General features: G+C 47.0%; 45 protein-coding genes and 6 pseudogenes. 19 read left to right on the top strand and 32 right to left on the bottom strand.

Going from position 1 to position 41,654, the window contains the following annotated elements; translation table 11 throughout:
• Positions 1-76 precede the first annotated feature (76 nt).
• From H6G17_RS27205 to H6G17_RS27125, 17 genes and pseudogenes are all read right to left on the bottom strand, one after another.
• On the bottom strand, positions 77-781 hold the full coding sequence (locus H6G17_RS27205) for a hypothetical protein (RefSeq protein ID WP_192161684.1): 705 nt from the start codon (positions 779-781) through the stop codon (positions 77-79).
• A complete protein-coding gene (locus H6G17_RS27200; RefSeq protein WP_192161683.1) occupies positions 754-1,047 on the bottom strand; it encodes a hypothetical protein in 294 nt (97 codons plus the stop codon). The genes H6G17_RS27205 and H6G17_RS27200 overlap by 28 nt, the downstream gene beginning before the upstream one ends.
• 36 nt (positions 1,048-1,083) lie before the next feature.
• Positions 1,084-2,829, bottom strand: coding sequence for a type IV secretion system DNA-binding domain-containing protein (locus H6G17_RS27195; protein ID WP_192161682.1), 1,746 nt, complete (start codon positions 2,827-2,829; stop codon positions 1,084-1,086).
• Positions 2,830-2,886: 57 nt separating this feature from the next.
• Positions 2,887-4,209, bottom strand: a complete 1,323-nt coding sequence (locus H6G17_RS27190; protein WP_192161681.1) for a hypothetical protein — start codon at positions 4,207-4,209, stop codon at positions 2,887-2,889.
• Positions 4,210-4,212: 3 nt separating this feature from the next.
• On the bottom strand, positions 4,213-5,160 hold the full coding sequence (locus tag H6G17_RS27185; protein ID WP_199317039.1) for a hypothetical protein: 948 nt from the start codon (positions 5,158-5,160) through the stop codon (positions 4,213-4,215).
• Positions 5,157-6,734: a TrbI/VirB10 family protein gene (locus H6G17_RS27180; protein ID WP_192161690.1), complete on the bottom strand. Its 1,578-nt coding sequence runs from the start codon at positions 6,732-6,734 to the stop codon at positions 5,157-5,159. Before H6G17_RS27180 ends, H6G17_RS27185 begins: the two co-directional genes overlap by 4 nt.
• 37 nt (positions 6,735-6,771) lie before the next feature.
• Complete coding sequence (locus tag H6G17_RS27175) at positions 6,772-7,572, bottom strand: hypothetical protein (RefSeq protein ID WP_192161680.1); 801 nt, start codon at positions 7,570-7,572, stop codon at positions 6,772-6,774.
• A gap of 46 nt (positions 7,573-7,618) precedes the next feature.
• Positions 7,619-8,788, bottom strand: a complete 1,170-nt coding sequence (locus H6G17_RS27170; RefSeq protein ID WP_192161679.1) for a hypothetical protein — start codon at positions 8,786-8,788, stop codon at positions 7,619-7,621.
• 85 nt (positions 8,789-8,873) lie between these two features.
• The gene (locus H6G17_RS27165; protein WP_192161678.1) at positions 8,874-9,638 is read right to left on the bottom strand and encodes a hypothetical protein; all 765 of its coding nucleotides are present in this window, start codon (positions 9,636-9,638) and stop codon (positions 8,874-8,876) included.
• Positions 9,639-9,840: 202 nt separating this feature from the next.
• Entirely contained in the window at positions 9,841-12,720 is a 2,880-nt protein-coding gene (locus H6G17_RS27160; protein WP_192161677.1) for a hypothetical protein, read from the bottom strand.
• A 51-nt stretch (positions 12,721-12,771) separates the two neighbouring features.
• Positions 12,772-13,113 carry a hypothetical protein gene (locus tag H6G17_RS27155; protein WP_192161676.1) on the bottom strand — a complete coding sequence of 114 codons (342 nt, stop codon included), beginning with the start codon at positions 13,111-13,113 and terminating at the stop codon, positions 12,772-12,774.
• A 115-nt stretch (positions 13,114-13,228) separates the two neighbouring features.
• A complete protein-coding gene (locus H6G17_RS27150) occupies positions 13,229-13,390 on the bottom strand; it encodes a hypothetical protein (RefSeq protein ID WP_192161675.1) in 162 nt (53 codons plus the stop codon).
• A 30-nt stretch (positions 13,391-13,420) separates the two neighbouring features.
• Entirely contained in the window at positions 13,421-14,047 is a 627-nt protein-coding gene (locus H6G17_RS27145; RefSeq protein WP_192161674.1) for a hypothetical protein, read from the bottom strand.
• A gap of 292 nt (positions 14,048-14,339) precedes the next feature.
• Positions 14,340-15,728 (bottom strand): alpha-amylase family glycosyl hydrolase, encoded by a 1,389-nt coding sequence (locus H6G17_RS27140; protein ID WP_192161673.1) that lies wholly within the window; start codon positions 15,726-15,728, stop codon positions 14,340-14,342.
• A gap of 165 nt (positions 15,729-15,893) precedes the next feature.
• Complete coding sequence (locus H6G17_RS27135; protein ID WP_192161672.1) at positions 15,894-16,166, bottom strand: hypothetical protein; 273 nt, start codon at positions 16,164-16,166, stop codon at positions 15,894-15,896.
• A gap of 117 nt (positions 16,167-16,283) precedes the next feature.
• A pseudogene (locus H6G17_RS27130) lies at positions 16,284-16,439 on the bottom strand (S24 family peptidase); the annotation flags it as partial.
• Between the two features lie 288 nt (positions 16,440-16,727).
• Entirely contained in the window at positions 16,728-17,585 is an 858-nt protein-coding gene (locus H6G17_RS27125; protein WP_192161671.1) for an SDR family NAD(P)-dependent oxidoreductase, read from the bottom strand.
• Between the two features lie 130 nt (positions 17,586-17,715).
• Between H6G17_RS27125 and H6G17_RS27120 the strand changes: the two genes are divergently transcribed.
• Positions 17,716-18,627 (top strand): LysR substrate-binding domain-containing protein, encoded by a 912-nt coding sequence (locus tag H6G17_RS27120; RefSeq protein ID WP_192161689.1) that lies wholly within the window; start codon positions 17,716-17,718, stop codon positions 18,625-18,627.
• A 68-nt stretch (positions 18,628-18,695) separates the two neighbouring features.
• Here the strand turns inward: H6G17_RS27120 and H6G17_RS27115 are convergent, their stop codons facing one another.
• Both H6G17_RS27115 and H6G17_RS27110 read right to left on the bottom strand, forming a co-directional pair.
• Positions 18,696-20,072 (bottom strand): esterase-like activity of phytase family protein, encoded by a 1,377-nt coding sequence (locus H6G17_RS27115; protein WP_347276476.1) that lies wholly within the window; start codon positions 20,070-20,072, stop codon positions 18,696-18,698.
• A 361-nt stretch (positions 20,073-20,433) separates the two neighbouring features.
• Positions 20,434-22,197 carry a Rieske (2Fe-2S) protein gene (locus H6G17_RS27110; RefSeq protein WP_192161669.1) on the bottom strand — a complete coding sequence of 588 codons (1,764 nt, stop codon included), beginning with the start codon at positions 22,195-22,197 and terminating at the stop codon, positions 20,434-20,436.
• 592 nt (positions 22,198-22,789) lie between these two features.
• Between H6G17_RS27110 and H6G17_RS27105 the strand changes: the two genes are divergently transcribed.
• Complete coding sequence (locus H6G17_RS27105; RefSeq protein WP_192161668.1) at positions 22,790-23,842, top strand: oxidoreductase; 1,053 nt, start codon at positions 22,790-22,792, stop codon at positions 23,840-23,842.
• A 56-nt stretch (positions 23,843-23,898) separates the two neighbouring features.
• Here the strand turns inward: H6G17_RS27105 and H6G17_RS27100 are convergent, their stop codons facing one another.
• Positions 23,899-24,294: a hypothetical protein gene (locus H6G17_RS27100; protein ID WP_192161667.1), complete on the bottom strand. Its 396-nt coding sequence runs from the start codon at positions 24,292-24,294 to the stop codon at positions 23,899-23,901.
• Positions 24,295-24,489: 195 nt separating this feature from the next.
• On the opposite strand from H6G17_RS27100, the gene H6G17_RS27095 reads away from it, so the two are divergent.
• The 3 genes and pseudogenes from H6G17_RS27095 (at position 24,490) to H6G17_RS27085 (ending at position 26,588) form a co-directional block, all read left to right on the top strand.
• Positions 24,490-25,338, top strand: a complete 849-nt coding sequence (locus tag H6G17_RS27095) for an aldo/keto reductase (RefSeq protein ID WP_192161666.1) — start codon at positions 24,490-24,492, stop codon at positions 25,336-25,338.
• A 217-nt stretch (positions 25,339-25,555) separates the two neighbouring features.
• Complete coding sequence (locus H6G17_RS27090) at positions 25,556-26,098, top strand: DUF2808 domain-containing protein (RefSeq protein ID WP_192161665.1); 543 nt, start codon at positions 25,556-25,558, stop codon at positions 26,096-26,098.
• A 72-nt stretch (positions 26,099-26,170) separates the two neighbouring features.
• A pseudogene (locus H6G17_RS27085) lies at positions 26,171-26,588 on the top strand (secondary thiamine-phosphate synthase enzyme YjbQ).
• Between the two features lie 81 nt (positions 26,589-26,669).
• On the opposite strand, the gene H6G17_RS27080 reads toward H6G17_RS27085, so the two are convergent.
• Both H6G17_RS27080 and H6G17_RS27075 read right to left on the bottom strand, forming a co-directional pair.
• Positions 26,670-27,005, bottom strand: a complete 336-nt coding sequence (locus H6G17_RS27080; RefSeq protein WP_192161664.1) for a XisI protein — start codon at positions 27,003-27,005, stop codon at positions 26,670-26,672.
• Positions 26,993-27,409 carry a XisH family protein gene (locus H6G17_RS27075; protein ID WP_192161663.1) on the bottom strand — a complete coding sequence of 139 codons (417 nt, stop codon included), beginning with the start codon at positions 27,407-27,409 and terminating at the stop codon, positions 26,993-26,995. The genes H6G17_RS27080 and H6G17_RS27075 overlap by 13 nt, the downstream gene beginning before the upstream one ends.
• 83 nt (positions 27,410-27,492) lie before the next feature.
• Between H6G17_RS27075 and H6G17_RS34870 the strand changes: the two genes are divergently transcribed.
• Positions 27,493-27,666 (top strand): DUF4351 domain-containing protein, encoded by a 174-nt coding sequence (locus H6G17_RS34870; RefSeq protein WP_192161688.1) that lies wholly within the window; start codon positions 27,493-27,495, stop codon positions 27,664-27,666.
• Positions 27,667-27,779: 113 nt separating this feature from the next.
• Positions 27,780-28,274 carry an SRPBCC family protein gene (locus H6G17_RS27065; RefSeq protein WP_192161662.1) on the top strand — a complete coding sequence of 165 codons (495 nt, stop codon included), beginning with the start codon at positions 27,780-27,782 and terminating at the stop codon, positions 28,272-28,274.
• Between the two features lie 134 nt (positions 28,275-28,408).
• Here the strand turns inward: H6G17_RS27065 and H6G17_RS27060 are convergent, their stop codons facing one another.
• The 8 genes from H6G17_RS27060 to H6G17_RS34300 form a co-directional block, all read right to left on the bottom strand.
• Positions 28,409-28,891: a nuclear transport factor 2 family protein gene (locus H6G17_RS27060; RefSeq protein ID WP_242038614.1), complete on the bottom strand. Its 483-nt coding sequence runs from the start codon at positions 28,889-28,891 to the stop codon at positions 28,409-28,411.
• A gap of 52 nt (positions 28,892-28,943) precedes the next feature.
• On the bottom strand, positions 28,944-29,828 hold the full coding sequence (locus H6G17_RS27055) for a helix-turn-helix domain-containing protein (RefSeq protein WP_192161661.1): 885 nt from the start codon (positions 29,826-29,828) through the stop codon (positions 28,944-28,946).
• Between the two features lie 136 nt (positions 29,829-29,964).
• A complete protein-coding gene (locus tag H6G17_RS27050; RefSeq protein WP_192161660.1) occupies positions 29,965-30,342 on the bottom strand; it encodes a nuclear transport factor 2 family protein in 378 nt (125 codons plus the stop codon).
• Positions 30,342-30,953, bottom strand: coding sequence for an ATP-dependent Clp endopeptidase proteolytic subunit ClpP (clpP, locus tag H6G17_RS27045; protein ID WP_192161686.1), 612 nt, complete (start codon positions 30,951-30,953; stop codon positions 30,342-30,344). The genes H6G17_RS27050 and clpP overlap by 1 nt, the downstream gene beginning before the upstream one ends.
• Positions 30,954-31,051: 98 nt before the next feature.
• Positions 31,052-31,480, bottom strand: coding sequence for an SRPBCC domain-containing protein (locus H6G17_RS27040; RefSeq protein ID WP_192161659.1), 429 nt, complete (start codon positions 31,478-31,480; stop codon positions 31,052-31,054).
• Positions 31,473-31,811 (bottom strand): helix-turn-helix domain-containing protein, encoded by a 339-nt coding sequence (locus tag H6G17_RS27035; RefSeq protein ID WP_192161658.1) that lies wholly within the window; start codon positions 31,809-31,811, stop codon positions 31,473-31,475. Before H6G17_RS27035 ends, H6G17_RS27040 begins: the two co-directional genes overlap by 8 nt.
• Positions 31,812-31,871: 60 nt before the next feature.
• Complete coding sequence (locus H6G17_RS27030; protein WP_192161657.1) at positions 31,872-32,129, bottom strand: hypothetical protein; 258 nt, start codon at positions 32,127-32,129, stop codon at positions 31,872-31,874.
• Between the two features lie 115 nt (positions 32,130-32,244).
• Positions 32,245-32,376, bottom strand: a complete 132-nt coding sequence (locus H6G17_RS34300; protein WP_277876093.1) for a hypothetical protein — start codon at positions 32,374-32,376, stop codon at positions 32,245-32,247.
• 200 nt (positions 32,377-32,576) lie between these two features.
• Between H6G17_RS34300 and H6G17_RS27020 the strand changes: the two genes are divergently transcribed.
• The 4 genes and pseudogenes from H6G17_RS27020 to H6G17_RS27005 all read left to right on the top strand — a co-directional run bounded on the left by H6G17_RS27020 (position 32,577) and on the right by H6G17_RS27005 (position 35,104).
• Entirely contained in the window at positions 32,577-32,786 is a 210-nt protein-coding gene (locus H6G17_RS27020; protein ID WP_192161655.1) for a hypothetical protein, read from the top strand.
• Between the two features lie 77 nt (positions 32,787-32,863).
• A complete protein-coding gene (locus H6G17_RS27015; protein ID WP_192161654.1) occupies positions 32,864-33,757 on the top strand; it encodes a prohibitin family protein in 894 nt (297 codons plus the stop codon).
• A 164-nt stretch (positions 33,758-33,921) separates the two neighbouring features.
• Positions 33,922-34,336: pseudogene (gene arfB / locus H6G17_RS27010) on the top strand (alternative ribosome rescue aminoacyl-tRNA hydrolase ArfB).
• Between the two features lie 135 nt (positions 34,337-34,471).
• Positions 34,472-35,104: a glutathione S-transferase gene (locus tag H6G17_RS27005; protein ID WP_192161653.1), complete on the top strand. Its 633-nt coding sequence runs from the start codon at positions 34,472-34,474 to the stop codon at positions 35,102-35,104.
• Between the two features lie 47 nt (positions 35,105-35,151).
• On the opposite strand, the gene H6G17_RS27000 is transcribed toward H6G17_RS27005, so the two are convergent.
• Positions 35,152-35,949, bottom strand: a complete 798-nt coding sequence (locus tag H6G17_RS27000) for a PD-(D/E)XK nuclease family protein (RefSeq protein WP_192161652.1) — start codon at positions 35,947-35,949, stop codon at positions 35,152-35,154.
• A gap of 304 nt (positions 35,950-36,253) precedes the next feature.
• Between H6G17_RS27000 and H6G17_RS26995 the strand changes: the two genes are divergently transcribed.
• On the top strand, positions 36,254-36,682 hold the full coding sequence (locus H6G17_RS26995; RefSeq protein ID WP_192161651.1) for a GFA family protein: 429 nt from the start codon (positions 36,254-36,256) through the stop codon (positions 36,680-36,682).
• Between the two features lie 120 nt (positions 36,683-36,802).
• On the opposite strand, the pseudogene H6G17_RS26990 reads toward H6G17_RS26995, so the two are convergent.
• Positions 36,803-38,060 (bottom strand): annotated as a pseudogene (locus H6G17_RS26990) (RNA polymerase sigma factor).
• Positions 38,061-38,240: 180 nt separating this feature from the next.
• On the opposite strand from H6G17_RS26990, the gene H6G17_RS26985 reads away from it, so the two are divergent.
• From H6G17_RS26985 to H6G17_RS33640, 7 genes and pseudogenes are all read left to right on the top strand, one after another.
• Positions 38,241-38,594 (top strand): YciI family protein, encoded by a 354-nt coding sequence (locus tag H6G17_RS26985; protein ID WP_192161650.1) that lies wholly within the window; start codon positions 38,241-38,243, stop codon positions 38,592-38,594.
• Positions 38,595-38,692: 98 nt separating this feature from the next.
• Positions 38,693-39,064, top strand: a pseudogene (locus H6G17_RS34865) (YciI family protein); the annotation flags it as partial.
• Between the two features lie 21 nt (positions 39,065-39,085).
• A pseudogene (locus H6G17_RS34860) lies at positions 39,086-39,549 on the top strand (nuclear transport factor 2 family protein).
• A 125-nt stretch (positions 39,550-39,674) separates the two neighbouring features.
• Positions 39,675-40,085 (top strand): VOC family protein, encoded by a 411-nt coding sequence (locus H6G17_RS26975; protein ID WP_192161685.1) that lies wholly within the window; start codon positions 39,675-39,677, stop codon positions 40,083-40,085.
• 82 nt (positions 40,086-40,167) lie between these two features.
• On the top strand, positions 40,168-40,569 hold the full coding sequence (locus H6G17_RS26970) for a VOC family protein (protein ID WP_192161649.1): 402 nt from the start codon (positions 40,168-40,170) through the stop codon (positions 40,567-40,569).
• Between the two features lie 93 nt (positions 40,570-40,662).
• Positions 40,663-41,181 carry a DUF1579 domain-containing protein gene (locus H6G17_RS26965; RefSeq protein WP_192161648.1) on the top strand — a complete coding sequence of 173 codons (519 nt, stop codon included), beginning with the start codon at positions 40,663-40,665 and terminating at the stop codon, positions 41,179-41,181.
• 97 nt (positions 41,182-41,278) lie between these two features.
• Entirely contained in the window at positions 41,279-41,410 is a 132-nt protein-coding gene (locus H6G17_RS33640) for a hypothetical protein (RefSeq protein WP_242038613.1), read from the top strand.
• The last annotated feature ends 244 nt before the right edge of the window (positions 41,411-41,654 follow it).

Genomic DNA, 41,654 nt, shown 5'->3' with positions numbered 1-41,654 from the left:
TACACAACGTCAACCACACGTTGTACAAAACTTTTTTCGTGAGAAACATGTTGCTTACTCCGCTGCCTAAAACTGTTCACCATTCTATGCTCTGGTTAGTAACTGCTAACACTAAATTACTTTCTAGTTCTTGTTTGAGCGACAATAAATCCTGACTATCGAATTGTTCGGCAGATGGAGGATTGCTTTGGGATGGCGTACCTTCTGATCGATCTTCTAATGAAAGGGGTGAACCAGCAGCAACCAGTGGCTGCTGGACGTTGGAAGTGCAGTCAGTCAATGCAGCCAATTCTTCTGGTGTCAGAAGTTGGGTAGCTAGATTCGTCTTGCAGTTCCCCGTCTCGTCTTGGGTATAGAGGACAACTTCTTTACCAGATTCAGTCGTGCCAACAATTTGCAAACACGGCTGGCGATCGTCGGTTTGACTGACGCGATCGGTCACATCTGCTGCTAACCGCTGAGAAATAGTCTGTAGCTGAAACTCGGTTGGCGCTTCTGCCCGATATCGATCTGCCACAGAATCTAATTTCTCCCACTTCCAGGCATCGGGCAGATCCTGATCGCGGGAAAGAACGTAAACATCGCTACCAATATCCACGCGAACGCGATCGAGTTGTTCTGGTTGTTCTGCTTTATTTTCCCTAAGTTTATCAAAAATGAGTTTGACAATCTCTGTAATTGAATTTGTTATCTCTCTACCCATAGAGTAAAGCGTCTCTACAGATTTATCTGTCATTCTCGTGTAATAATTTCCTAATTCTGTGGCGCGTTCGTCGTACATGGCAGTGTAGGCAATCTATCTAGAAGGACGGTATTTTTGTATTGAACGAAGACAAGCTGGCGATCGAAGCGGATGACAATCAGCGATGGTTTAGCACCACCTGCTATGAGGGTGGCGCAATAGATGTTATCTGGGCGATCGCGGTTGTAGTAGTAGACGAGAATGGAATCGAAGTAGTGAGTTTCGATACTGGGAGGAAATTGGTGAGACCAACGGGATAGCTTCTGATACTTTTCGATTTCTCGCTCTAATGTCAGGTCATTCATTTGAAATACACTTGGCTGGGAATTGGTAAAGTTGTGTCAAAATAAACCTTGAAGATTTACTAGGGGTTGATTTTTGGTTGGTTGGGATTGCTGGGGAATAGGAAAGCGTTTGTTCACTTCAGCCATTCTGCTCTCCAAATCTTCTTGACTGGGGCATTTTTGAGTGCTTCTTTTTGCAAATCTCGTCCTCAACTTTTGCCAAGATTTTTGGTTTAGTTCTTCCCAATTCTCAATAGTTTTGGGAATTTTGATTTTTTTCAGGATCGGCACGGAACCTTCTTTTTTATTGCTGTAGGCTGGGTTAATTAACACGCATTTACCCTGCGGTAGTTTGAGGAATTGTGCGGGTTCAAACAATTTGCGCGTCTTTTCTTGATTGCTGATAGAAGTACTTGTCTTACCCCCACCACTGGTACGCGATTTTTGTTTGTATTTAATCTCTTCCTCGCCTAAATAGGCAGAGAATTGGCGCGCTGATTCTTCTTCACCAGGGTTGAAGACAAATTTAGTACCGCAGGCACCAAGGATAGTTTTGGCAATTTCTTTGCTATAGATTTTTTCCAGCTGACCCATATTCTGCCAGCCTAAAATACCGCAAAAACCTTCAGAACGCGACTCGTTGAGCCATCTATACAGGTCGGGTAGATAAATTGAGGGTAGCTCGTCTAGGGCGACAACCAATGGGTCTTCACGCCTTTTGGCAATACTGCGGGAGATTACCATGTGCAGAATACTTGTCATGAGAGGACCGACAGCATCTCGGCGTTCTCGGTCGAGTCCGAAGATAATCATCTGCTGGCGCTTTACTTCCAGGGGTAGGGTAGTCTTACCGACAAAACATCCGAGAGTGTTTTTAGCCATGAAGCGAGTGAACATCAACGATGCCGTACCTGCAATTCCAGCAACAGTTTTCTCCGAGTCAGCAGACGAGAATAATTGACCGAAGGCAATCTTAATCCACGGATTCAGATTAGCTGATTTCAATCGCTCTACCATTTTTTCGCTAGATAAAATAGCAGCAGCAGTCATGATATCTGCGTAGCTTTGGTTGGGATTATCTTTACTTTCAAATTCTTTAGCAAGCATGAGAATTGCTTGTGTTAACTGGTCGCCAGCCGGACCAAAAAAAGCATCTTCGTTAGTATTCCCCGCCAGCCTAAAGTTTTTATTGATCACCGTAGCTAACTGTCTTGCAGTTTCGGCATCGCTACTATCTCGGAGAAAGTCAATCGGGTTGCAGACTTCTGATTCGGGAAAACCTGGAGCAAAAATGTGTACGTCATACCCCTTTTTCCTGGCATAACTAGCTATTTTAGCAAGGGAAGGATATTTAAAATCATAGATAACAATGCCGAACTCTTGCTCGATCGCGGCATAAATCATCGGCAGAATAGCACTTGCCGTCTTACCGCTACCAGGTCCACCGATTGCTGCCGTTCCCCGTTGGATATCTGGTATATATAGATTATTGCGGTCTAGTTTGTTCGCTCCAATCCATGAAGCTGCACTGTCGCATCGCGGTTGTTTTATCTGTTTTACAGCTATTTTTTTGGCATTGGCTATTTCAGCATTGCTACCCCAATAGCTACTAGCTAGCTTTTTCTTATTTCCCTTATCTAGCATTTGCAATGCTACTAGTGTTAAAATTCCTCCAGCTAAAATTAATCCTTGAGTAGAAAGGAAAGGCGAGATTAGCTTATCGGTATATTCGTTGAGTGCGCGATCGGAATTACTGACAACCTTAACTTCATTAACAAAGCTTTTGTTAGCTGATTGAGTCATATTGTTGAAAAGATATCTTGAAAAAAATGCCTTACCTTTAATTGCTCAAAGCGTCTATCACCGAGGAACGCTGAGGGGACGACCCAGTAAAATTGCATCCATTTCTTTGTAGTTAAGGAACTGAACCGGACCAATACCATAGGGACTGCAACCAAGGTCGGGTATGCCGCGCTTGCAGATGCGGAAGAACATAGCAGTTGTAATGCTGCCGTTCGCTTCATTGACATTCCAAATAACTTGCTTAAAGCTCTTGCCGAAGGGGTGACGACCAGTAGGTTCTCTACGATCGAAGAGATTGCCCAAAACCCCAAAACCACCCCTAACTTTTTGGTTCTTGCCAGAGATCCACTGCGCTCCGGTCAGTTCGCCGCTACCTGCTAATTCAATGTGGGCGCACTTAGAATCGCAGGATACGTTAAACCCAGAGCGATCGCTACCCGAAATCGATCTGTGGCGATCGCTTTCTAGCGTCCCCAGTGGCAGGTCAACTTTACCAATAGCGGTAAAATCTGCGGCGGGAGTGCCAGGAAAACTGCCAAATGGCAGGAATGCTAAACCAGGCACTTTGCCGATGATGTTATTTTGCCAGTTAGCAAACTTTTGCAGCGCCGCATCTGTCAGCCCTGGAATATCCGTCAGTTTATAGTTGCTGAGATTGATATATTGATCCAGCTCTACATTTTGCAGGACTGGGTAGGTTTCGAGCAGGTTGGCGATCGTTTGATTGTCCAGGGCATAGGAGCGGGCGAGTTTAGCTACCAGATCGCGAACTGGCGGCACGTCTGCCACTTGCAACTTGTCTAAGCTAGGGATAGCTTCAGTTAAGTCTGCAATTGTCTGCCACTTGGTTAGCTCCAGGCGATCGAGCTTGAGCGTTTTCAGGTTCATGCCTGTCATGCTAGCAATATTGCGGACTGACAGCTTTTCAATGCCAAACTCAGATGCTTCAAAGTCGCCCAACTCCATCACGTCGGCAACGCTTTGTCCGGCTTGCCAAACCCGTCTAGCCTTCATGCCTCGACTTTTGATGTTAGGCAATTCAGTCCCGCCCGCTTCAGAAAACACCATGTTTTTGAACGTAATCTCGTTCCAATCGGGTACTGGGACTCCGCTATAGTAGCGAGTCGGAAAAGAAGAATTGCTTGGATTGGCGTTAGCAGCTACAACCGTTTCCTCTGGCGTAGCAGCCCCAGCTTTGAGGGCGTGCAGGGCGATCGCGGCGACAAACCCTAGAGTCAGTAAATATCGATATCTTTGACTATGCGATCTGGCGTAGCTAGTTGTAGGTTTTTTAGCGGCTGTATTTGTATCTGGATCTGCGATCGGGTCGGCAGTAGCGACGAGGCTCGAACAGTTGGGGTCGTTATACGCTTTTTCCATAGTTTATCTTCTGTAAGAATTAATGACAGTTGGTTTGTGAGTTGCTGAAGTTGCTTTAGCAGGCACAGATGGGGTAGGAGTTACAGCTGGCACTGTCGATAGAGCGGGCGGGATAGGAGAAACAGTACCGTTGGGCGGCAACATGGTAGGAAAGCGCTTGCCTCCCAGTTGCATCAGCCTTTCGACTAACTGCATCGATACTCCAGCATTTGCCGCAGCCGAGTTCGCGTCCGCACCGGATTGGAGTTCGCTTACAAGGTGAGTTAGTCTTTGCCACAACGCTCCCTGCGCGTCGATCCACTTATTGGACAGTGCCACCTGCATTCCCCTAGTTACCCATTGAGCATCGGCAGCAGCATAAGCATTCGGTCTGGGCTTGCTGGATTCCTCTAGCGTTGGTTCTAGGTCATTTTCGATCGAGATTTCGCTGTATTCGGGAGCGCCAGTACCAGGTACGAGTCGAAAGTGATAGCTTTTTTTCTGACCGTTGGATTCGGTAATCACAGTCAAGTGTTCGCCGTATGGTGCGTTTGGCAGTCCTGGAATCGTAACTCCATCGATCGCGCTGATATGAATCAGTCCAGCACCAGGATTTTCGCAGTCCCTGCCCAGTCCCGACAAACAGCCATCAACATCGATGATAAATCTGGACTTTTTGCTGCGATCTAGCCAAGCCCTTCTGATGACTTCCCCTGTCTCGAAGAAGGAGATGGATACCCCATGACCAGGCCATGCTTTAACTGTTTGTAGTCGTGCTTGCCTGCCCGTTACCAGACTGGCTTTGAGCGATCGCACCGTACTGGTGGGGGATGCTGCGGCTGGGGAAGGCGCTATATTCGCTAGGGCGATCGCGCCGAGGGTGATGAGGAGAAAAGAAGAAAAGATATTTGGTTTCACAAAAACCTCTAGTAATTGGCAGGGCGATACGGGTAATTTTGGATGAAGGCTCACAGCTTCAGCGAGCGATTGACTTCAACGACAATCTTGGTGTTTTGCGGGATATACCAAATGTCAGGACGCTGGGCAATTTCATCGGTAGCTTTTTGAGTGCGGTTGCCAATCGAATCGGCAAGTTGACCGAAAGCGCCCTGTAGAAACGCACCCGTCATCGAGCGACGCTGGCGCGTGCGGCGCGTGCGGCTGCCACCAAAGGGCAGGTCGTCTACCACTTCTTCATCGGGTTGATTCATGGTTTCGCCAATACTGGCTAGACCGGCAACTGCACCTAGCGTCAGATCGAACCCAGCAATCTCCTTGCCTTTGTTATGCATTTTTTTGGCAATTAGCGGACTGCTATTCTTACCCGATATGCTAATAGCACCGCTGGGAACGGGATACTCGGTTTCGTCTTTGAGAATGGCAGTCACTTCGGCATGAACTTGAGAGGCACTATCTACAGAAGTCATGGCGATCGTGACGAGCGTGCCAGTGGGGATGGCAATTTCACCCGTGTTTGCCATTAGCGGTTCGTCGAGGCGGGCGACAAACCTACGCTTACTACCGCTAGAGCGATCTTCGCGTTGTTGGGAGAGAAAAAGTGGAGTTACAAGGGTAGCACTAGCATGAGAACCGAGCGTTAGGTATTGCTGTTGCTTGCCTGATAAAATTTGTGCTTCTTCTGGGAGGTAGTCGTAACTAGCTAGCGTTGCGTTAGGTGTGGCAGCAAGGGTAAGGGAGCGATCGCCAGCGTTTGAAGCGATTGACGGCTGCCATCTCGGTTTCAGTTGTTCGATCGCGTCGGGGCTGGTATCATTCGTGTCGAAGTCGAAGTTGCCGTCACTTTCCCTGGGCTTGGGTTCTGGTACGTTATCTTCTGTTTGGGCTGGTGTAGCGCGGGCTGGATCTAAACAGGGCAGCGAACGATCGTCACCACCAGCACCAGAATTACTGCGCTCGGCAAGATTAGCACTGGCATATTTGTCACCATACTCGATCTTGCCAATAGAGCCAATCCTGCGTAACCGTTCTAATTCGGCAAATGGGTCTTTAGGTGCTGCTGGTGCGATTGCGATTCGAGGTGCGGGCATTGTTGCTGTCGAAACAACAGGTCGCGGGGCGGGCGGTACTGCTTGTCTGACGACAACAGTACGGGTTGGCGCTGGTGCTGCTGGTTTAGGTGGAGTCTCTACTTTGTCGGCTGGTGGTTTGCCCAAAGCCGCCAACTCTTCTTTTTGTTTAGCTAGTGCGAGCTTGGCATAGATATCGCCGTCGCTGTTTTTCGACTCTACGGTGTTATCTTGAGGTGTGGTTGCTGTTTTGGCGATAATTGGTTCGCCACTACCGTTCATCACGCTGTTGAGGCTGAAGTAAACGACGAGAAAACCAACACCAAAAACACCGCCAACCATACCCAGACGCGAAAAGGGTGACGTAATTGAAGAATGTTGAGTCCGTACTTGGGCAGGATCTTCTATCTCCCAGTCTTCATCTTCTAAGTCTTCATCAAAGTTATCTACAGAAGATGCAGAATTTGAGGAGTTACTGTCATCTTCTAGCGGTAAAAGTTCGTCTATTGCTTGTGTCATAACTGATTTTTTAATACTGTGGGGATCTCGGTGAAAATTATTTTGTGTTGGCTGTTTTTTCTGGCGGCTTGCCCAGCCCGAAGTCATAGATTTCGACAATTTCCAACCCCGATCTGCGGGCGCTGTAAATAGTCTTTGCTAAGTCGGTCGTGTCTGGCGGCGATTGGGGAGAATGGATCTTTTGCACGACAATAGTTTTGTTGAAAGCCATACCCTTACCAGCATTGTCGCGGCGAGAGAACGTGACCAGCGTGGCGATCGCGTCAACTTCCCACTTGTCCTCCCCAACCTTACGCGGTTCGGAGAAGTAGCGAGGCACCAACGCAACTTGAGCGTTGCCGTTAAATAAGCCAGGAGGTACGTACTCGGTTAGTTTTCTGAGAAAACTAGCGCGAAAGTCGTGTTTTTCAGATAGGGCAAAGGCTGCATCTCTGGCTTTAGTAGGAATTTTCACCAAGCCTTTGTTTTTGACTTCGACATTCACCCCTTCGTCTTTTTTCGTCACGACTTCACCGTTTTCAGTGGACTGGAGCAGACCGTCCCAATTAAATAGCTTCACCATGCTGTCGGAGACAAACTTTTTAATCGTGTTGTTGGTATATTGATTCGGACCGAGGGGCTGGGCGGGAATTGTCGTACCGTCTTGAAGCTGTACGATTGTCATGCCTTTGGTATAGCGGTTGAGATTCATAGCAGCGCCCAGGTTGGCGAGCTGTACTACCAACGAGATGCTGCTGATGGCAGTCAAGCTGACGACGACAACTCCAACTGAGTTAGGGATCGATTTACCGTAGCTGAGCAGTTGAGGAGCCTGTTTTTTTTCTTTCGTGGATGTCATACGAGCGATACTTACTTTCTTGTTTGAACTTGAATTTTTAATTTCCTTAAGAGCGCCTACCGAAGCGCGAAGCAGCGGCAGCCGTTGCTATCTTTGCTCCCGATGTCACTCCAGCCGTCCCTGTCGTCATCGCACCACTAGCAATCCATTCAACTCCTTTCGTCAGCGCGTTGAGGACAGCCATGCCGCCGCCAGCAGCCATTGCACTCGCTAGCAGTGGCGATACGATACTGATAAACAGAAGAAAAATCATCGGTTGGTTTGCTTGCGCGGTACTAATCAACTGAGCGCAAAGTCCGAGCATGATGTGGAAGCAAAACTTTGCCATGCCTATGGCGAAGAATCCTGCCAGCCAAGCAACTATCGGTTTTTGACCGTAGGGTGTCAGCGAAGCTCCTACTGCCATAGGTGCGAGTAAGGCGACAATTATCCAACAAATTTCAACGCCCCACTGGTAAGCGTTATTGATAGCAAGCAACCAAGTGGCGGACAAACCAGTCACGGCAGAGCCAACCGTCTCCATCGCAAAATTACCGACCGTGTTGGCGAGATTGCCGCCAGTAGCACCATCTACTGCACCTGCAAGTGGATTTGTCAGCGCGATCGCCGCACCAATAGCTCCCAGAGATCTGAAGAACCAATCATTCTCGTTAGCATTTTGTTCTTGTGGAAACAGTTGCGGCGCGTATGCCTCTAGTTCTTCTCGTGCTTGCACCAAGCAATCGTTAACTTGTTGAGGCGTACCTCCCCTTTCGTTACAGCGTTGAATCGCATTCCCGACCATTCGGCGCAGTTGAATGTCGCCCATCGCTCGGCTGAAAGCAACGTCCAAGTCTGCACCCCTTGCCGCATTTCCTAACATAATTTGGTCTATGTGATTCATGTAGTTACGCAGCGCCAGCGTACCGTTGGCAAGTAGGTAGCCGTTACCGAAAAGCAAACCGATGACGATGATGGGCCAGAGATAACTGGCAAGAGCTGGTTGGTAGTCGTCGTTCATCCAGTTCCTAGCGAACTGAACCATAAATAGGGCAAGCATGGCAAGCGCAAACGCGAAACCGACGATACATAAAGAGCGATATAAGCCGCCATTTATTGTCTCGTTCCACAACTCGTCGAAACTCTCGGCTACCAGTAACGCTCCTCCCTGCGCGGCTTCGAGTACGTCTTGACCGAAGTTAGGGTCTACTTGAAGTAATAAATAGCGAAAAACCATATAGTTGTATAGTTTGAATAGTTGAAAAAATTCTCGCTAGCTATCTCTGCACGCAGAGATAGCTGCAAGCATGGCATCGCGTCTGCTAGTTGCTTTGCGATGCAGAGTCGGAAGTCGTAGCGCGGAGGCGAGTCCAGCCTCCAATTGAGATTTGGGTTGCCAGTTCGCCATCCATCGCCAGACTTTGGCGACGGCGATCGCTAGCACCATTTTCGGCAATTTGTTCCAGCATTAAGTTGGTATTAGCTGCATCCTGGCGGGCTTGCAATTCATCGGTACGAGACTGTCCGAGCATCGAGACAATCTGAGCGTTTTGAGCGGCGATCGCTTTGAGGATGTTTTGCGAAGCATCCATATCTTGAGCGCTATCGCCTAAGTTCTTAGCTTCATCCACAGTTTTTTGAGTAGATTCAATTTCTTTGTTGGTTCGAGCTTGACCTTCTTGACCCAAAACGCTGGCAACAGATGCACGAACGGTTTGGCGTTCGAGTTGGCGACCAGCCTCAATCGCACCGACAACCGTGTTACTCTCCATAGGCGTTCCTTTGGTTTTCAGCTTTTCGCGCAGTTTTTCAGCGCCGCTCACTGGGTCGGGAACGTCCATCTCGCCAATTGATTCGTCAATCGCTTCCTTGGCATCTTGTTTCAATCCACCCCAGTCTGCTTCAATTTGCTGTACGAGTTCGTTCTTTAACTCGTCAAAGTAACCTTTGAATTCATCCAATATATCGTTGAAGAAATCATTAATATTCAGCGACAGAGCATAACTTGGTGTTGACTGTAGGAGGATACCAAATACTAGCACTCCTCCTAATAACTGTATTTTTCTTGGCTTGGATTTAGATTTCATGTAGCTTGAATGTGTAGGTAAAAAGGTAGTTTCGATCTACCGCTTGCTTATATAGCAGTTTTATTTGATTTGTGACCCATTCGTGAAGGCTGTCATTAGTCATTGGTCAAAACGCAATACGAGCGCGTCACAGTCAGATGAGTCACAATTTCACAGATGAGTCACAATTTCACAATAGATTTAGAACGGCTATGGTTAATTGCTAAACTTTCATTTTTTGACATTGAAAATCTGGAGATTCTTCTGGGATCTTCGCTTTTCTAAAAGAGACTATACTATTAGCGATTGCTAAAAGTTCTACAGCTTCATCTGTGAGTTGTTCGCCGCGAATCATCTTGACATAAGTTTCCGAAAAGCGCACGATACCGAGCATGGGGTCGTGACGATATTTGTTGAGGTATAGACCGCGCAATTCTTGTTCGTCTGGATTATTAGCAACAGTAGCAAGCAAGCAGTGTGGCGGATAGTAACGACAGAACGTGAGTTTGCCATTGTCGTCGAGCAACCATTGCGAATAAATGCTTTCCTTTTTAGGAAAGAATGCTTCCGTACAGTTGCGAGAAATAATTTCGTAAGGATACTTGAAACGCTCGACAAACGGATCTACAGCACTCGATTGAATCCGACCGATCAAGCGCGTCGTCAAGTTGGCAAAGATTTTAGCTGCGGACTTACTCTTATAGATACTTTCTGGCTCTTGCGCTGACAAGATGACGCGAATTCCGGCTTTGGCTCCGTTGGCGCATAACCGACCGATCAGTTCTGCAATGGCTTCAAACTCAAATAGAATTGGTGCTTCATCTAGAAAGAAAATCGAAACCTTGGACGAGAGAGCGCGGCGCAACGCAGCGGCGTAGGCACTGAGGGCGAGGATTGCCGCATCCTCTTCGCTAGAAAGCGATCGCAATGCAAATACAAGCAATCTAGCATCGGTTCTAAAGCTAGAGGGACGAGCGACCGACTGACCGACACGCGAATTGAGCCAGAATTTTAACCGCAATCTAATCTGGTCTAAAGCTTCTAAAACTTCTTTACTATTATTGGCAATCGTATCCAGCTTGAGATAACCAGGGGAGCAATAGTGATAAAAATCTTCTAGCGTTGGCGTGTCTTGCCATTCGGCAGTACCGACTCCCCGTTCTATCGCTAACTTATAGCGTAATTTGAGATCGTCATCATTGAAAAATGTTTCCAAAGCTAAAGTTAATATGCTTTCAATCTGAGAAATGCGAGTTGAGTTAGTCCCAGTTGGTTTAGTCCCAAGTACCATTGTCATGAGTACGGATTTCAAAAATTCTTTGAAATCTGTCATTCTTTCTTTAATCGTTTCCCAATCGTACCCTCTTAAATCCGGTAACTCAAATAAATTATTTGACTCTTTAGTAATATCGAAATACGCACCATCGTCACCCAAAAAGTTAGTGTAATCGGTGAGGGTGGAAGTGCCATCGGGCTTGGGATAGTCGAGGGCGACGACGGGAGTTCCTCGTGCTAAAGCTGGAGTGAGAATTCCCGAAACAGCCACGGATTTACCGGAGCGAGTCGTACCGAATACGGCAATATTTTTGTGTTGTTTGTATAGATCGATATGGACTGGCGTACCGCCTTCCTCAGCAATCAATTCAAAGCCTTCTTTATCGCCAGTAGCAGTTTGCATCAAAGGCATCAAGCCTGGTGCTTCGCAGGAGAAGTATGGCAAGCGACGGTTGAATGGTCTTGTCAGCAATTTCTCCCAAACAATCGGAGTGCATTGCAACCACGTCTTCCAAGCATATTCAACTTCTCGATTGACGACTGCCGGACGCAGAAAACAAGTTGATAAGTAGCGGCAGGCATTGTCAAGTTGTTTTCTGGTCTTTCTATGTACTAGAAAAACAACTGCAGTGTGGATGGGAACGTTTCCCTTGTATATGGTTTCTTGTGCTTTGATTCCCTCCTCGATATTCATATTAGATTTAACGTCAACTGAGTTGCTATCGGCAGACATTGCCGAGGCTGTCAGTGACTGTTTGGTAATGCGTTGTAAAGCAACTTTAGCTAAACTTTGATTGGCTTTGGTCAGTTGACAGATAACTTCGGTATCAATGACTCTATCTTTAGCCAGAACCGACCATAAATAACGCAGTTGCGAGTATTCATCAACCCATCCGCCAGGTTTTTCGCTGAAGTTGAGAACGCCAATGTATTCGTCTTGGAGCTTAACCCAAGCGCGGTCTAGGTAAGGTACGGAGTTTTCATTTTCTAGTAGATGATGGCGAATGTGAAAGTCGCTCGTCTGAATTTCGCTCAGTTTATCTTCATCGAGGTAAAGCGAGTTAGGAATCGGTGGTATTTGAGTGCGATTGAATTGCTGCCATAACACTTCCCAAATATTTTCGCCCGTGAAGGCGCGGAGGTTCAATCCCATCGTGTTGCTGAGGATTTGTTCCCACAGTTGAAAACCATTAGCAAAGCTATTGCGGAGGATATTTTCAACTCGTCCGGCGCGAAAGCCATGAATTTGTCCGGTAAATTGCTTCCAGCTAATTTGCAACCGCTCGATCGCTTTTTCAATTGCATCGTAGTTACGGCTTTCTTCTGATGCAGTCACAGTATAAGTACACCAGAGACGCAAAAACTTATTTTTCCGAGTACCTAGTTTAGTCAACTCGCGCGTCCGCAGGCGCTCGGAACGCATCAACAGTTGCAGCTGTTCTAAATCGCAACCTTGCTCAATTTTCAGTAATTCCTGCTGGCGGCGATCGTCGTCAGCGAACGAACCGACGTGAATTGTCAGCGTTTCGCCTTCAGGTAATTCTTTGAGACCACCTTCGATTCTTTCAAAAATCGGCAGAATTTGTTCTTCAGGCAGAGATGAATGAATTCCTTTAGCCTCAAAGCAAAATTTGATTTGAATGTCTTCATTTTTCTTGAGAACGAGAGCGCCTATGTTTTGGCGATCGGCTAGGGAGATATTCACAATCCCTGCTAAATGAACGATGTCTTCAAAAGGAGTGAGATTTTTGACAACTCCTATTTGTTCGGGATCTAAAGCTTGTCTGCCAACTTTGTCTTTTGATTTTGCTGTCTTCGTTGCAGTCATGACGGAGATCTTCTTGTTTTCAAAATGCTCTAACTTGGGTCGGTCGGAAGGTTATCGACGGCGACGTGAATGCCGTTTTTTCTTGATTTTTCTATTAGTTGGCAAACCAGTTAGCGAAGCGAACGATTTGTAACCTTTTGTGACTCGCGGCGTACCGATAAACTTGCCGAAAAAATCTTTATTGGCGCTGACCGTCCACCACGTCGCCCAACCCCAGGCGATCGCGATTCCAGTTGCCAGCCAAGATAGTTGTAGAAATCCCTTGACTGCCATATACATAATTAAGGCGATCGCGCTCCAGGGAAGGATTTGGTCGGCAGGGAACGGACCGAGGCGGGGTTGCTGTCCCAAAACGCGGTTGACGCTGCGAAATTCGCGTTCTTGCTTGCTCATTTATGAGTTGACTTTATATGTTTTAGTTTTTGGGCGGGAAAACTCTTTTTGGGAATGTTACTACTGACTCGAACGAGGGGAAGTGGAACCAGGAATGTCAAAACTTGGAATAAACTCACCGTTGTGCGCTCGGTTGACGTGATGTTGCGATCGATTGAGGAGAAGTGGAACCAGGAATATTTAAGATTGAGATAAACTGAACTGTCGTGCGCTCGATTGACGTGATGTTGCGATCGATGTCTGGGAGCAGATTTGCACCGCTCCTTGTCAATCCCATCAGGCTTGTGCTTGGGTTGTCCGATGCGGCTTAGGCAGCACCACCGCCAGCACCACCTACTATGAGTCCAGCTAAAATATCTCCAATCACAACAGTAACGGCAACAATGATTGGCGTTCTGGCAAGGATCTGCCAGTCCTCGTCATTTCGAGCAGCTTGAACGATACGTACTAAAGCAATACCCAAGTAAATTAAGAATAACCCGCGCAGAATCGCAAAAATGAATCCAACGACTTGTGCGTTAATCCCAGGAAAGTAAGCGGTGTTTCTGAAAAACGTCTCTGCGTTGTTCATGAACTGGGCGCTAGCGGGTGCCGAAGCAAAATCTATGATAAAGATCGTAGAGACAACTAAAAATATAATCGTATAAATGTTGATGCCGTATTTTCGCTGTAGTTTTTCAAAGTTGAGCAGTAGTGCATTGGCTTCTTTAGGTAGCATCAATACGAGCGAAGTTAAAAACATCAAACTGGACAGCACCAGATTGTGAATGGAGATATCTACAATCATCAATCCACTAGCCACAGCCATTAGTGCTGCAATTGAACTCTTTTCTCGCCATGTTCTTCTACTGCGCTGTGGTTTTAATAAATAATTGCTAGCTTGTGTATAGCTAGATTCGTTTCTTGTGTAGTCAAACTCGTAATGGTTTTTCATGCTGGAAATTGTCAGATAACTAGTTGTGGTGAAGTGAATTAGAAGAGCCAGACTTATCGAGCTTTCTGTTTGAGGCGCTTGATAACAATCATTTTGGCTTTTCCCAACGTCAACAACAGCTAATAAACTTCTGATTTTCCTTCCGAGTTCTGCGTTGAGAAAAACTACGAAAAGAGTTGATACTGTTGTAGATCTTCAATACGCATAAATGCCTAAAAATGCCCGAACAAGAGCGATCGAGAGCAGAGAACGATCGCGACTCTATCTCTTCTATAGCTGAATGAAGCAAAAGCTAGCTGGGAGTCTGACACTGCTGCCAAGGCTCGCGGATGAAGTAAAGAGCATCGCGTCCCCGAACTTCCATACCGCCTCGATTCTGCGTTCCCCAGCGAGTGACAAATTTCTTACCGTTGTGGCGACGTTGAACGGCAACCGTAAAGTTATTTCGCAGTTCTCGATAACATCCTTCGATATTCGTCAGGGTTAAATCCAGTACCGGAATATCGAATTCGCCTGCTGCTTTATTAACAATAAAAAATCCTTCATTTCCTCGTTCCATCAATAAGACAGTTGAGCTGTCAACGGTAGCTAAAACATTTTCTTTGACGTTGCCACCTGCTCTAAGGCGCTGGCGCATAATTTGACGGAACTTCACACCAGTTTTGATGTACGGCGCATCAGCATTATCCCAGTTGAGTATTAAGGGAGTACCGCTTTCTCTAGCTAACACGTAAGCTGTCGCTAGGTAGGAGTCAGAACGATCGCTGTAAGGGTTAATGGCGCTAGAATTAATCTCCCGAATTGTATCGTGATTTCTGCCAAAAGTGACGCTACGCGAGTCATCTACGGCGATAGGAATTCGTAGCGATCGCAGATCTCCACCAAAGGTAAATGCTGCTTTCATGGAATTGTAGAGGATAAAGTCTGTGACGGCAGCAATCCACTTGTAATCGTCTGCACGGGTATCGCTATCGGTAATTACCTCCAGATAATTCCATGTCTTTCCTTTGCTTTCGCGATTGATGTAGTCAATATACTCTTTAACAATATCTGCTGGCATGTGCTTGGCAGCGTCAAACCGAAATCCATCAATTCCCAGGTCGAGCAGTTTCTTTAAATGCGCTTTTTGAATTTTTTTCACATTGGCAGTATATTTTAGATCTGGAAGTCCGCCCAGCCAACAATGTAGTTCTGAATTTCTGTTGCCATCGTTATAGTTGATGTCACAGGGTTTCTTGCCAGGATTGCCTGGAGCGGAATGAAAATCATCTTTAGTTAAACCTGGAAATTTAGACAAGTCTTCAAAATCATCGCCACTACTTAAGTTAGCCATGTGGTTGAACACAACGTCAGCAATGACTTTAACTTGGCATTTATGAGCTTGAGCGATTAGCTGTCGTAAATCTAATTGGGAACCTTTACCTTTGATAATGCTGTAGTCTACGGGTTGATATCGCGCCCACCATTCTTGGCTAGAATTAGATTTCTGTGCTGGAGCAATTTGAATGTGAGAGTATCCTTGGTCAGCAAGTTGGCAGACAAACTTTTTGACATCGTTATAGTTTTGATTAAAAGCATGAAAAATCGCGACAGGCTGTTCTGCTACTTGCGCTAAACCAGGCAAGTGAAAAGCTACGACCAGAGAAATCGCCAAGACAAAGGCAAATTTCTTGAACCGCATAGATTTCCAGAAAGCTGAATGCATATGGATGAAAATAAATGTATTGACTAAATTAAATTATTTTTTTTATTAGTTAATTTTTAGATATTTCCTATTATTTCCCCCAAACTTCTATTGACGAAAAAACTCATATGCCAATTCTAGGCAGCACAGTTGGGGCAAATTTCAATTTCCACAAGTCAAAATCCCTTCCTTAGTGCCGTCAGCTTTTGCTTGCACTTCAACCTTGGGTTGCTGTCCTGGGTAGCAGCGGACTAACACTTTATCGCTACTGCGGGTCAAGTACAAAACGTAGACGGCTTGACCGTTTAACTTGGCTGACACGAGTTGTGGCGGGGCAGGTGCAGTAGCGATCGCGGGTACTAAGTGCGCCATCCCAAAAAATACAATTATTGTTCCGACGATCGATCGCGAGCAACGGATGATAGATTGCAACATCGGTGTAACATCTGGAGTAACAGTTTTGACTAGAGCCTTTTCATTGACTCTTTCGCTCTAAAAGACAGTAACTTATCCAGAAGTATACGATGCAAAATTAGCGATCGCTCGGATTTTTCACGAACAAACTTGGTGAAGACAAAGATTCTGAAACTCCATATACTCGGTAATTTCTAGGGGTTTGTAGCAGTTGTTGGCAGCCACCAAAAGGAGGCGATCGCCCTTTCGATGCAGTCGCTTTACCGTCAACTCCCCATCTACCACCGCAATGACGACGCTACCACCGCAATGACGACGCTACCATCGACTGGTTCATGCAATCAATTCTCCTACTCGATCGACTACTGTAGTATTGCTGGCTCGTTTCACAACCTAGATCGGTACTGCTAAGAGTAATGACAATAAAATAATGTAGATCGGCATATCGTACAAGCTTACTGTTACGGTGTTTGCCAAGCTACGTATCCTGATCGAGTCATGCGATCGCGCTCCTATCGTCGCTAACCTGCCAACAATCTCGATTGTTTCCCTACATACCATCTCGAAGGACAAACCTCCTCCTTAAAACGCAACATCCGCAGCAATCTCCTGCCAGCGAGTCGCCAAATCCTCCGCAGTAGAAACCTCAACAGCTGCAAGGTTTAACGGATAGTCCACATTGTCTCGTTCGATCCAGCGTGCGGCTGTGAATTGCCCGTTACTTGCCCTTAAGATAAATCCAGACTCTCGGCATTCAAAAGAAGCGAGATATAACACTCCAGGGGCTACTTGCTCTGGTCGTAAATCTTCTGGTTCATCCTGGACATTCCACATCCGCGTTTTGGCGACTGGCGAAATCGCATTCACGAGAATGCCATGCTCTTTGCCTTCAACCGCCAGCACATTCATCAAACCGATCTGCGCCATTTTTCCCATCGCGTAAGCTGCAAGACCGCCCAGAGCATATTGCTGATAAATCGCTCTATCCGAAGTCGTCAGCACGAGCCGTCCGTAGTTTTGCTGTTTCATAATCCCAAAGGCGGCTTGAGCCAGCCATGTTGGTGCCTCTAAATTAATGCTGATGGCGCGTTGTAGAAAATCAGGCGTTAGTTCTGGCACTGACTGATAGGCGACCCATCTGGCATTGTGGATTAAGATGTCGAGGCGACCAAACTTCGAGAGCGCAGTTTCCACTAAACTTTGGCAGCTATCTCTACGATCGAGGATGACGTTGCTCGGGAACGCAACTCCACCTGCTTGTTGAATTTTCCTTGCAGCATCAGCCGCCACGTTCGGATCGAATCCGGTTCCATCCTTGTTAACGCCTGCGTCATGCACAACGACACGCGCTCCTCTTTCCGCCAGCAGGCGGGCATAGGCTGCCCCCAAACCTCGCCCGCTTCCAGTAATAATCGCTACTCGATCGTCTAGTCGAATCACTTAACTTTCTCCTGACTTGAATTCTGCTTTTTCGGATGAGACACACCATATATTTCTGACGATAGGAGACAGCCATACGACTGTCCAATATATATTTGACTAAGATTAATAGGTTAGACATATAAATGTGATGGAATTACGGCACCTGCACTACTTCATCGCGGTGGCTGAGGAACTACACTTTAGTCGAGCAGCAGTGCGGTTGTGCATTTCCCAACCCCCGCTCAGTCAGCAGATTCGTAGTTTGGAAGATGAACTAGGAGTCAAGCTGTTTGAGAGAACGAAGCGGCAAGTGCATCTGACTGAAGCAGGCAAAGTGTTTTTAGAGCGATCCTATCTAGTGTTAGCGCAACTCGAACAGGCAATCGAAGTGACACAACGGATCGGGCGGGGTGAGGTTGGACGGTTGGCGCTAGGCTTTGTCGGCTCTGCAACGTATACCGTACTGCCAGAGATTTTAAGTGTCTTTCGATCTCAGTTTCCGGCTGTAGAATTGCGATTGCACGAACTGACGACTGCTGAGCAAATTCAAGCCCTGCATCAGAAACAGATTGACATCGGCATTGTTCGTGCCATCAGCGAGCCAGGTTTGAGTGTGGAATGCATTTTGCAAGAATCATTGGTCTTGGCGTTGCCAGAAACCCATCCGTTCTCTGCCCAGACTCAAGTGTCTCTCTCCACATTGGCTGCGGAATTATTTATCCTATTTCCTGCCAAAATGGGACCCGTCTTTTACGAGCAGATTATTCACATTTGTCAACAAGCTGGATTTCGTCCGCAAGTTGCTCAAGAAGCAGTTCAGATGCAAACGATCGTCGGCTTGGTTGCAGCAGGACTGGGTATCGCTTTCGTTCCCGCCTCCTTGCAAAACTTCCACAGAAGCGGAGTCATTTACAGACCCTTACAAGAGCAGACACCTAAAACCGGACTTTATCTGACTTGGCGGCAGCACGATCCCTCACCAGTAATAAAAGCATTTCTGGGCTTGGCACGGAAGACGACACAATCGGAGTCAAATTGTGACGATACGCGAGGCAGTTAGGGAGCGATCGCCTACCTAATAGCACCTCCAAGTACTGTCGGGAGCAATCACCTGAAGCAGCCTAACTACTATTCCAGCTCTAAAGGTCGATTCAGTTGAATGAGAATAAACTCGTTATCGTCAGGTTTGCCAGGGGTACGACCTGCACTAGATGGATAATTGTTATCGTTAATTACTAGTAAGGTTTTTTCATCCACAGGTAACACGCTTTCAATCGTGACAAATGGAAAGGTAAATACATCATTTGTCGTACCGTTGCCACCAATTCTATTGGGATCGGGAATATTTAATAAGTCTACGAGTAACTCTTTAGCGACAAATCCCTCGCGATCCAATTGAGTCAGATCGATTTTGTAAATTCGTTTAAATTGAGCCGGTGTAGTAAACGCTGGGTTATTGGGATCTCCCTGTCGATTATCGCGCTCAATGACTAAAAACTCGCGCTCGTTAATCGCAGTCAGCTCACCGATCGCGTGAGTGCTATCTTCCAATCGATAAGCAAAAACATGACCCGTATACTGCTGAGTTTTGAGATCGAATTCATGAATGAGTAGGCGATCGCTCTGTCGATCGGGTACTAATGCTCCTTCCAACATGGCGTATAGCTTAGTCCCTTTGGGATTAATTGCAGTACCTTCAAACCCTCTAGAGCGTGGCAGGTTGGCTGTAGCAACTCTTGCCTCATCGTCAGGCAGATCGGCAAACGCTGGATTGTCAGGAGACTGCACCAAAGGGCGATCGCCTATTTGTAAAAAATTCGGCAAGGAAATCGGCGGTTCTAGCAGTTCGCCATCGGCAGCAGTATGTATTAAGAACGGTCCAAATTCATCTCCAAACCAGTAGGTACCATCTGCATCCCGTCGAAATGATTCAAGATCGAAATCTGCTCCAGTTAACAAGCGTTCTGACCGGATAGTAGAATCTACAGCAATACCGTTGGGGTTTGTAGAGCTAGTGCTGCCTGGATATATATTTTGCTCAGCCACAATCGGAAAACCGACTCTAGCAGCACGGTCATTGAGCTGGACAAAGCTTTCACTGTTGAAGCTATCTAATTTCCTACCCGTTGTTGGATTGACTGGCAAGACCTTCCCCGAACCACCTTTAGCGGTGACGAAATCGGGTTTCACTCCATAGAATCGCAACACAAAGTCAGGAGAATTTGCTTTGGAACCGAAACCGTTATCTGACATGATGAGAAAAGTACCAGGCTTGGAACCAAGCAAGACAGCAGAAATTCCTTGCACTGGTTGTCGCTCTAGAAATGGTACGGACACGTCATTAGCACTGCTGCTCAACTGACCCGATGTTGGTCCTGGTGCAAATGTAGCTGATGGTAAAACTGCACGCCCAACTAGTTCTGCGGCAAGCGCTTGAGCATTCCCCAACCACTGATAGGTTAGCACCGCGCTTAGCGATACGCTACCGATCGAAAACTTTGCAATTTTAAACATGTATCCTCACCCACAAACGATCTACTTTACGTATACACTGCTGTGAGGATCGGGATATTAACTAGGGTTTAAATTCTGGCGATCGCCTAAGTATGTAGAAATATAGCTCTGCTACCCGCAACCAACAGTGCGATCGCTAATAATTTAGCAGAAGCCGTTACTAGAATTGTAGGGACTCCGTATGGACTTATAGCTCCAATGCTTGCTCTTGGTTGAAGCAGTTAGGATTTAAGATCCCGAAAGAATAAGGGCAAGCAATTGCATAAGCATTGCTGAGACGTTGCGATCGCAACCATACACTCCACCCTACTAGCACCGAAACGCGAAAACAGCAGACACTCCAATCCAGTCCTTAACTTGACTCAAACAGGCGATCGCCTTTGTGCAATCGAGTGGCAATTTGGTAAGTTTGTGCTTGAGAACGCATTGTCGGCGCGTGGGCAGCTAAGTAGCGGGCAGCCGCACCCAATATGTGAACTCCAACAGGAGTTTGACTGTGTAGATCGTACTGGCGAAAAGCAGCTTCCATCTCTTGAATGACGTGAAAATCTCGGTTCTCCCGCAACATCATTTTACCTAGCATTGCCATGAGCCGCTGCGGGCTACCACCACCATAGAGATACTGGGCAACAACCTGACCGACCTCATTGACTTGCTGCTGTTTGTCCAATAAATCTGGTAGTTGGAGCAACAGTTGTTCTGGATTTGCCTCCTGCTCGCTGGGTTCTGGAAGCCGAGCCGCTGGCACGTTGAGAAAACGATTGAGATACACGCTCATTGCAGCGTCGAATACACCCCGCAATAGCTCCACTGATGGCACGCGCCGCAGTCCTTGATGCACGGCGTTAGCAAAAGTAAAAGGATGATGTGCCGTGTCCCAATCTCCATACTCGTTGTTGGTGTGAAAGCGAGCAACCCGCAAAGCCGCCGCGTAGGTAACGGTTGCGGCTAATTCATTCTCAGTACAGCCTTGTTGTAGGGCATTTAACAGGGCATCGGCGATCGCTTGTGGGTCTTCTCCCATGAGAATAGGTACGAGCTGCTCTCGCCCTGACCAAGTTCCCCGTCGAGAGCGTCCTGCTTCCACAGCAGCAGGTAACTGGGCAAAAGCTGACTCCAAAATTGCCACTAAATCTACTGGATAGCGCCAGGAGTTAGATTCTTCCATGCGCGTCGCCCCAGCCAAACCAGAAACTAGACTCGTTAAAACTGACTCGGCTTTTTGCCAGCCTGTAGCATCTAATGCTTCGAGTGCTTTGTTAATGAAATCAAGGCTATGCCCGATATCCAGATAGCGACGATCGCAAGCAGCAGCAAACAGCATATCTGCCATCTGCTCTGGCTTTGCTCCCTGACGCACCGCAGACACTAGACATCGTTCCGCCGCTTCGCTATCCCGCAATTCAATAAACTGGCGAAACCAGCGTTTGAGAGTCTCCAACTCAATTGCGGAATTGGGTAATGAATGAACCCAAAATCGCGGTGGCGCACCAGCACAATCCCGTGCTACTGCCGACAACCCTTGATAAAGAGCGCGGGGTCTGTCTTCGGCATCCAAGTAAGGTAATAAACTCATCATGCAGGTGTGGATGGTTAAGCCAGTACTCCAACCGTCTTTGCTGTAGCGCGTACCAAAATCTAATCCAATTTGAAATGGTTCTGTTGGCTCGACTCCTAGATCCAGCAGGGCAATGACAGACTTGGCAATCACCAGCGAAATGCTATGTTCCAAACCATCTTGAAGCCGCTGGCGTTGATGGGCGTAAGCATCGCATGGAGGGGCTAGATCGATCCAGACTTCTCCAGAGCGAATTTGGACTGGGAAAGAACGCACGTCATCCGCCCAAGAATCAAACGTTCCGCCACTGGCTAAGTCAAAACGAGCATAGTGCCAAGGACAAGTCACAATTCCATCTTTGCAAGTGCTGCCATGCAGTGGAAAGCCCATGTGCGGACAACGATTATCGATCGCGTATACCTTGCCATCTGAGAAAAATAGGGCGATCGTCTGCTGCTCCAAATTGACTAGCAGACTGCCAGTTGCTTCCACATCAGCTAGTTGAGCGGCACGAACGTAGCGAGTTATTGGTGTAGTGGATGGGAAAACTTGAGTCATCAGTATGTTCCTTCCCAACAAGGATATCAATGAGGTTGCACTTTGGCTGATTTTGGGATTAATCCATAAACGCAGTGCGATCCTTGTTTCTACTCTAGCTACCTGAGCCTTCGAGCGGTAGAACCGAAAGCTATGGGAGCGACTATTTGACCCAATACTAGCAGTAACGCGCTATTTGAAACCATTGCCGATTGTGGTTTGTGCAACGCTTACGCAAATAATAAGGGGCGCAGTTTAGAACCGCACCCCAGCTAACCATAGAGTTTTAAATTTAGAATTGAACTGTTGTTATATAGATAGCTTCACGAATTTCACACTAGATTCCAGAAAATCTCCCCACTCGTTGATCGAGTTAGCTCAGGACATCACCATGCTGCTGCTATAGCACTCTGGTTTGATTATTGAATGAGAATAGGTATTTGTAGGGTGCGAAGCGCGTGTAACGCACCCTACGTATTTGTTCAAAAATCAAATAGTAATCCTATGGGTTCATGTGATTGTGGAAAAGAACAAAAGGATTTCCTATAGGCTAAAAATCTATACTGTTGTAGCTTTACTATTGATTGTAGGAGCGAGTCATGCTGGAGAAAAAATGGTAGAGCAAATTGGCGTAGGACTGGTTGGTTATGGCATGGCAGCTCGCGTGTTTCACGCGCCAATTATTCAGTCAGTTCCCCATCTTCAACTCAAAAAGGTGGTCGAACGACATGGGAATCAATCTAGTCAAGATTATCCTGGGGTGGAAGTCATGCGCGATACCACGACACTCTTGCAAGATAAAGAAATAGCTTTGGTTGTAATTACAACTCCAAATATTTCCCATTTCGATCTAGCACGCCAGTCTTTACTAGCAAATAAACATGTAGTCGTTGAAAAACCTTTCACTGTTAACTCGAACCAAGCACAGCAATTGATCGATTTAGCGCGTCAGCAAAACAAGTTCATTAGCGTTCATCACAACCGGAGGTGGGATGGTGATTTTCTCACAGTGAAGCGGTTGTTAGATAGTCAGCTTTTAGGACGCTTAGTGGAATATGAGTCCCATTACGATCGCTTCAGAAATTACGTCAAGCCGAATGCCTGGAGGGAAGACGAAGGGAACGGGAGTGGGGTTTTGTTCGATCTTGGATCGCACTTAATAGATCAGGCACAGGTTCTATTTGGCTTACCACAAGCAATCGCGTCGGACATCAGAATTCAAAGAGATTTTGGCAAGGCAGACGATAATTTTGAGCTAATACTGCATTACGACAACTTGAAGGTGACTTTGAAGGCAAGTATGCTGGTAAAGGAGCAATGTTCGCGTTTCATTTTACATGGTACGGAAGGTTCTTTTATTAAATACGGCTACGATCCGCAAGAAGAAGCTTTGAAGCAAGGACTCACACCTGCCGATCCAAACTGGGGAGAAGAGCCTAGAGAGAAGTGGGGAACTTTGAGGACACAAATTAGCGGGTTACAAGTGGAGGGGCAAATCGAAACACTTGCAGGTTGCTATCAAGCTTACTATCAGAATATAGCTGATACGATTGGCGATCGGGCAGAGCTAAGTGTTAAGCCTGAAGAAGCAAGAAATACAATTCGCACGATCGAATTGGCAATGCAAAGCAACAAAGAAAAACGCACAGTTCCCTTCTCTTTGTGAGTGAATACCCGATCCTTTTTCGATCGCTCTGGGCGAGACGAATAATCTACGATCCTTTAGCTTACTCCAGATTCAATTTTCCCTGTTGCCTGCTTTAACGCCTCCTGAAAACTGTCAAAATCTTTGCCATAGCCGCATAGTTGGGCAACCGCTGCTAATTCTTGAGAAGTATTAGCTCTGGCACAATTGAGCAGCGCAGCTCCTTGAAGTGGCTGCTGCCCTAAAAGTAACTGTTCTTTAGACTCACCCCAGAAGGCACTATAAGTCCAGACTTCTTCACTTCCCTGCAATTCCAGCGACCAACGGCAAATAGCCGATCTCGGATTCACGCCAATTTCAATCAGCTTCGCACCCATGTAGTATTCCATCTGCGATTTTGTTCTTTCTTTGAGCGCCAAAGGCTGATTTTTGTTCAGCTTGCAGGACATATGAGCTTGTGTATGTTTAACCATATCGATCCTGCTTGAGGATTTGGTAATTGTTCAACTATAATAAGTGCTTCACGGCATCACTCAGCTCGATCTGCCACATTAATCGATACCTCATCAGCAATATCACCATAGGTATACGGCTGCACTCATACTCGCGACATAGAATGAGAGGAATTTCACTGTTGCCCTGAATTTCACCAGCAAGATTAGACAACTATGAGTGCAGTTCCCAACATCACCCTCAATGACGGCAAGACTATTCCACAGCTCGGATTTGGGGTCTTCCAAATCGAGCCGCAGGATACCGTCAAGGCAGTCAGCCAGGCGCTGGAAATCGGCTACCGGCAGATCGATACTGCACAGATGTACGGCAATGAGAAGCAGGTGGGTGAGGCGATCCGCGCCTCTAGTCTAGAGCGTAGCCAAATCTTCGTCACCAGCAAGCTCAACAATGGGTTCCACCAGCCCGATCGCGCTCGCAAGGCATTCGACACCACGCTCTTGGAACTCGGCTTCGACTACGTGGATTTGTTCCTCATCCACTGGCCTTTGCCGACTTTATACGACGGCGATTTCGTCTCGACCTGGAAGACGCTGGAGGAATTTCATCGTGACGGTCGCGCCCGCTCCATCGGAGTGTCGAACTTCCAGATCGACCACTTGGAAAAGCTGGCAGCCCAAACCGAAATAGTTCCAGCAGTCAACCAAATCGAGGTACACCCCTACTTCACCAATCAGGCGGTACGCAGCTACGGACAGGAGCATCAGATCGCTACCGAGGCGTGGTCGCCATTGGCGCAGGGCAAGGTGCTTGAAGACCCCACGATCGCTCGGCTTGCCCACAAGGTAGGCAAGACTCCAGCTCAGGTCGTGTTGCGATGGCACATCCAACGCGGTGACATCATATTCCCGAAGTCGGTGACACCATCGCGCATGAAGGAGAACTTTGAACTGTTTGACTTTGAACTGGATTCCACCGACATTGACACAATCTCCGCACTCGATCGGGGCGAGTCCGGTCGCATTGGTCCAAACCCAGACAAGTTCGCCTACATTCCTAGCTGACTCTAGTTTTGTGTCGATAGCGCCGAGTCAGCCTGGAATAAGGGCAATCCACTTGTCAAAGGAAGTCAACCAGTGCGCGGATTAGGTTTGATATTTGGTTGTGATGAATCTATTGCTAGACAGCACGAAAGACTAGGATCGACAAATTATCTATGGATGGAAACTGCAAACCCAATTGCCAACTACAGTAGAGTTAAACAGCTATCTGTATTCATCAATGAAAGCTACCAACAGGTTAGGCTTGGGATTGCTGCTAATTGCCAGTTTGGGAGTATTTGGATCGCCTTGCGTCCAAGCTGTGAAGTTAAGAGATGGCACGATTCAATTCGTGCAACCTCCTGAGCTAGTTAAAGCGAGAGTTACAGATATTAGTCCTGGGGTGTCGGCTAGCTACTATTTCACAATTCATTTACCTCCAGCTGCGGGAGAGCCATTGCAACAAATTACATTGACTCAACAGCTTGGGAAAGAAAACTTGGCATTTAATCTAAAATGTATTCGTGCAGAAACGAGGACTGGACAAGCACTAACTTTGGGCAAGATTGCGAGCGATCGCCAACAAAAGACGATCTCGATTGGATTTAATCCACCAGTACCACCAGGACAGACAGTGACAATTCGCCTGCGTTCGGTAAAAAATCCTTCCTTTGGTGGCATTTACTTATTTCAAGTCGCAGCTTCCCCACCAGGCAAGAAAGTCCGCAGTCAATATCTGGGATTGGGCAGGTTTCAATTCACTAGTCCTGGTGGGACATTTTGAGCGATCGCTTGTTTGCTACAACCAAAATACTTCCATGTAACATGACTAGAAAGTGGAGGAACGCGATTAATTATGGTTCATCAATCGCAAATCGAAATTTCCACCAAACATCATGGAGATATGCACGACCTAACCGATGAAGTTAGTCGAATTGTGAAAGATTCTGAAATTAGAACGGGAATGGTTCACATTTTCAATATTGGCAGTATGGCAGCCATTGGTACGATTGAATTTGAGCCAGGACTGCAACGCGACCTACCCGAACTTCTAAATAAACTCATTCCACCGAGCCGAGAATACGGACACGAACAGATGTGGCATGATGGCAACGGACATTCTCATTTACAAGCAACATGGCTTGAACCTTCTCTAACCGTGCCAGTGAGTCAAGGAAAGCTAGAGCTAGGCACTTGGCAACAAATTTTCCACCTTGAATGCGATATCAAACCGCGCCTCTAGAAAGATTATTGTGACGGTTTATGGAGAGTAATAGCTCAATCGTCGGGAGGCGATCGCGAAAATCTGAAACATCAGAAACCTATATATGCCTGGGAGTAGACGAGTAAACTTATTAACCTACAGCAAATTCCGTAAACTTCCGCATCGTAGGAGAATGAAATCCAATCACGATATCCTCCTTTGAAACTCCTAAAGCAACCAGCTCTTTAGCAATATCTATTTCTGTTCTGTTCTGTTGAATCCATATCTTCTCATTTTTGATATCGATATGTATGGAACAGCCATAGACTCTATGCTTATTCTCCCAACCGACACTAACAATTAGGTAGCGATCTTGCTTCGTGTCAAAAATTGTTTCGAGTTCAACGTCTCCATGAGCAGGTTTATAGCTACTATACTTTGTTAGTAGCTCTTGAACATGCTGCCGATATTCTTCTAACTTTGCCATCTGACAATTTCCTCCAAATCGACATCATAAACAATCAGCTTCAGTTGATACTCTTGCATAATAGTTATTGTAAACTGAAGTTGGAAAAACTCATTATAGGTTTCTAGAGGAACGGCAAGATATAAATTACGCTGAGGTTCTTTTAATCTTAGAGCGGTACGATAGTTGATAAATTGACCGAGAGCAGTATGAAATTCAGAAATCGCCGATGTATTCAAGAAACTTTTAACTTCAACCGCAATCTTTTCTCCATCTTTTTCAGCAGCTATTAACTTTTCTGCGCCTAGATCGATCTGCATATCTACTCCACCAAAACTAATAGCGAACGGATCGTGGGTAACACTCCAACCATCTTTTTGAAGTGCAATCTTAACAATATAATGAAAAGCATCCTTTGCAGGCATAAATTATATTCATAGTTTTGTTAAAGATCTTACCATAATCTACATGAGAAAATATCATTAAAGTAGCTTATTAGTATTTTTTAATTACTAAAAATAGGTTCAAATCTTTTTTAATTAATCTTAAAAAAGATTGGCGGATTGGTGAAGTTGCCCTCCAACTACAAGCCCAAATTCAAAATTTAACCACTCCCCAGCTTGAAGAATTGGGAGTTGCCTTACTGGACTTCAACAATGCTACCGATCTAGCTGCTTGGTAGCAAAATCAATAGAAAGAAATACATTTGTTCCCTACCCTACGGTAGAGCTGTATCCGCTGCCGATTCGATAGCTTGAGTAGCGTGCTATTGCAGCAATCGAGAGGGGAACACTTATGACTTCCACTGGTACAAACAGCGCCAAGACAACTGAATTCGAGCGATCGATAACTGTAGATGCTTCAGCGGACGGCATCTTTGATTTCATTTCAGACGTGAGAAACGTGCCTCAGTATCTCCCAACAGTGAAGAACGCCCAGCCTCAAGAGGGGGAAAGGATTCGCACTCAAGGGCAGGCTGGGGAGCGCGAGTATGACTCTGACGGACATTTCCGCGTGGACGAACAGGCGCGGCGGCTGGAATGGGGTTCTGACGGCGAAAACGATTACAGCGGCTGGCTGGAGGTACAAAGCGAAGGAGCAGAACGATCGCGAGTTAGGGTACACATCCACTACTCGCCCAGTCCTGAAACTTTACAGCGCATGGTGGAACACTCTCCCAATGGTAGCTTTGAGTCAGTGATGGGCGAAGGAATCTCTAAGACACTCGAATCAATTAAACGTATCTGCGAAGGTAAGGGAGGCAAGGAGGAAATCGAAGCCAACAAGTAGCTTTTGGAGAATTTTATGACTGATTGAGTCATTTTTCTTTACCCCTTAGTCTTTTCTTCATCAGCTACGACTTCCATAATAGACCTGCTGCGCCTGAGCAAGTACGCGATCGCGACTCGCAAGAATTGAGAAGATTAGGTCGGTGATGCTGAATGTGCAAAGTGCAGATCGCTTTCTAAAAATTGCCCAATCGCAACTGTATCGGCATAGAACATCTGTGATTCGACGATTTTGCCATCGCGCATTTTATAGACGCTCACTGTTGGCGAATCGAGCTTTCTGCCGCTACTCGCTGCCAGCCCTTTCAACCGCCAAAGGACAACGATATAATCTCCTGCATCTAAAAAAACTGCATCCATTTTCCTCTGGGCTGACGGTTGAAGGTGGTTCCAGGTTTGGGCAGCGCCTTCGATGTGTTGCTTTGCACCTTCAAGACCGCGATATACGCCACCATAGGGTAGTGACTCTGCATCGCAGATGACAATATTAGGCGCGTAAGCTGCTAAAACTCCAGCAATATCACGTTCTTCAACAGCCTGGAAAAGACGGCGAACATTCTCTACATTCTCCCGTGTCATAAATTCTCCTTTCTCGTCAGAAGCTATCGACTTACGCATTCAGTATCCGACTATTCTTGACTGCTTCTCTTCAAGGTTCTTGCGATTGTTTTCAACGTTCTTGCACTTGCTGCCAAAAAACTTTGGGCGTAACTCCGACAAGGCGTTTGAAATGGTAAGTGAAATGTCCTTGGCTGGCAAAACCGACAGTTTGAGCGATCGCCGCCAGCGATAAATTGCCCATAACTATCAGTTGTTTGGCTCGTTCAATCCGACGAAGAATTAAATATTGATGAGGTGAAGTATGAGTTGACTTCTTGAACAAATGAGCAAAATGATACGGACTTAACCGCACAATTTCTGCTAACTGGGTTAAGCTAATGTTTTTCTCTAAGTTCGCTTCAATGAAATCAACAATTTGTCGCCATTGCTGTTGTGTAACACTACCTGCGATCGGTTCGCTCTGGCGCGAGTTGCTGGAATATCTAGACAAAAGATGAACGACAAGTGCATGGGCTAGCGAGTCGGCATAAAGATGGCTATTTTTCCCATCAATCTCTAAAGATGTTTTGAGCGCAAAGCCAATCTGCCCAACTAATGGGTCGAACAGTGTAGCCAAATGTGGAACCAGTTCGAGGCGATCGCTGCCAAATACGTCATAACCAACAGTAGCCAGAAAAGATGGTGATAAAAACAGATTGAAAAACTCAGCTTCTTTGTCCCAGTGGAACTGTTGGCTCAGGTAGGCTGGGTAAATTTTCACATCTCCAAATCCCGATTCTACCTTCTGATATCGTCCACCAACTGCTTGCTCCAACTGCACGGGCTGACCGACATTCAGACAAATGACGTGCTGGGATGACACGCGGTCTGGTAGATCGCAGGGTGGTTGCCGAAAATGAGCAAAGCCAATGTTTTTCCAATTAGCGCCGTCACTAGCCAGAATCGGTGGATGGGGAAGGATTAGAGGTAGATTGCTTGGAGTAGGATCGCTCACAATTACCTTGATGCCAATTATCTAGATCGTAATCAACTGACTTGATGAAATGCAAAATTTTGTCATTTCTGCACTACCCAACTTAACCAATCGAACATAGCTCACGATCCAGAGAGCGTCGTGCGCGATCGCGGCGCTAGGACACTATACCTGAATGCCCAGCGATAATCTGCCAAGTTCCGTCCCCAGACTGGGACCAAACCCTGGTAAAACGAAAAATGCCATTTGTGGGCGTGCCATTGTAACTACCCGATAATTGCATTTTTACTGAGACGATCGCCACATCACCTGTTAATAAAATCTGCTGCTCGGAAGCTGACAACGAGTTGAGTTTCAGAGCGCCCGATTTGTGACCAGCTAGATCTTCCTCTTTGCCTACCAAATGACCTCTGTGGTCTGTAAAAATTAATCTGGATGATAGCAGTTCATCTAGTGCTTTCACGTCGGAGTGAAGCATTGCCAGCCTGAGCTTTTCTTCTGCCTCAATGATTTGATGCTCAATTTGATGATCCATTATCTTGTCGCTATCAGTTCGGGATGAATCGGCAGAGTCGGGCACTCGATCACCCGATCGACCAAGCCATACTCCACTGCCTCCCGTGCCGACATAAAGAAGTCTCGGTCGGTGTCTTGCTCAATTTGCTCCAGGGATTTTCCCGTATATTCAGCCATCCGCCGATCAATCTGCCGTCTCAAGTAGAGAATTTCCTTGGCTTGAATCTCGATATCCACCGCCTGCCCCTGCGCCCCACCGGAAGGCTGGTGAATCATAATCCGCGAACTGGGCAAACTGCTGCGCTTGCCTTTAGCACCCGCACCGAGCAAAAACGCGCCCATACTGGCTGCCATGCCATAGCAAATCGTGCAAACATCTGGGCGAATATGGTTCATCGTGTCATAAATGCCCAAACCTGCTAGCACAGAACCACCAGGAGAACTGACGTACAGATAAATATCCTTTTGGGGGTCTTCTGCTTCTAAAAACAGCATTTGCGCTACAATTCTGTTAGCCGTATCCGAGTCGATTGCTTCTGCTAGGAAAATAATCCGTTCTCGCAGCAAGCGAGAGTAAATGTCGAAGGCTCTTTCCCCCCGACTCGATTGTTCAATTACGGTAGGAATCATCATGTCAGTTTCTCCTGGGTGAAGTGGATGGGTTGGGGAATCGGTAATCGGCGATCAGTAATCGATTAAAACTCTCACTACCCATGAACGATTTAGTTTCAAGCCACCAACGCTAATACATCTTCGATTTCCAGCAGGCGCTTGAGGTAGGACACGCTCTTCTTCCATCTGCGGCTCATGACCATGCAGCTTTGAAGATCGAGCTGAGTGTGAATCAACGTTAGCTTCACTCTAGCCCCGTACTGCTCCAGCTTGAAGCGGACGCGGGACGGCACAGCTTCAGTTAGATTGGGCGAAGTGAGGGTATAGGAAAGCAGGTATGGCGGCTGGGATTCCAACACTTCGCCTATGCTTTCAGTCTCGCCATCTTTGTCGATCTGCTGCACGGATGAACCCACCTGCCAGTCAGACTGAAGTTGCCCGCCTTCCCAATACTGCTGGGTGAATTGTTCGCTGACGATCGCTGACCACAGTTGTTCGAGCGTGGTAGCAATGTAGGTCACGTAAACGAAGGTGGGTTTATCCATGTTGAGTCTCCTTGGTGTTCCCTTCGAGATTTCGCTTTAATTGACTCAATGCGTCTAGTTGTGTGCGTTCGTATTTACTCAACCAGCGATCGTAAATCTCCTGAATCGGTACTGGGTTAAGGTAATGCAGTTTTTCTCGCCCGTGCCAGACGACAACCACCAGATTTGCTGCCTCTAATAGCGTCAGATGTTTTGTCACGGCTTGCCGCGTCATGTCAAGGTATTCGCACAGTTGATTTAACGTTTGTCCATTATGGGCGTACAACTGGTCGAGCAACTTTCTCCGACTCGGATCGGCAAGGGCTTTAAACACTGCATCCATATTCCCCATATTATGCAACCAATTAGTTGCATGTCAAGCGATCTGACCTAACAGAAAGTGACCTGTTTGTTATCCGATCGCAGCAAACCCGCGATTGGTTTTCATTTTCAGGTCGTCAAACGTCTTAGATTTAATTCGATCGGTGCTGCAAAACTGTTGAAGTTGATACTTACCTTCCGTTTCAGTTAACTGGTAAATGTAATCTCCGTTATTTCGGAAAACCCTCTCTTGTGCAAAATCCGTTTGTTTGAATGCTGCTATTGCCTGCTTGCTAAGGAAGGCAGCAGTAGCAGACAATTCTCGAATTCTTAGCTTCAGCTCGTTCATCACTCAATCTCTGTAAATAAACTACTATTTCCCTATTAACTTGCGAGTGTTTGAGCGAGATTCGCAGTTTTTCAGCATTATTTTACTAATCTTATCAGTAAGATCTAACCTAACTTCAATGAGGTTTCCACCCCTCCTGCAAAGCTTTTGCCAAGCAGTTCGTGGCGTGGTATTGGTCTTGAAAATCTTGATGTTTCTGTCTCAAAATCTGAGCATACTCCAACACGGATTGAATGGCAGCTTTCATATTATCGGGATAAGCATTAAGAGTTTCCCGCAAACGTTCCAGAGCGCAAGTTAACTCCAATACCCTCAAGTGCTGTAACGTACTGAGCAAATAACTCTAGCTGAGATTCGTCTAAATCTACATCGGGCATTAATTCATCCTGAATTTCTTCTGCTCTTGACTTGGAATGTTGCAGTTCCCGAACAGTGCGGTCGCCGATCGTGAATTCGATAGGACATAGGCGTGAGGCGAACGCTTGTACTGATAAAGAATTTACCAGATTTACTGTGAGTTTAAAAGTCGTATTCTTGGCGCTCGGCTTCTACAAGAACTGCCCCCAAAACAAAACCGCGCCGATCGTGAAGCAAGGAGATGGAGTTGAAGAACTTAGAGCGGGAAGACCCGAATCGCTGGTAGAAATGGCTACATAGTGATGGAGCGGTCGGGATGGAGAAAGCTCAAGGCAAACTGTTTAGGATGAGTGTATACATTTGTTCAGAGAATTTTTATGGAAATAGATTGGTTGAATAAGTGGAAAGTCCCAGTGGGAGTAGCGATTGCCGTCATCTTTTTGCTACTAGCAGCTAACCCCTTTGTGATTATCAGCCCAGGACAAGCAGGAGTTATAAGCATCTTGGGTAAAGCAAGAGAAGGAGCTTTATACGAAGGCGTTCATCTCAAGCCGCCATTGGTTGCCAAAGTTGACATCTACGATTTAACCGTACAGAAGTTTGAAGTCCCCGCCCAGAGTTCAACCAAAGATTTGCAAGACTTATCTGCCAGATTTGCGATTAACTTTCGCCTTGCTCCCGATCGAGTAGTGGAAATCCGCAGAAAACAGGGGACGCTTGCAAACATCGTTTCTACAATTATTGCTCCGCAAACGCAAGAATCATTCAAGATTGCTGCTGCGAGAAGAACTGTCGAACAAGCAGTCACGCAGCGTCCCGCACTCAAGCAAGATTTTGACGATGCATTAAGCGATCTCCTTGCTAAGTATGGGATTATCGTACTTGACACTAGTGTGGTCGATCTAGATTTCTCACCAGAGTTTACTAAAGCGGTAGAGGAAAAGCAAATTGCCGAACAAAGAGCGCAAAGAGCAGCATATGTGGCGCAAGAAGCAGCCCAAGAAGCCGAGGCAGAAATTAACCGAGCCAAAGGTAAGGCAGAAGCCCAGAGACTCCTCGCCGAAACTCTAAAAGCGCAGGGCGGACAATTAGTTTTACAAAAAGAAGCGATTGAGGCTTGGCGAACTGGCGGCGCACAAATGCCGAAGGTATTAGTAATGGATAGCAACTCAAAAAGCAGCGTGCCTTTTCTATTTAACTTGGGCAATATTCAAGATTCACCTGTGACTCAACAACTCAGGAAATTCAGCTGTAGCTTGGTTGAAATGTAGCTGCTTCAGGGGAGACAAATTGCAATGACTTGCCTTCCCAATTTTTATCCGCATTGAGGCTCTAACTCAGCAGCAAGACGGCTACGTACTCTATGTTCTAAGTTTTGTAGTAAAACTGCGTTTGCCAGGGCGATCGCGCTTGAATAGTTATTATATATAGAACTATGCTTCAGATTTCTAAAACAGTCATCATTCCCGCTCGCGAGATTGAGATGAGCGCTGTTCGCTCTCAAGGGGCAGGCGGTCAAAATGTCAACAAAGTGGCAACGGCAATTCATTTGCGCTTTGAGATTGGAAATTCCTCACTGCCTGATGTTTATAAACAGCGGCTATTGAAATCGAGCGATCGACGCATTACTCAAGACGGGGTAGTGATAATTAAAGCGCAGGAATACCGCACTCAAGAGCAGAACCGTGAAGAAGCGCTGAAACGATTGCATTCATCTGATTAAAAGTGCTGTTATCGTACCCAAAAGGCGCAAAAGAAGCAAACCATCTCGCAGTCAAGAGCAAAAGCGACTTGATAGCAAAAGTAAACGAGGAAAAATTAAGGCAAGCAGAGCAAAAATCACCGAATAATTCTATTATGCGATCGCGCTTTTGTTTGAAAGGAGTTAACCGAGTTGTTTTACAGTAATGTATCTAACGGCAGGGGCAAATTGCAGTGTTTAAGTATTTCATCATGTACGAGTACATAACTAAGAAAACTATCTAATGATTGTCGTCCATCATTTAAACAACTCCCGTTCGCAACGCATACTCTGGTTGCTCGAAGAACTGGGACTAAATTATGAAATCAAACGCTACGAGCGCGACCCGAAAACCATGCTTGCGCCAGCATCACTGCGAGAGGTGCATCCCCTTGGCAAGTCTCCCGTCATTACCGATGACGCGCTGACCCTAGCGGAGTCCGGCGCTATTATCGAGTACCTAGTCGAACGCTATCGTGAAGCGAAGCTTGCTCCTGCCTCTGGTACGGTAGAGCGGTTGCGATACAAGTATTGGCTGCATTACGCCGAAGGCTCGGCAATGCCATTGTTAGTGATGAAGCTTGTCTTCGACAATTTTGGGCTAGGGGACAGTGGCGCGGTGCGTGAATTCGTTGCACCCCAGATTCAGCTGCACTTTGACTACATAGAAAGCGAACTAAGGAAAAATACGTGGTTTGTGGGCGAGGAATTCACCGCAGCCGATATTCAGATGAGCTTTCCCGTGGAGGCACTAGCGGCGCAAGTAGGATTGGATGCGAGTCGTCCGAGACTACTGAGCTTTCTCGATCGCATTCATGCACGTCCAGCCTACCAACGGGCGCTAGAACGCGGCGGCGCGTATGAGCTTTCGGGCTGATTGACTGCAATCGTTTGTAGTTTTATTAACCACTAACGAGCAAGCTGCTAAAGAGCCAGCACTAGTTGTAACTGAGGCTGATGACTCCTAATATCATCCGGTAACGGCTCGGGAGAATCCTGCACGGCGGAGCAATAGCGCGAATAGGTGCAGCGTTCGCACTGCTCCCCTGCCTTCGGTTCCCATTCACAGTCAGTTCGCAACTGCCAAGCTAGCTCTCCGATCACATCCTCCACCCGTTCCTTGTGTTCTGGAGTAGCATCGAAACTAACCTTCTCCCCCGTCCGCAAGTAAATCAAACTCAACTTCCGCAAGCTTTGACGGTACCGCTGCTCTAAGGCAAGATAGTACAGACCAATTTGTAAATCGATTTCATCTTCTTTGGGTAGCTTAACTTCCTTTGTAGACTTGTAATCGACTAGCTCCAAGCCACCATCCACATAGTCTATGCGGTCGTAACGTCCCGCGATCGCAAACTCTAAATTCGCCACCTGCAAGCCTGCCTGGATCTTACCCTCCACTGCTAAAGGTTTGTGAATCGCTTTCTCTGTAGCAATGAAGTTTTGGTAGTAGATTTGAAGAATCTGCTTGCCTTCTTCTACCTGGATAGGACTGAGATTGTTGCAGTGCTGCTCCCAACAATGGTGAAGCCAACTCAAGGGTGGCAATGGTTCTGAGTAACACCAGTCCTGATATACCTGAGCCAAAGCTTGATGCAGTGCCGTCCCCAGTGCTGCCGAACCAAAGAAAGTATTAGATTTCAACCCCAACTCATATCTAAACTGATATGCTTGCGGGCAGCGATGGTAGGTTTGTAGCTTGGTGGCAGAGATTTGATAAGCCATGAGCTGGAGGAATTAACATCAGCATTGGGTCATCTTACATTGTTTTGTGCTGCCATTAAAATTATCAGACAGCAAAACCCAAGGCTGAAGGGTTAAGCAGTGCCGAGTTTTGGAGATATTTTAGCAGTAGCGATCGTGGCATGAGCGATCGCCATCATCAGCAGATGTAAGGTCGAGCGGCGATCGATTACCAGGTTTGATTAATTAATGTTTAGTGTCAGTCATCTGACTTAAGGCGCGGTATAAAGAGCCAGCAGAATAAATAATTATGTTGGGTTAACACATAATTGCAGGAGAGCAGAAGATGTCTAATTCAAGTATTGCAAAAGGTAGCTGTTTATGCAGAGCAGTAAGCCTTTCTGCAACCAGCATCGATCGTCACATAGCAGCGTGTCATTGCAGTATGTGTCGTAAATGGGGTGGAGGAGCTTTGTTAGCAGTTGAGTGTGGCAGCGATGTCAGCTTTCAGGGTGAAGAAAATATCGGAATTTATCAATCTTCAGAATGGGCGGAACGTGGGTTTTGTAAACAGTGCGGTAGCCATTTATTTTACAGATTGAAACAGAATACCCAATACTATATACCAGCGGGGATTTTTGATAATGATGAAGGACTTATGTTCGAGCATCAGGTTTTTATCGACGAAAAACCAGCTTATTACTCTTTTGCCAATGAAACTAAGAATATGACAGGGGCAGAGTTATTTGCACAGTTTGCACCTCCATCGTCCTAGTCATGATTTTGGTTCAAAAAGCTGTAATGAATCTACGCGATCGCTCGTGAGTAGTGAATGACAAGTTTTCGATCGTTGTAGCCAACACGTATGCGCGACGAGCAATTGCTCAACAGACTATTAGGGCTGGACTTCGTGCAGGCGACGCTCCAGAAAACGGCGTTCGCTGTCATTAGTAACCAGTGTCAATGCCCGCGTGTAGCTCAAAGCAGCTGACTCTAAGGCTCCCACACGTCGCAGCAGATTCGGCACGGGTGGCGTGGAACAGGTGATAGTCGTCGAGTTGGGTGGCAAGCGCATCGACCAGTCCGATCGCCACTTGAGGTCCGTCTACCATCGCAACCGCTACTGCCCGATTCAGCGACACGATCGGTGAAGGCTGCAAGCGTTCTAACAGTTCATAGAGTTGCACGATCTGCACCCAGTCTGTTTCTTCGGCTCGTGCCGCTTGACAGTGGAGTGCAGCGATCGCCGCTTGCAACGCAAACACACCCGTGCCGCCGCGCAATGCCTCTTCCACCAGTGGCAACGCCTGGGCAATCTGTTGTCGATCCCAGCGTTGACGGTTCTGATCTTCGAGTAGCACTAGATCGCCTGCCTCGTCCAACCGAGCATCGCGTCGAGAGTCGTGCAGCAACATCAGCGCCACCAGTGCCGTGACTTCTGAAGGTGGTTGCGGTAACATCAACTTCCGTACCAGTTGCCCCAGCCGAATCGCTTCCGTGCAGAGGTCAGCCCTTACCATTGCCTCGCCTTTGGTTGCCGCATAGCCTTCATTAAAAATAAGATAAATCGTCGTCAGCACCGCATCTATTCGTGGGGATAGATCGCCGATGTCTGGCACCTTGTAGGGAATCCCTGCATCCCGAATCTTGCGCTTGGCACGCACGAGCCGTTGCGCCATCGTTGCTGTGGGTACGAGAAAGGCGCGGGCAATTTCGTCTGTTTCTAGTCCACCCAACATTCGTAGTGTCAGAGCCACCTGAGCCTCAATCGCCAGTGCTGGATGGCAGCAGGTGAAGATGAGGCGGAGGCGATCGTCTGGAATTTCATCGCTGTCGTAGGTTGGCTCCTCGCTAGTTGGAATCAACCCAGATGCCGCGTACCATTCCAGTTTCTCGGTCAATCGCGTTCGGCGGCGGAGGCGATCGATCGCTTTATATCGAGCTGTTTTAATAATCCAGGCACGGGGGAGAGCGGGAATACCGCTAGAGTGCCACTGATTCACGGCGGCTGTAAATGCTTCCTGTGCTGCTTCTTCAGCTATATCAAAATCACCAACTAGTCGGATTAACGTGGCGACGATCCGCCCCCACTCAGCCCGATAAACGGAGGCGATTGCTTGAGTTACATCTGCTGACTTGGCGTTTGGAGTCATATCCGATCCAAAAAATTTTTACTAAGGTGTCGATTTGCGCGATCGCCGTTCGACTTACTTATAAAAGGAAAAACGCAAATAAATAATGCTCGGATCTGATGATAAAAAATTTTTGGCAAGGTGTCGATTTGCGCGATCGCCGTTCGACTTACTTATGAAGGGAAAACCGGAGGCAACCTGATGAAATACGTGCTGCTGATTTACCTAAAAGAAGATGCCCTGAGCGAAACCGAGCGGGAGCAATGTTATGCAGAATCCGCACAACTCGCACAACAACTCAACTCGAACGGGCAGTATCTCGCCACCGCCCCACTCCACCCTGTGGCGACAGCCACCAGCGTCCGAGTCCGCGACGGCAAGCCGCTAGTAACTGATGGACCCTTCGCCGAAACCCGCGAACAACTGGGTGGGTTTTTCCTGATCGATGCTCAAGATCTCGATGAAGCGATCGCGATCGCCGCTCAAATTCCAGGTGCGCGAGTCGGCACTGTGGAAATTCGCCCCGTAATTGAAGTTGCGGGTTTACCAGATTAGTGTCTGCTAGTTTCGGCTCATCCCAGTTTTGCCAATAGTCTCGCTCCAACTGTCCAGAACTTTGACCCCACAAACTTAAAACTCAAGGAGATACTTCGATGCGATTTATGTTACTCATGATTCCCCAAGGCTACGAGAGTGCGGCTCCAGGAACTACCCCTGATGCCAGAGCGGTGGAAGCAATGATGAAGTACAACGAATCGCTGGCATCTGCTGGCGTACTGATTGCAGTTGACGGGCTTCACCCACCCTCAATGAGGGCGCGGGTGACATTCGGTGGAGGAAATCCAAAAGTGACTCCAGGGATTTCCCCAGATGTGAAAGAGGTGCTGGGTGGCTACTGGATGATTCAAGCGAACTCGAAAGAGGAAGCGATTGAATGGGCTTCTCGCTGTCCAGCCTCAGACAACGAGACGATCGAAATCCGTCAAGTGCAGGAATTTGAAGATTTCCCAGCAGAGATTCAGCAAGTCGTAGCTCGGTTCCCAGAAATGTCAGTTTCTCATCCCACAACAGCAACAGAAAATACTCCTACAACCAATGAAGCTCAAATTCGCCAACTGATCGCCGACCAACAACGTGCTATTTGTGCCAAAGATGTCGATCAAATTATGTCTCGCTATGCCAACGAGGTGATTCTCTTTGATGTCAAACCGCCATTTCAAACCAAAGGTAAAGACGCGGTGCGTCAATTGTGGCAAGACTGTTTGCCTTACTTTCCAGACGCTTTCGAGATGGAAACGCGAGATCTCACCATCACTGTCAACGACGATTTGGCTGTTGCTCACTGGCTATTTCGCTTCCAGGGGGAACAAGACCATCCGCCATGCAAACGTGGATGCGCGCCACCGCTGTTTGCCAGAAAGAGCGGGGCGACTGGCAGATTTTACACGAACACATCTCAGTGCCATTTGATCCAGGGACTTCTCAAGCAGTCTTCACCCTCAACCCATAGAAATTTTGTCGAGGCGGTTTTGGAATCGCAATTGAACGCTGCAAAGCGATCGCTCTAAACTCGCCCAGAAAAGTAACGACAGTTCATCGAACGGATTCGATCTGGACTAACAAAAGGAGCACGCCATTAAAATCAATCCTTATCTCATGTTCAACGGCAATTGCGAAGCAGCTTTCAAGTTCTACGAGCAATGTCTCGGCGGCAAAATTGTCATGATGATGACTCACGGGGAGGCACCCTCGGCAGAACATGTCTCCCCTAAATGGCACGACAAAATTATGCACGCTTGCCTCGATTTGGGCGATCGCCTTTTGATGGGGTCTGATAGTCCGTCTGGGTATTTTGAAGCACCCCAAGGCTTCTACGTGCAGATTAGCGTTGCCGAACTAGCTGAGGCAGAACGAATTTTTCACGCACTGGCAAAAAATGGCAAGGTGAAAATGCCGCTCGAACAAACCTTTTGGTCTGCCCGTTTTGGTATGTTGGTTGATCGGTTCGGTACGCCGTGGATGATTAACTGCGAGCAGGCGACTTGATCTTTTGTTATCTTCCTTAAACTCAAACCTCAGTGCCTTTTCGCTGAGCTTTCATCTGTAACAAATCTTACAAGCAGAAACCATGAGTACTCAAATTTTCGTCAACCTACCCGTCAAAAACCTCAAGCAATCGATTCAGTTCTTCACTCAACTCGGCTTCCAGTTCAATCCTCAATTCACCGATGAAACTGCCACTTGCATGATTGTCTCGGAGAATATCTTCGTAATGCTCTTGACCCATGAAAAGTTCAAGTCGTTTACTCCCAAAGAAATCTGTGATGCCACGAAAAGCACCGAAGTGCTGGTGTGCTTATCTGCCCAGAGTCGAGAAGCAGTCGATGAAATGGTTCGTAAGGCGATCGCGGCTGGTGGCACAACCTACAACGAACCCCAAGACCACGGCTTCATGTACGCACATGGATTTCAGGATCTAGATGGTCACATTTGGGAAATTGTCTATATGGAGCCAAGCGCCGCAGAGTAAAGATGATAGTATTTATGTACTATTGCAGGCTTTGAATTTCCATCATTTGGCGCGATCGCATTCCTGAAGAATTCATCAAAAGGAGCTAAAACAATGGAGACAACCAAGACACAACAGGACTTAACAATGAATACCGAACCACAGAAGGAACATCAGTGGCTGCAAAAACTCGTTGGTGAGTGGACGTATGAGATTGAAGTCAAGATGGGAGCGGATCGACCTGCCGAAAGATCGACGGGAACTGAGAGCGTGCGATCGCTTGGTGGACTGTGGATTCTAGCCGAAGCACAGGGCGAGATGCCTGGCTGCGGTCGCGCTACCACTCTGATGACTCTCGGCTACGACCCGCAGAAGCAGCGGTACGTGGGGACGTGGATCGGGTCGATGATGACACATCTCTGGGTGTACGACAGTGGCGAATTGGACGTGGCTGAAAAGATGTTGACGCTCGATTCTGAGGGACCTGCGATGACTGGCGAGGGAAAGATGGCGAAGTACAAGGACGCGATCGAGTTCGAGAGCGACGATCGCCGAGTCATGACCTCGCACGTGTTGGGTGATGACGGGCAATGGCATCACTTTATGAGTGCAAACTATTGGCGCAAACAATAGCAGAAAGCCAAACGCGAACCGAGACTAGCAACGGTACGATAGAAGCATTGTACTTGCTCCCTGCGCCGTTGCTAATGCCGATCTCGATCGAGTGGCGATGAGTACCCTGAAGGCGATTGGCATCCAGATGCAGATTTGGACGATGCCACAGGAAGTTGCCCAAGCGATTCCGTTTGAGCAACGTGCAGCCTACGACCCAGAGTCCGATCGATCCGTTGGCAGTCGCTAATGCCGCCAGATAAGTCGCAAGTCAAACGCTCTACTGCTAGGCAATAGCACTTATATTGTCGGAGCTGACATAGCTCTGACCTTGGCGAAAACATTGGCATTTACCTGAGTGGGGTGTATGATGCTGCGATCGCGCACCTACTAGGGATTGAGCCGAGATCCGTGTAAAAAAGTGCCACTTCTCTGGAAGCACTTGCTATATATAGCTTTCAATAATTTCAATTGGAAGGAGTATTGCTCCCTCT

It is taken from the genome of Chroococcidiopsis sp. [FACHB-1243] (assembly GCF_014696895.1).
Classification (GTDB): domain Bacteria; phylum Cyanobacteriota; class Cyanobacteriia; order Cyanobacteriales; family Chroococcidiopsidaceae; genus Chroococcidiopsis.
The sequence above is the reverse complement of the archived record's forward strand: the minus strand, read 5'-3'. Positions and strand labels throughout refer to the sequence as shown.

What these genes read in the sequence shown, in the direction of transcription:
- H6G17_RS27205 (WP_192161684.1), bottom strand. Translation starts at nt 781, where the DNA reads ATGTACGACGAACGCGCCACAGAATTAGGAAATTATTACACGAGAATG.
- H6G17_RS27200 (WP_192161683.1), bottom strand. Translation starts at nt 1,047, where the DNA reads ATGAATGACCTGACATTAGAGCGAGAAATCGAAAAGTATCAGAAGCTA.
- H6G17_RS27195 (WP_192161682.1), bottom strand. Translation starts at nt 2,829, where the DNA reads ATGACTCAATCAGCTAACAAAAGCTTTGTTAATGAAGTTAAGGTTGTC.
- H6G17_RS27190 (WP_192161681.1), bottom strand. Translation starts at nt 4,209, where the DNA reads ATGGAAAAAGCGTATAACGACCCCAACTGTTCGAGCCTCGTCGCTACT.
- H6G17_RS27180 (WP_192161690.1), bottom strand. Translation starts at nt 6,734, where the DNA reads ATGACACAAGCAATAGACGAACTTTTACCGCTAGAAGATGACAGTAAC.
- H6G17_RS27175 (WP_192161680.1), bottom strand. Translation starts at nt 7,572, where the DNA reads ATGACATCCACGAAAGAAAAAAAACAGGCTCCTCAACTGCTCAGCTAC.
- H6G17_RS27170 (WP_192161679.1), bottom strand. Translation starts at nt 8,788, where the DNA reads ATGGTTTTTCGCTATTTATTACTTCAAGTAGACCCTAACTTCGGTCAA.
- H6G17_RS27165 (WP_192161678.1), bottom strand. Translation starts at nt 9,638, where the DNA reads ATGAAATCTAAATCCAAGCCAAGAAAAATACAGTTATTAGGAGGAGTG.
- H6G17_RS27160 (WP_192161677.1), bottom strand. Translation starts at nt 12,720, where the DNA reads ATGACTGCAACGAAGACAGCAAAATCAAAAGACAAAGTTGGCAGACAA.
- H6G17_RS27155 (WP_192161676.1), bottom strand. Translation starts at nt 13,113, where the DNA reads ATGAGCAAGCAAGAACGCGAATTTCGCAGCGTCAACCGCGTTTTGGGA.
- H6G17_RS27150 (WP_192161675.1), bottom strand. Translation starts at nt 13,390, where the DNA reads ATGGGATTGACAAGGAGCGGTGCAAATCTGCTCCCAGACATCGATCGC.
- H6G17_RS27145 (WP_192161674.1), bottom strand. Translation starts at nt 14,047, where the DNA reads ATGAAAAACCATTACGAGTTTGACTACACAAGAAACGAATCTAGCTAT.
- H6G17_RS27140 (WP_192161673.1), bottom strand. Translation starts at nt 15,728, where the DNA reads ATGCGGTTCAAGAAATTTGCCTTTGTCTTGGCGATTTCTCTGGTCGTA.
- H6G17_RS27135 (WP_192161672.1), bottom strand. Translation starts at nt 16,166, where the DNA reads ATGTTGCAATCTATCATCCGTTGCTCGCGATCGATCGTCGGAACAATA.
- H6G17_RS27120 (WP_192161689.1), top strand. Translation starts at nt 17,716, where the DNA reads ATGGAATTACGGCACCTGCACTACTTCATCGCGGTGGCTGAGGAACTA.
- H6G17_RS27110 (WP_192161669.1), bottom strand. Translation starts at nt 22,197, where the DNA reads ATGACTCAAGTTTTCCCATCCACTACACCAATAACTCGCTACGTTCGT.
- H6G17_RS27105 (WP_192161668.1), top strand. Translation starts at nt 22,790, where the DNA reads ATGGTAGAGCAAATTGGCGTAGGACTGGTTGGTTATGGCATGGCAGCT.
- H6G17_RS27100 (WP_192161667.1), bottom strand. Translation starts at nt 24,294, where the DNA reads ATGGTTAAACATACACAAGCTCATATGTCCTGCAAGCTGAACAAAAAT.
- H6G17_RS27095 (WP_192161666.1), top strand. Translation starts at nt 24,490, where the DNA reads ATGAGTGCAGTTCCCAACATCACCCTCAATGACGGCAAGACTATTCCA.
- H6G17_RS27090 (WP_192161665.1), top strand. Translation starts at nt 25,556, where the DNA reads ATGAAAGCTACCAACAGGTTAGGCTTGGGATTGCTGCTAATTGCCAGT.
- H6G17_RS27080 (WP_192161664.1), bottom strand. Translation starts at nt 27,005, where the DNA reads ATGGCAAAGTTAGAAGAATATCGGCAGCATGTTCAAGAGCTACTAACA.
- H6G17_RS27075 (WP_192161663.1), bottom strand. Translation starts at nt 27,409, where the DNA reads ATGCCTGCAAAGGATGCTTTTCATTATATTGTTAAGATTGCACTTCAA.
- H6G17_RS27065 (WP_192161662.1), top strand. Translation starts at nt 27,780, where the DNA reads ATGACTTCCACTGGTACAAACAGCGCCAAGACAACTGAATTCGAGCGA.
- H6G17_RS27060 (WP_242038614.1), bottom strand. Translation starts at nt 28,891, where the DNA reads ATGCGTAAGTCGATAGCTTCTGACGAGAAAGGAGAATTTATGACACGG.
- H6G17_RS27050 (WP_192161660.1), bottom strand. Translation starts at nt 30,342, where the DNA reads ATGGATCATCAAATTGAGCATCAAATCATTGAGGCAGAAGAAAAGCTC.
- clpP (WP_192161686.1), bottom strand. Translation starts at nt 30,953, where the DNA reads ATGATTCCTACCGTAATTGAACAATCGAGTCGGGGGGAAAGAGCCTTC.
- H6G17_RS27040 (WP_192161659.1), bottom strand. Translation starts at nt 31,480, where the DNA reads ATGGATAAACCCACCTTCGTTTACGTGACCTACATTGCTACCACGCTC.
- H6G17_RS27035 (WP_192161658.1), bottom strand. Translation starts at nt 31,811, where the DNA reads ATGGGGAATATGGATGCAGTGTTTAAAGCCCTTGCCGATCCGAGTCGG.
- H6G17_RS27030 (WP_192161657.1), bottom strand. Translation starts at nt 32,129, where the DNA reads ATGAACGAGCTGAAGCTAAGAATTCGAGAATTGTCTGCTACTGCTGCC.
- H6G17_RS34300 (WP_277876093.1), bottom strand. Translation starts at nt 32,376, where the DNA reads ATGAAAGCTGCCATTCAATCCGTGTTGGAGTATGCTCAGATTTTGAGA.
- H6G17_RS27015 (WP_192161654.1), top strand. Translation starts at nt 32,864, where the DNA reads ATGGAAATAGATTGGTTGAATAAGTGGAAAGTCCCAGTGGGAGTAGCG.
- H6G17_RS27005 (WP_192161653.1), top strand. Translation starts at nt 34,472, where the DNA reads ATGATTGTCGTCCATCATTTAAACAACTCCCGTTCGCAACGCATACTC.
- H6G17_RS27000 (WP_192161652.1), bottom strand. Translation starts at nt 35,949, where the DNA reads ATGGCTTATCAAATCTCTGCCACCAAGCTACAAACCTACCATCGCTGC.
- H6G17_RS26995 (WP_192161651.1), top strand. Translation starts at nt 36,254, where the DNA reads ATGTCTAATTCAAGTATTGCAAAAGGTAGCTGTTTATGCAGAGCAGTA.
- H6G17_RS26985 (WP_192161650.1), top strand. Translation starts at nt 38,241, where the DNA reads ATGAAATACGTGCTGCTGATTTACCTAAAAGAAGATGCCCTGAGCGAA.
- H6G17_RS26970 (WP_192161649.1), top strand. Translation starts at nt 40,168, where the DNA reads ATGAGTACTCAAATTTTCGTCAACCTACCCGTCAAAAACCTCAAGCAA.
- H6G17_RS26965 (WP_192161648.1), top strand. Translation starts at nt 40,663, where the DNA reads ATGGAGACAACCAAGACACAACAGGACTTAACAATGAATACCGAACCA.
- H6G17_RS33640 (WP_242038613.1), top strand. Translation starts at nt 41,279, where the DNA reads ATGAGTACCCTGAAGGCGATTGGCATCCAGATGCAGATTTGGACGATG.